Source organism: Streptomyces sp. RP5T, assembly GCF_003933965.1.
GTDB lineage: Bacteria > Actinomycetota > Actinomycetes > Streptomycetales > Streptomycetaceae > Streptomyces.
In genome coordinates this window covers 1-42601 of the sequence record NZ_RSAJ01000012.1, presented here as the reverse complement: position 1 = coordinate 42601, position 42601 = coordinate 1, and the positions used below count along the sequence as shown (strand labels likewise).

The window sequence follows — 42601 nt, the reverse complement described above, 5'->3', positions numbered from 1 at the left end:
TCGCAAAGGCCACGACCCCTCCACGACGACCGCCACCCTGAACAGCGCCTGGGTGCCCGGCGCCACAGTGGTGTACGTCGGCAAGGCCGCTGGCCGCCAAGGGTTGAGCAGGCGGCTGAACGCCTACCGCCGCCAGGGCCAGGGGCGCAACGCCGGGCACCGCGGCGGCACGTACATCTGGCAGCTGGCGGACTCCGACACGCTCCTGGTCGCCTGGCGCACCGTGACCAATCCGCCCGCCGGCCAAGCCGAGGCGGAGCTGATCGCGGAATTCACCGCGCTTTATGGAGCGCTCCCCTTCGCCAACCGCAACCGGGGCTCATCGATCTGAGACCGGAAGCACACCCCTCCGGATCACTGTCGGAGTACGAGGCGTTGTCGGTAGCGACCATCTCCGGCTTCATCCTGAGCCCGGTACGTGTAGGTGCGTACATTCGAGTGGTCACCCCATGGTCAGGTTCATGTGCGGATGGTTACGCTGTCGCGATGGATCACGAGGGGGCGAGCCGGGAGCCGGTTGATCCGGTGACCAGCCGTGAACAGGACGCGGTGCGTCTGCTGTTGCTGATCGACGGGGCATGCGAGCCGCTGACCGAGGTGGAGAAAGCCGTGCCCGCGCTCGAGCGAGCGGTGGGTGTCATGCGAACGCAGGTCAAACTGCAAAAGCTGGACTTCTGGCTGCGCAATCCGGACTATCTGGCCAACGAACTGCTGACCGAGTACGAGGCCGACCGCGAAGAGGCACTGCTGGACATCGCCGGCCGCATCTTGGATTCCGAGGAGCCCGAGGTGCGGCGCTATCCCATGCTGCGCCATCACTTCGGTGCCTACGAGTGGCTGGACGATGCGCTGGCAGTGCTGCGCAGTGCCGGGCTGCTGGTCCGCAGACGGCGAGGAACGGTCAACCGGGTTCGCCAGCACGACTACTTCCTGCTGGAACACGGCCGTCACGTCGCCCGGGAGATCATCCGCCAGGCGCCGGCATTCGACTACTACGTGCAGAGGGTCGAACTGGTCATGCGGCTCGCGGGGGAGAAGAGCGGCAGTGAACTCAAAAAGCAGCAGTACCTGACGCGCGAGTACGCCGAAACGCCGCGGGGGCGCCGGATCGGAGCGATCAGTGAGCAGGCGCGACAGAGGCTAGCGGCCTTCCGGCAGCAACTGCAGGAACAGGGAACGGGGGCGGCATGAGCACAGAACAAGCAGAGGCTCTGCTGGAAGCGCGCATCGCCGACAAGGCAGGCGTGAAGGTCGACGACGTCCGCAACGTGTTCACCGAGTACGGGCTGCCGCTGGTCATCTCTCCGGCGCGGCCGCGGTCGCTGCACGTACACCGGCTGCGAGTGGCCGGCGAGCGTACCGGTGACGTCGAGCCGGGCCCCTTCGACACCCCTCTGGCGTTCTCTGCCGGTCTGACGGCTCTGGTCGCCTCCAACTTTCGCGGCAAGACATCGGTGCTGGAACTGCTGACCTGGTGTCTTCGCGGTACGCCCCGCAGCGAGATGCAAAACCGTGTCCGCGGCTGGCTGCACCAGGTGGACCTCGACGCGACCGTTGCAGGCGAGCCCATGGCGTTCCGCCTTGACCTCGCCGACGGAGAGATCACCTCGGCCGTCGTGCTGACGGGCAGCGACCTCGCAACGCTGGCCGGCGTACGGTCACCCGACCCGGGCCGGGGCATCACGGCGCTGCTGCGGGCGTCCAGCACCGACAGCTACGCAGAGCAGATCGCCCAACTGATGCTGGGCCGCATGGATCTGCAGCCGCTGGTCAACAGCTTCAAAGAAACCAGCACCCAGACCCACGGGTGGCCCGCCTATTTCGGAGCGGTCTACCTTCCGGCCGGCGGCGACAAGGCGCTGCTGGGCGAGGTCACTTCCAACGGACTACCGGGCCGTCTGCTGCAGGTATTCCTTGACCTTCCGGCCGCGGCCGCCCTCACCCGCGTCAAAACCGTCCACGACGTGCGCGTCGCCGAGGACAAAGCACGCCGGGCCGCGGCGGCCGCCGAAGCGGAAGAACGCGCAGCCGAGCGCGAGCGCCTCCAGGCGGACCTCACCCAGGCACACGCACGCCTGTCCCGTCTGCTGCCAGGAGACGAGAACGACGCGTCGCTGGTCGACCTGGCCAACGACGCGGTCCAACTCGCCCGGGCCCTGGCCGACGCACAAGACGAATGGGACGAGGCCAACCGGGTATTCCGCCGGGCCCGCAGCGAACGCCAGCAGGCTGCCAAGCTCCTCAACGACGTCACCGAAAGCGCCACAGCCCGCCTCCTCTTCCATGGCCTCAACCCAGCCAGCTGCCCGCGCTGCGACCAGGAGATCGACGACGCACGCCGCCAGCAAGAGCAGCACGCCCGCACGTGCGCGGTGTGCGCGCGGGAGGTAACGGGAGACGACGAAGAGCCGCAGGAAGTCGCCGCCGAGGCGCAAGAGCGGCTGCAGACGAGCACCACCGTCGAAGCTGCCGCCAAAGAGGAACTGGAACGGGCGGAGGCGATCGTCGACCGCCTCACTCACCAGCTGGAGACCGCTCAGCAACACCTGCGACGTGCCCAGTCCGCCGCCGACCTGCCAGCGCGTCTTGCCGCTCAGGAGAACGTGCTGCGGCTGGAAGGCGCGCTCAGCGTGTTCCGTGAGCCGGAAGGACCAGCCACGGACGTAGCCGAGGCGAAGACAATCAAGATCCTCGCAGCCGCCGCCGATCTGCTGGAGAAGGACAGCAAGACGGCCGCCGAGACATTGTTCGAGGAGGTCAACAAGGAGATCGCCGAGCTGGCGACCCTGTTCGGAGTGCCCTCGCTGAAGTCGGTGTCGATCGACCGCGGCGCCCGCTTGAAGATCTACCCCCTGGGCAGCAAGCAGGAATGGTTCAAGGACCAAACCGCCGGCGCGCGACTGCGGCTGCGTATCGCGGTCGTCATCGCCCTGCTGCGCGTTGGCCGCCGTTACGGCGTGTCCACTCACCCCGGACTCCTGCTGATCGACAGCCCCAAGTCCGAGGAGATGCAGCCCGACGACGCCCGTAAGCTCTTCGCGGAACTGGCCACCGTTGCCGCCGAGAGCGACCTGCAGGTGGTCATCACTACCGCGGACTTCGATCTCGCCCGTGCCACGCTGCCGGCCGACACCATTCGACAGGCCGAGGCCGGCGCCGCCCTGTGGTGACTCCACACCCGATATCAGGCAGGAAAGGACGGTTGCCGTGCCCCAACTCGCCGACCGGCTCACCGAACTGGCCGCAGACGGACAGGCCATCACCTTTGCTGCCATCGGCCTGACGCCCGACACCGTGGCCAATCAGGCCGGTGACGTCGCCGCCGGCCCCTTCGCCCCCTACCTGGCCGAAGCCGTCGCCGACGCGTACAACCGCAGCGACGCGCAATGGCAGCCCGCGGCCTCCGCATTCCCGCAAGGACTGGCCGCACAGCCGAGCGTCCTGCACCTCACTGCGTCCATGGACGCCCTGCTGCACAGCCACGCGGCCGCCAAGTCACTGGGCAAGTCCCTGACCACCGCCCTCCTGGACGACCTGCTGGGACACATCGAACGCGCGCCGCTTCTGGCCGCTGCGCGCCTCGAGGGCGCGGTCCGCCTGGCCGTCGCCGACGCGGTCACCCCCTTCAAGGTGTGGCAGGCCCTCGAGGACGTGCCAAGCGACGGCCCCGAGGATTTCCTCGAGCGGCTGCCACGCCTGCTGGGGCTCACCCTCGACCGATGGGCAGATGAGGACACCATCGCCGACACGGTGCGCGCCCTGCTACAGCAGCTCGTCCACGACGAAGCCGCCGATGTGGACGCCATGTTCGAGCTCGGCTGTGACCTGCTGCGCCGTGCCCTGTCCTCCCAGGACATGGGCTCCATCACCACCCACCTGGTACAGGCCCGCAAGCAATTCGAGACCGCCGCCCAGGCCGAGGAGGCCCGCGACGACGCCCGTACATACGCCGCGGTCTGTGACGCCCTTCTCGCCTTCGGCCGGCACGACGCCGCTGCCATCGATGGTGCTGCGGACCAGATCGCCAACGCTCTGGATCAGCGCGAGGCCTGGCTGCACCGCACCCATCAACCCACTTGGCTCCAGCCGCGCCGCTCAGCAGAGATCGCCTGGCACCGCCTCATCCTCCAGCTGCGCGCCGCGGCCACTGCCCTCCAGGAAGATGCCTGGTTGGACGCCTGGGAGGCCCTGGACACCGTCCTCACCGCCTATAGCGCCGCCCGCACCGTCTGTCCACTGGCTAACGACACCAGTCAGGGCCTGGCTCTTCTGGTCCAGCCCGCGATCGAAGACAGCTTTTTGCGGCAACAGGCATTCCTGGCGCAGCTACGCCATGCCACCCAGGCGACGGGCCAGCACGTTGCCCGCAGCTTCGACACCGCAACCGCGAGTGCCTTGCTCAACGCCGTCGACGCCGCCGCCCAGCGCGAGAGCGACCCTGCCACCCCCTCAGCGACAGGCGACGGAAGCGATGACGACGACCCCGGCGGGGCAGTGATCGCCCGCCTGCAGCGACTGGCACCGACGCTGCTGCTACTGCTGCGGGATCGAGCGCTCAGCATCGGCCGCGCCCTGGACGACCAGCAGCTGCTTCTCCTTGATGGCCTCGCCTACGACAGCGACGTCGCCCGCCTCAAAGCCACCGATCCACTCATCGTGCCCAAGTTGGATGAGCTCATGACCGAGCTGTCTGCGCATCCCTCGTTTACCGGGGAAGTGCGCAGGACGTTCTTGGCGTTGGTGGAGCAGACGCTCCTCTTCCTCAAGAGCCGCTCCGACATCACACGCACGAACCTCTTCGGTACGACGAAGAAAGGGGCTCCGCCTCCCTTCGACTACCGGCGCAAGCCCGAGGGAGAGGGAGCGCGCAAACCCGTCGAGGCCGACCTGCAACGCGACTTCCACCAGTGGCTCCAGGCAGGCCCCCTGCACAACGTCGTTCTCGTCGAACCCGTCGACGTCGGCATGGGGCGCGCCGACGTCATGGCGCACTTCGGCGCCCTGCGCTATCTGACCGAGATCAAACAGGACGGTTCCGACAACGACCACACGTACCTCGAGAGCCGCTACCTCGCCCAGGCCGCCGAGTACAGCAACACGAACGCCCCCTTCGGGCAGCTTCTTGTCCTCGATCTCACCCCGAAGAAGGACACACAGGGCAACTTGCGCCCCGACGAGCTCGCGTGGGCCACCACGCACCGACCCAAGGGGGCAACTACAGACCGTGCGGTGGTAGTCGGCATCGTTGCAGGCAATCGGGAGACGCCCTCTGCCTTCTCCCGCAAGTGACCCAGCCCCTCCCCTCGCCCGCGGCAGCCGCAGTTGGCCAGGCTGCGAGCGCCTTGCGCTCACCCTCGCGATCCCGCCGGTCCGGCGGCTGGCGGAGGCGGGACTGGATCGGCAGTGGTGCATGCGGCTGTCGCGGACGCTCGTCGAACTGGAGGCCGTGTCGGTGGCCGACAGCGCCCGCGGCCAGGGACTGGGGCACCGGCTCGTCGACCACCTGGAGCGCTCCTACACCCGCCAGGGCTAGGGCTACGAGGCGGTGCTCGGCGGCATCCACACCCACAAGCCCCACGTGGCGCCGTACTACGAGGCCAACCACTTTTCCACGCCCTGGAGCCCGGAACCCCGTTCGACCTGCAACTGCCCATCGCCACCCGGCGGATCCGTCGATGCGGCACCTGGTGCGCCCGCTGCCGGCCGGTGACGCCGGTCCCGTGCCGACCGACCAGGGTACGGGGTACCGGCGGGCCGGGCAGGGGATTTTGCGCTGTGGCGCGGCGGAAGGGGCCGAAGCTGACGCGCAGGCGGCCCCGTTGCGTCGTCTCCGCATGTGCGGAGGGCGCGCTCCCGGGCCGGTGGGTAGTTCACCCTGAGACAGTCTTGCGAGCTGCTGTCGGGTCAATCTCCGCATGTGCGGAGCGGGTTTGGCCGGTATCCGTCCGGCGGCACGGTTTCACCGTAGCGGCCGGCGCGGCGACTGCGGGCGGGTCCGGCGGGCGATTCATCCGATCGTGTGAGTGTTCCCGGGTGCTGCTGCGAGATGCCGGGGTCGGGCGCGGGGCCAGCGGTGGTGGTGAGGACGGCGCGGCTGGCCGGGTCCGGGCCGACGCGCATCGGAGTCGATCTGACACCCCTCACTCGCCGGGGCAGACACATCCGTCGACCGGTCGGGAAAGGATCTGCGGCGTCCGGTCCAGTACCGCTTGGTCGGCGCTTAGGGACCCTCGCTGGGGTCTTGCTGGAGGTCTTGGGGAAGGGCCGGCTCGGCCGTCGCCCCGGGGACGTTGGTGGCCGCGTGGATGAATCCGTCCACTACGCGTCCGAGGGCAGCCGTGTGTTCCGGTGGGTCGAGTCTCTTGGCGAGATGTTCGGCGGCCAGCAGGTAGCCGCCTGCCAGGGGTTCGCGGAAGTAGAAGCGGGCCTGTTCAACGGAGACGCGATAGGTGGACAGGAGGGTCGAAGAGATATAGCCGCCCAGCGCGGAGATGAAGGCCGTCAGTGAGGCCAGGGTGACCGCGGTGGCTGTGTCGTGCGTCACGACCACGGCCGCGGCGCCAGCAAGGACGAGGAGAGCTGCTGCTCCCATCACCCACGTCGCGAGCCGGAAGGCCGCGCGCGCCTGACTGGTGGACAGACGGTGATATTCCTGGAGGAGTGCTCGGTTCGCTGACAGCGGTGCATCAGTTTCGGGCACAAAGTCCAGTTCTGCCATCCGCACATTGAGCTCCTCGCCGCGCACGAGTTCCTGAAACACCGCCGACCTGCTGACTGCACGAACGCGGTAAACGACAAAGAGCACGACAGAGAGGGCCAGGCACGCGGAGGCCCCCCATCCGCTGTCCGGGCCCGTCTTGTCTTCGGCAGGCATATTCTGGTTAATGCCCCAGGACATTAGGAGGAAAAGACCTCCCAGCCCGGCCAATACTGCGGGGAGCACGATCGTCCAGCCGTCCTTTTCGGCAGCCGCGTTGCGGCCGCTCTTGGCCTTCGCAATGTTTCTTTCAGCGTGCGCTCTGGCTGCGGCGACTGCGGGACGACTTTCCACTTCGTTGAGCACTTCGTCGGCGATCACCTGAGGCTCGTTCTCTTGAGTCTCGGGTCGATCGGACTGGGCTGATTCGCTCATGCTCTTCCTCGTCGAAGAGTCCGGCCTTCTCACCCCGATTGGCGAGCTCCGGGGCGATGCCGTCCGTCTCTGGGTGGCTGGCTGTCAGATGGGTGGGCATACTGGGGGTGGACGCTTTCGCGTACAGGTGCAGAAGGCCCCGGCAATCCCGCCGGGGCCTCGCTGCGTTGTGGGCGGCCGCTACGCGACGGACTGCAGTCCGCCCTTGCCGGGCTTGGGGGGCGTTTGGCGTAGCCGGGCACCCTGATCGGGGGAGGGCCGCCAACGGCGAGCTGCTGGGTCATCTCCTTCTCCAGCTCGTCTTGCGACTCGTAGCCGGCCACGGCGGGGTTGAGGGCGTAGCGGTGGCCGCGGCCGCCGCCGGAGCGCAGCACGATGCCGCGGTCGACCAGGAGTCCCATGGCGCGGCTCATGGATGCCTGGCCGACGCCGAGAACTGCGTCGATCTCGGACTGCTTCATGCCGACGGCGCCTCCGGGGTCCTGGTGCGCGACCATGACCGAGAGGACGTCGATCGCCGTGGGGGTGAGCTGCAGTTGGTGCAGCATGCCCAGCAAGTCCGTGGTGGTCATCATGGCGATGGGATCCCTTCGGTCAGCCGAGTTCTTGCCGCGAGAACAGCGTGAGCTCGGGTGCGAGTTCGTCGGGGAACTTTGAGTCGAGGGCGAGTGCGCGCAGCTCGGCGAGGAAGTCGTGCTGCTCCTGGCCGTTTCCGTTATACGCGACGCGGGGGTTCAGCTGGTAGGAGGACCTCTTGACCTTGCGGATGAGGTTCTTCTCGCACAGCGCGTCGAGGACGTGGCCGATACTGGTGCGCTTCACGGCGAGCTCGGCGGCGGCCCGGCGTGGGTGGCCTCGATCTTGCCCTTCTTCTGCCTGCCGATCATGTTCGACAGAACGGCGGCCTGCAGCTTGCTGATGATGTTGTGCATCAGGCAGTACGGCAGGACGCGACGCAGGAAGTAGTTCGACACGAGCGAGTAGCCGGCCTCGCCGAGCATGTCGTGAGGGGGACGCCGGTAGACGACCGTCTTGACCTCGTGAACCGGGCCCCGGCCGAACTGCTCCGCGATCCGACGGGCGAGATCGGTACCCCCGTCCCGCTCAACAGGCCTTGTCGGCTTGGCCGGTTGGGGTCGAGGACTGGCGCGCCACGCGCGCAGGCCCTCTGCCGCTGCGTCCATGTAGATGATCCTTTGCCGTACAGGTGCTGCGCACTGTACGGCAAAAGTTGCGGGCATCCGCATGTTACACACCAAAGAGTTGCTGCTCACCGCAAGTCTGTGTCGGCGGATGCCGTCTCGGTTCTCGTCGTGCTCTGGGCTGTGGGAGAAAGGTGCCTGTGGTCCCAGAGGGTGTCGCCCAGGTGCCGTATGGGCCATCTGCTGAGCGTCCCGCCAGGGCTCTCAGCGCAAACTACGGCACGGCCAACAGTGCCTGCTCGTCAGCCTGTTGCGGCGGACGTCGGCGTCGAACGGTGCTTATCTTTCCACTGTGCCTGTACGGAGGCGAAGTAGCTGGCTGCGTGGGAAGAGTTGTGGATCAGTTCGTGGCCGCGTCCGGTGGAAATCTGCAAGCTAGCAAGTGTCTCCGCGGTGGCCACGGCGTGAACCATCTGCTGGTTCAGCCGGTGAACCGCAGCCGGTAGGTCGTCGTAGGTTTCCCGGAAGCGCAGGTCCAGGCCGACCCATGCGTCGATCCATAGCGCTGCCCAGTCGCCGGGGTCCACGCCCGGCTGTAGTTCGCCCAGGTCCCGGGCCTGCGTCATCAGCTCGGTGATCAGGGGGGTGTAGGTCCGCCAGAGGTATCCGAAGAATGCCTTCCCTTGCTCGGTCGCCAGACGGTTCGCAGCTTTGATCACCGTCACATGGGGTGTAAGCACCGCCAGGAGGATGGATGCGTCGACGACGCTCTGCAGACGGGGCGTGGCAGGCGTGATCGAGTCCATGATCAGAGATTCTTTGACCACGCTGTACGCAAGCTCGTCCTTGTCCTTCCAGAGGTTGTAGAACGACCCTCTGGAAGCGCCCGCCCGCTCCAGGATCTGGTCGACCGAGGTGCCGGCGAACCCCTGCTCGGCGAACAACTCCGCGGCGGCCTTGAAGATCGCCTCGTACCTCGCCCGAGCTCGCGCCTGAACCGGCTGCCGTGCCACCGTGCCTCCTTGTGCCAAACCGGTCACTGCCCCGCACGCGTCCCCCGGGGTCCCGACCGACGAAAGCGCTACTCACCGTGAGTCGTGGCCCTCAGCGTGCGGACAGTAAGCGATGAGGTTAGTCGCATCACCACTGCGCGCACTACGCCGCCGTTGATTCTTTCGTACTGGACATGATTGAGTCCCTTACCAAACCACTTGACCCATTTGCTTTTAGGGTGGGGCGGGTGGCGAACGTCTCCGTGACCGCAAGACAGCCGGGACCGCCGTGCGCTCGCCAGCGATCTGACGCTGGTGAGGGCACGACAGTGCTTGCTTACGATCGCCGAGCCGCTTGATCAGTGAGGGAGGTAGGTGGACCGCTGGTGACCTGGTCAGCGTCGCTTGGAGGCTGGGTCATGGTGCAAGTGGGGTGGCAGACGCTCACTGGCTTGAGGTCGTCACGGAGCGGACGTGGCTGAGACGAACCGTGAGATACCCCGGCTGACCCGAGCACATCGTGTACTCGTCGGCGCGCTTGTGTTCGGTGCCGTCGTCATCGCGGGCATTGGCTTCGCGGGCTCGTACGCGGCGGTCCGTGAACTGGCGATCCAGAAGGGCTTCGGGACCTTCGCGAATGTCTTGCCGATCGGCATCGACGCCGGAATCTGCGTTCTCCTGGCCCTGGACCTCCTCCTGACCTGGATCCGCATCCCCTTCCCGCTGCTCCGACAGACGGCCTGGCTCCTAACGGCGGCCACCATCGCCTTCAACGGCGCGGCGGCCTGGCCCGACCCGCTGGGCGTCGGCATGCACGCCGTCATCCCGGTCCTCTTCGTCGTCGCCGTAGAGGCCGCCCGCCATGCAATCGGCCGGATCGCCGACATCACCGCCGACAAACACATGGAAGGCGTACGCCTTACCCGCTGGCTCCTCTCACCGATCCCCACGTTCCTCCTCTGGCGCCGCATGAAACTGTGGGAACTGCGTTCCTACGAGCAGGTCATCCGTCTCGAGCAGGAGCGCCTCGTCTACGAAGTCGGCCTCCGCTCCCGCTTCGGCCGCGGCTGGCGACGCAAGGCCCCGGTGGACTCGCTGATGCCACTCCGTCTGGCCCGCTACGGCGTTCCGCTCGCCGAAACGGCACCCGCCGGCCTGGCCGCCGCAGGCATCGACGAGCCGCCGATCGCGTTCACCTTCACCATCGACCGGACGCCGCCCGCCCCGATCCACGGACAACCCGAACTTGAGGCCACAGCAACTGCGGAGCAGGAGACGGAGCAGGGCAGTAGGGGAACAGTGCACCCCGAACCCATGACCTCACCCGCGGAGCCAGAGCGCTCGCTCGTGTCGGGGCAGGCGGGCGCCGAGCCGGCAGAGGGCTTCGCCGAGGCCTACCAGGCATGGATCGCGAACTTCCAGACCGAGCCCACAGCCGCCCAGTTCGCGTACTGGCTCCAAGACCACGGCATCACCACCGCGGCCGGCGCCCCCCTCACCGACGAACAACTCCAACCCCTGCTCCAGGTCCTCAAGCAGCGCTACGGTCCACTGCCTGACCCTGAGCCCGTCGAGGCACCGCAGACAGGCGACGAGCTGTCCTGGAACGACTACTTCTACAACGCCTGGACCACGTACGCCCAGGAACACGGGTCGTACCCCGACGCCGCCGCCCTTGCCGAATACGTCTACGAACGGGACCGCATCACCGGCGCAGGCGAACGCCGCATCGCGGGAGAAGACCTGGAGCACTTCGTCACGGCTTTCCAGCAGCGCGAGTTCTCCGAGGCCGGCTTGCCCACCGGAGAGCCAGCCGATGTACCTCGGCCCCGCGAAGAGGACACGGACGCAATGTCCGCCAGCGTGGGCGCGCACGCGGCCCGGGACACCCTGGGCCCTCGGGTGAGCGCTCAGATCGACGAAGCGTCGCCCCAAGATGTCGAGGAGCCAGCCACCGAGGTCACCGAGCTCACGACGGTCGATCGTTACTACCTCGCGTGGTCGGAAGTCCAGACGCAAGGTGGCGGGGAACTGCAGTCATCGACGCGGGAGGCCGAGCAACTGTCGCTCTTCCTCGCGACGAAGGGGATGCACGGCCGCGGCGGGAAACCGGTCACTCCTTCCAATCTGCGCCGCTATCTCTTGCCGTTCCGGATCTACAAGCTCTGGGCCGAGCAACGAGGGCGCACGGACATTCCCTCGCTCGACGCCATTGCGCAGGACTGCGCAGCCCAGGGGATCACTGCGCAGCACAACAAGCCCATCACTACCGTCTATCTCGCCGACCAGGTCGAGGACTTCGAACGGCGCTGGCAGGCCCTCACGCACCACCACGCGTAAGCACAACGGTGAGGCCTAGCTTCGGCCTGCGCAAGGGCCGACTCCGGGCGCCCTCACCGGCTGCGCAATCGCAAGACATGTCTGTTCAGAGGTGCATTGCGAAGCTTTTTTGATCATTGCGCAGCCCGGGCCGCGGGCCACCTGCGTATTCGGCGTCCTGCGCAGTGAGCGCCCCCACGCCTATCACGGGAGGATCTATGCGAGCCCTACTCATCACCCCCTCCGGCACCTTCACCGAACTCGACCTCCCAGAGTCCGCTGTGTCCTCCGCGATCCGCGGCCGTGTCGGGCCGGAAGGAGCGGTCCGTCAACGCCGCTACCACTCGCACGTCCTGCTGCACGTATACGGCAGCGGGCAGATGACCGGCCTCGAGGGCAACCTCATGCCTTGGGCACTGGCGAGTGCCTGGCGCTGCACGCCCCTTTTACCCGTTGCATGGGCCGGCCGTCGTCACCGGCCGGACGCAGGACGGGGACACGAGCGCGCTGAATGACGAACTCGCCGGGCAGATCTACGCGGTTGCGCAGACTGTACGGGCGACGTGGGAGGCAGGGCAGACCCGCCCGTCCGCTCGAACCAGGCCGCCGTCAGTGATTTGTTCGCTTACGCAGCCCGGGGGCGTCGCCGCCCACCGGTAGGCCGCCGCGCATCCTGTGATCCCGCCTCGGGGCCTTGCGCAGTGCCGAGCCTCCCCTGTGTAGGAGATCGTTGATCAGCTGCTCCGTCTCCGTCTCGAGATCGCAGTCCAGGGACCTGTTGACCTGTTGGACCTGGGTGATCGCGGTGTGCAGGCCGGAGCGGTTGGCGGCCGCATGCTCAACCCGCATCCAGTCCCTGTAGAGGAGCTCGGCGCTGTTGTCGACGTCGAGGCCGGTGGCGATGGCCTGTCGGGCCGCGGTGAGGTCGTGGTGCGGGCCTGCCGGGGTGCGGTGTGTGGCCACCGTGTGGGCGACGTCGATGATCCTCGTGATCATCTCCTGCTGGTAGGGCTCGGCCCAGGGCAGCGGCCTCGAACCGAACGGCCGCCCCCGCACCATTGCGAGGGCCTTCTCCAGATCTGGCAGCCCCGCCGGTCCCTGGGGCAGCGCGTGTTCGGCGAGCTGGAGGAATCTCGTCCAGTCGCACCGCACGGCGGGGGAGAGGCGGTAGGGGTCGTCGCCGGTGCGGCGGCGCGGAACGTACGTGTCGCCGGCCGGGTCGTTGCCCAGGGCGCTGCGTAGGCCCCGCAGCCTGGCGTTGAGAGTGCTCGAGCTCCACGGGGCGAGGGGGTCCATGTCGGTGCACAGCGCATCGGCGGAGCGACCGGGCCGGAAGTAGAGCAATGCCGCGAGTTGCGCGATCCTCGGTCCGTGCCCCGAGGCGGCCACGCCGTCCACTTCGACGGGGCCCAGGACACGGATCTCCGGGGCATGGAGGTCGTGTGCCTCTACCTCTGCAGCACCTCCGTCGTCGTCCGCCAACGGGAGCTGCACATCGGGTTCCTCTGCCGCTTCGGTCTCTGCCGGGTCTTTGCCGCGCATCTGGTCCTCGTGGCGGTCGTCCTGACCTTGAGCTGGCGCGGTGGGCAGGAGGCGGAGCCCGGCCGGATCCGCTGTCGCGGCCAACAGGGCGGGGAACACCTCGCTGTCGTCCACCGCCTTCGACGCGACCGGCGTGACCAAGGCCTGGGGCGCGGTGCTGGCGTAGGCGTTAGTGCCCTGGTCATCGCTCTGTGTCCTGGTGGCCGGGGGAGTCATCTCGGGCTCAGGCTCGTCCGGGACGTCCTCCCACGGCCCTTCGGCCGGCGCTGCCGGCTGACCGGAGACGGCGAGTGCCGTGGCGATCTGCTGGTAGGCGGCGCGCTCAAGTCGCTGCACCGTGATCTCGATGCCGGCGCAGTCCAGCTGCTGCGGCTCGTCAAGCTCGGCGTTGAGGATCTCAGCATCGGGAAAGTGTGCTGCCGCCGCGGCCGCGGGGGCGATCAGCGATACCGGAATCCGGGCCTTGTCGATGATGTCGGCGACCTGCCACGCCGTGTCCCCGTCGAGAGATGCCGCGCACAGCAGCAGATAGGGCTGGTGGCTGGTCTCCGGCATCTGGTGCACCTCCAGCAGACGCTCGGAAAGGTCCCGCAGGGCGTGCGCAGGCTCCCGCATGTGCATGATCCGAGAGGTCGGCAGCAGCCGGGGCAGGTCCTCACCGAATCCGACGGCAACCAGCTCGACCACGCTGCCCCACGGGCTCATCCCGATCTCCATCGCGAGCGACGTGCACACTTCTGTGACGCGTGTCGGATCGCCGTCGAGTAGCAGCGCGGGCAACTGGGCCAGGTTCACCAGCAGGAGGTCACCGTCCCTGGTGCTGCCGAGAGTCACCAGCCCCGGATACGGTGCCGGCACCTCACTGGCTTCCTCTTCGGCCAGGAGCTCGGCATCCTGCGCCAGGACCCACCAACCGTCACGTCCTGCTGAGAACGGCGCCAGCGGATCCGCCGCCGGGTCCTCGGGCAGCACTGCCAGGGTGCGGGTCCCGATGCGGGCGGCCCGCAACGGGGGCAGGCCGGCTTCGTCCTCCGCGAGGTGGGCCATCGTCCGCAGGGCCACATCCAGACGGGCCGATCCGTCTGGCTCGGCGGCGGCCGCCAACTGCGCCTCGGCCAAGGACGTCTCCGAGGCGATCGCGATCGCCTCACCCGGCTTGCGGCGGCGGCGCTGCAGCACGCGGCGCGTGGCGAGCGCGCCGGTCACGGCTGCGGCCAGAAGCGCACCTGCGCCCAGCACCATCCGCAGCTGCAGCCCTTGACCCACGGGCGACGACGCGGGTGCATCGGAGGACGGCGCCCGGGACGCCGGCGTTATGGGCGTGGCCGATGCGGACGGCACAACCGAGGAGGTTGCCGCCGGCCCGCGGCTGCCGGTCGACGGTCCGCCATGCCCTGCACCCTGGCTCGGCAACCAATCCGGCTGGCTTCGCTCTCCGGGAGCCGGAGCCTGGTTTCCCGGGGTAGCGGCACTACTGGGAGTAGCTGCCTCACCACCTCCGGCGCCGGGGCCCGAGTCGCGCTCGCTGTCGTGCGGAGCCGGGGGAGCGGACTGTTCGTTCCCGGCGCCGTTCTCCACGTCCTCGCGGCGGTGCTCGGGCTCGGGACGTTCGGATGCGGTCCCGGGCACGGTGACCTGCTGCCCCGGGTAGATCACATCCGGGTCTGTGATCTTCGGTAGGCCGTCGGGCTGCGCCGTGTGCTTGCTGGCCTCGAACAGGCGCGGCCACTGGCTGCCGTCGTGCAGTTCCTTCGCCGCGATCTGAGAGAGGGAATCGCCGGAGTCCACGGTGACCACCTCGTCCCCGCCATCCACGCCGTGGCCGACGGTGTCCTGTGTGGTGGAGACGAGCTGTGTGTGAATGCCCGTGCCGGACGCCTCCCCATGCGCGGTGGCGCTGCCGGGCACGCGCAGGGTCGTGCCTTGCGGCACCACCGTGGCCGTGGTGGGCACGTCGGGGTTGAGGCGCTGCAGTTCGGTGTAGCGCGTGCCGTCCCCCAGCAGCTGCTCGGCCAGTTCCCACCAGGTGCTGTCGTCGGCCCCCACAGTGAACTCGCGGGAGTTCCCGGCTGTTGCCGTCTCCTGCGCGACCGCAGTCGCCGCAACGGTGCTCGGCTGGGTTCCTGCTGCCGGGCTGGCCGACGGCACGTGGGTCGCGGTGGCGGCGACCGCCGGGGTGGCGGCACTGGCCGCGGCCGCGGGCGACGCCAGCACGAGGCTGCCCAGCAAGAACCCCGCCAGACGCTGACCGGTCACCATGCCCGGCAGCCGCGGCGTCGTCCGCCGCGCCACAACGGCGACGATCTCGATCAGGACGGGGACCGCGAGCCACAGCCACGCGAGCCACGCCGCCACGGTCATCGCCGTCAACAGCCCCGAGCCGTCATCGTCCGGGCTCAGCAGCACCTCGCGCGCCCCGTCCAGCGTCGGCACCCTCGCGGGCAAGGTGCCGACGGCGAGCAACAGCGCGGGCACCCCGACGACCAGCACGGCCAGCACGACGAACGCGAACAGGCCCCGCACGACGGCCCGGGACCACGAGCGATTCCGACGGCGCACAGGCATGGGGGAGTGGGGCATGGGGTCAGCCTCCGGGCTGGTGAAGCAGCGTGGCAGTGCCGTGTCCCGTCACCGGCATCTCACCGACACCGATCAGGGACGCGAAGTAGGGGCGGTAGGTATCGCGCACGGTCACCGTGAGGCTTTGCCCGTCCTCGGCGATGGCGACCTCCCCATCGACGCCCTCCCGGTCGAGGAAGGTACGGGCGGCGGCTTGCGCGGCGTCAGGGTCGACCACGATCGCGTCGCCGGTGATGGCCTGGCCCGGGTCGATCTGCTGGGCGCCGGCCCGCGCGGCTTCCTGCGCGACGTAGTCAGCGTCCGACATCCGGTCCAGGGCAAGCCCGCCATCGATGACCAGGCCGACGATGAGGAACGCGATCAGGACGGTCCCCGCGTAGAACAGCTCCATGCCGCCCCGGTCCCGGCCGCCGGCATAGAGCTGTAGCCATCGACGCCAACGGGTCATGAGCCACCCCGCACGCGGGACCTAGTGCCGTCACGGACAATGACGCCATGACGCGCTGGTTCCGCAGCTATTGGCCCGAGGAAGACACCTGGTTCTACCTCGAGGCCGACGCCGACGGCTGGGTCACCCGCCAGGTCGAACTCCAAGGACCGCTCCAAAGGCCCGTCGCCGCAGCCGCGTTGGCCGAATCGGAAGCCGCCCAGCAGGCCGGAACCCTCGCCGACTACGAGGCGACCTTCGGTGCCACGGCGCAGGTGCCGGTCCAGGAGTGGGACGCACATGAGGCGCAGGACCTCGCTGCCATGGATTTCGAGACCGTCTGGTCCACCGCGCGCGCGGTGTGCCGGGCACGAGCGCGTGCCCGCCCGACGCACGAAACGTGAACCCAAGTACCCTCGCGCGCTCATCGCCCGCCCTCCACGGGCCGGTTCGTCCTCCATGCCACCTCGTCCGCGAACCCAGCGGCTCTCGTTGCCCACGTGTCCACGACGGACGTCTTGGTGCTGGTGAGGGTCGTGGACCCGCCGACACCGGGCAGCGCGAGCTCGCTCAGCGGCGCCGTACACGACACGGTGGCCGTCACGCGGGCCGCCTGCCCCACCGGCGCGGACAGCCCGCTGGTGTCCACCTCGACGCTGATGCCCGCGCAGTGGATCCCGGAGCTGGCCAGACTGGACTGCGCCGCCTGGCGGGCCGCAGCCTCGCCAGTGGCCGGGTCGCTCGCCAGCGAGGCGGTACGCGCCGCGTCCCGCGCGGCCGCGTCGGCGGCCCCCTCGGCCAGCGCCACCCGCCCGCACGCGATCACGAAGCCGATCAGCACCAGCGCCACCGGCACGAAGATCGCGAGACTCAGGGCGGCACTGCCGCGGTCACGCTCCGGCCCGTCCGGGCACCCTCGCCACCTCATGGGCGGAACTTCTCGACGGGGGCCTTCACGCTCTGCCGGACGTGGCCGCTCCACCCCGGCACCAGGTTGATCACCGTGCCTTCCACCGAGACGGTCACGGTCTCGCCGTCGTCGCTGACCCGCACCGCTGTGCCGTTCAGCGAGCCACCCATCCGGGCCAGGAACTCTCCGGCCGCCGCCGCTCCGGCACCGGGCGCGGCGTCGTAGGCCCGCTGCGCGTCCACGGCTTGCTGGGCGGCATGGTGCGCCACGGAGCGGCCGTGGAACCAGATGCCGCCCTGAATCAGGGTGAACACCAGCAGGAAGACGAGCGGGACGACCATCGACATGTCCAGGGCTGTGGAGCCGCGGTCGTCCCGCCACCACTGCCTGCCCGCCAGCTGCCCCCATCGGCCTATGCGTGTCGCCGGCATGCTCAAAAGCCCAGAATCTGGGTGACCTTCTCGCCGACCGTGGTGTTGGCCGCCGCGTAGACGACGCCGACCATCGTGCCCCCGGCGACCAGGATCAGCCCCCACTCCATCGCCGAGGCGCCACGGTCCTTCGACTGCGCGCGGATCACCGCGCCGTGCCGGCGCAGCGCCCGCACCACGGCGGAGAAACGGATTCGTACGGTGTGCATTTCTATCCTCCGGAAGTTCACGGCGCTCGACGGCACCGTGCGGGCGGGTCAGAGCGCCAGGATGCGGACGAGGGCCGGTGCCAGCAGGAAGACGGCCATCAGGAAGACGATCGCCAGCGACGGCACATGCATCTTCTCGGTGGCCACGTTCGCCTGTTCCTTGCGATCCGAGAGCAGACCCCGCCGCACGACCTCGGCCTGGGCCTCCAACTGGTCGTAGACGGCGGCCTGTTCCTCACCCGCGAGCGACAGGCTGGCGGACAGGCGGGCGATGTCGGGCACGCCGAGTTCGCTGCCGAGCCCGCCGAGCGCATCCCAGGGGCTGACCCCGGCCAGCTGGGCGTGCTCGACGGTGTCCCGGATCCGCACGGCGGCACGTCCGTCCCCCGACTCCACGGCCCGGGCGAGGGCCTCGGCCGCGCCGGCATCGGAGTTGCGGGCCAGAGCGACCCGCTCCAGGACCGAGGCGATGTAGTAGCGGTACTCCAGGCGGGCGCCGGTGGCTTTGCCCCGGACGTCGTCCAGGCACTTGAACACCATGAACAGCGCGACACCGAGCCCGGCGGCCGCCGGGACGACGAACGGCAGCGTCAGGCCGCCCAACCGCAACAGGAGAGTGATCCACTGCGGGATGAGGAACCCGCCCAGCGCATACAGGACGCAGCGGCCCAGCAGCGAGGCGGGCGCCATCTCCAGCAGGTTCAGGTCCCGGGCGGGCAGCCGGGTTACGAACGCGTCGGTCTCCATCAGCCGGGCCCCGACCCGGTCCGCCCACCGCGCGGGGCCCTTCGCCGAGGGTATAGACGCGCTGCGTGGTGCGGGGGCGTGGGTGCGGCGCAGGACCTGATCGAGCGGGGTCCGCTGGGGCAGCAGGCTGCGCACCGCGAGCGTGCCGCCGAGCGTGGTCAGGGAGCCCAGCAGCATGCCGGGCACGGACAGGCTCACAGGGCCGCACTCTCCTTCTCCTGCTCGCGTGCGCGTTCCTCGGCGGTGAGCAGGGTGCGCGGCTCCTCCTCCATCACGGCCATCCGCCGCAGCCACAGCAACGACGCGACGAACAAGGCGCCCAGCACCAGCAGCCCGACCTGACCGATCGGGGTCGCGAACGGTTCGGCATAGCTGCCGTTGACGAGGATCACCGCGACCACGGCGATCGCGAACAGGGACACCCGCCGGGCCTCCGAGCGGGCCTTCGCACGCTCGGCGTCGATGTCCCGCAGATCAGCTGCCTGCCGCGCGACCAGAGCAGCCTGCGCGGACAACGCGCGCGCAAGTCCCGGGCCGCGGCTGGTGACATGGTCCATGAACAGCTGGGCGAGGTCGTCCCCGATGCGGCTGGCAAGGTCGTCGGCAAGCCCCCTGTAGGCCCACCGCGCGGGCAGCCCGGAGCTCAGCCGGTCAGCCAGCCGACTCACCGGGCCCTCCAACAGCGCCGGAACCGTGTCCAGTTCCACGATCGTCGACTCCAGCGGCTTGCCGCCGGCCCGCACACTGGCGAGCTGCTGCAGCCACTCCGCGATCGCCTCCAGCCGCGCCACCTCGGTGCGGCCGGAACCGCCCGGGTAGAGCACGAACGGCAGCCCGGCCACCGTCGCGAACGCGAGCAGCCCGTGCACCGGCCACCCGGTGACCGCCCACATCAAAACTCCCACACCCGCGGCTCCGGCCAGCAGCAGCCGGTAGTTGTCCCGCCAGCCGGGCGGCAGTTCCGCAACCGCCCGCACCAGCCGGCCCCGCACCCGTCCGGCCCGCACACCGCGCACGGCCGGCTGCCAGCCGCGCAGTGCGGCGACGACCCCGGTCAGGCCGAGGACCACCACCGCGCCAGCGAGCATGCCGAGCGCGGACAGATACGACTGCGTCACGCGGCACCTCCCGCCCGACGCAGCGGCCGCCACTGGCCGTTCGGGTAGTCGACCAGCCAGCGCCGGTAAAAGCCCTTGCGTTCCAGCTTGCGCATCCGGCGCTCGTTCATCGGTGTACGGGTGGGCATGGCCCGCACCTCGCCCTGGTCTTCGCGGGGCGCGAAGAGCTGCGCCAACGCCACCCCGCCCCCCTCGCTGCGGCCGGCCGTCTCCCATACGTGCGAGACGAACCGGTGCACCTGGCCGCCCCGGTCGGTCTCGTCGATCGCGTCCACGTACACGATGAGATCGACGGCGGCCGCGATGAGCCGGTAGGAAGCTTGATCGCTGAGCCCGGCCCTCGCCAGCGGCACCATCAGCCGGTCGATCACGGCCTCGGGGTCCTTCGCGTGCAGGGTGCACATCGAGCCCGCACCACCCGCGATCATCGCCTCCAGCATGGCGACGGCCTCATCGCCGCGGACCTCGCCAACCATGACCCTCGTTGCCTTGTAGCGCAGGGAGACGGGCACCAGGTCAGCGAGCGTGATACGACCGGTGGCATCCCGCTCGCCGTTGCCTTCCCGGGTCCGGAAGGCCAGCACGTGCGCGTGCCGGCCGGGGTCGTCATGGTTCAGCCGCAGCTCGGGTTCGCCCTCCAGCGTCGCGAGGCGTTCGTGCGCGGGCACTTCACGGCCCAGGGCCCGCATCAACGTGGTCTTACCCGTGGCCATGTCGCCCGCGATGATGATGGACAGGCCGGCTTTCACCGCCGCCGACAGGAACGAGGCGAGGATCGTGTCGACGGTGCCCCACGCCTCCAGATCAGCCAGGGTGGCCGCTTCCGCCACGTGCCGGCGGATCGCGATCGTCACGTCGTCGGTGAGGAGCGTGGCAGCCACACGGGAGCCGTCCGGCAGGTCGAACTCGACCTTGCCGGTGGCGTACGACAGCAGCCGCTCGCCGTGCCCGGACGTCGCGGCCATCTGATTGACCCACTCGACGGCCTGTGACCTGCTGGAGAATGGGGAGCGGACCCGCTCGCGCGGCGTGCCGTGGGAGTCGATGTACATCCAGTCGCCGTCGACCAGGACGTCCTCCACGCCCGGCCGGTCCAAGACCCGCTGCAGCGCACCCGCCAGGAAAATCAGGTTGAAGACCTCGGTACGGACCCGCTCCAGCTCCTCGCCCGACAACGGCGCATTCGTCAGAGACCACCCCTGAGCCCACTGAGCGACCCGGGAACGCACCCGGGCACGGACCACTTCCTCCAGATCCTTCTCGCCGAGCGGCGCGCCGGCCTGACGCCGCTCCTTCTTGACCTGGTCGACGTCGTCGGCGACCTGCTGCCGCACCGCCGTTATCTCCCCCCACGGCACAGCAAGCGCCCCGGGCAAGGTCGCTGCCGCGCCCAGGTCGGCAGGCCCCACGCCGGGCGGCACCAGAGCCGGGTGGCCGGGGGGCGGCGTGGCAGGAGGTGCTGAGGGGGCAGGCCCCGGTCCGGTGGCAGGTGGTGCAGGGTGTGCGGAGGGGCGGGACGCGGAGTGCTCGGACAGCAGGCCCCCCAGCCGGGTGGCAACGTTCTGCCCGTTGGCGCCGTTCGGGGTGCGCCAGTCAGCCATGGCGCACCCCCCGCTGGGCGAGCTGCTGGACAATCCGCTCCACGGCCGGGGTGGCCGCACGGACCTGCCGCATCTGCAGGTGCAGGCGCCTGCGGTCGGCGTGCTCCCGCAGCGGCGCCATCGTGTCGCGTGCGGCGCGCATCAGCCGGGAGCGCGTCACCCCACGCGGCATCCGCCCACCGGTACGCAGATAGGCGGCGGCCGACTCATCCCACGGGAGGGTGGCCAGGACCTCCGCGTCCAGGCCCCGGGCGATGTCGGCGGGCCGGTAGCCCTCACCGAGGACGAGCAGCCCCAGGGCCCGGGCGCCGGACCCATGCGTGGCGAGATCGTCCTGGAGCGCGCGCACCATCGGGTAGGCGAGGGCCTGGGACTCCTCACTCATGCGAACCACCAGCAGCACCACGTCGGCCTCTCGCAGCACCGGCGCGGGTGAGAGCACCGGGTGCAGGCGCCCGCCCTCGAGGACGATCCGCCCGCCGTCGACCAGGACGTCCCAGCGCAGTTGCTGGTCCGTCAGCTGCAGCACGTTCAGCAGCGTCGGCCAGGTCGACGTCAGAGAGGCGGCCTGCCGCGGATCGATCAGCCCGGGCAGCGCGACCCGGTAGTCGCTGTCGTCCAGCGGCCACAGGTGCTGGGCGACCTGCGGGGTGAAGTCCTGCGAGGTGCTGGCACGTTCCCAGTCGGCCTGCGGCAGCCGGTGCAGCCCGATGTTCCCGTCCAGCCGCTGGTGATGTTCACCGCGTGGAACGTCACGCAACAGGCCGTGGCGCAATGTACCGCCGGTCATGTCGAGTTCGGCGAGCAGCACCGGCCTGCGGCTGGCCAGGGCCAGCGCCGCCGCCGAGGTGGTCACGCCGTCCGACTTCGCGGACACCAAAGCGATCAGAGCCACGGGTCAGCTCCCACTCTGGCGGGGCTGCCGAACGAGCGCGATCTGCTTGGCCGCGGCCTTCGTCGCCAGCAACGGCCCGTCCGCGGGCGCCACCACCAGGTTCACGACCAGAGCGCCGGTGGAGTCCGGGGTACCGACCGACTTCACCGTCGCGTCGATCGTGGCCGGGGTGGCACTGCCCGAGGACCCGGTGCCGGTGGAAGCGGTGTCCGCTGCCTGGGCGGGAAGGACGACGGCGGCCACCTTGTCGCCCGGCCGCAGCTCGTCGCGGGGCACGTAGCCCCGCTTGAGCTCGACCCCGACCACCTGCTCGGTGTCTCCCAGTCCGCCGCGCGCGCTCAGTTGCGATCGGGTGAGCAGGTCCCCGGGGTGCAGGTCAACTGCCGCGCGCTGGCCCACGATCGAAGCCCGGTCGGCAGCAGGGATCGGGGACAGGCCGGGATCGTCGGCGAACGACACGACCTTCACGTCCTGCCCGGTGACCTGCTGGCCGACCGGGACATCCCGTGCGACGGCGAGGACATCGGTGCGATCCCCGGCCCGCGCCACGACGACCGCGCCGCCGAGCGCTCCGATCAGCGTGACCAGCAGCAGCAGAACAGGTACCGACCAGGTACGGCCTGATTTCTTCGTGCCGGTGCTGACGGGCAGGTCGGGCTGCCGCGGGTCGTCGCTTCGCGGCGCAAAGGAGGTCTGGGTGCTGTCCATCGGCCTGGCTGGCCCTTCGATCTCGTGCGGCATTCAGGAGTTGACGGCCTGCGACTCGACGATGGTCACCGCCACGGAAGAGTTGCGGACCTCGGTCAGCTGGCCATTGGTCCCGCCGCCGTTCCAGTCGATGACCCAGGTCGAAGTCGCGGTGACCTTGTACGTGCCGCCCGACACGGCGGTCGACGGCTCGGTGTACACGTGACCGCAGTCCGGCGACTTCCTCAGCCCGTACGACTTCTGGTAGACGGTGCCGGGCGTCGTGCAGGTGACCGTGGAGCCGTCCCCCATCGACCACACGATCTTCGACACTTTCGCTGTGGCGGTTACGGTGACTCCGCCGGCCGACGCGGTCGCCGTGTTGGGTCCCCATGTCGTTGGCGACTGGTCGACAGCCATCCAGACCGGCATGCCGACCAGGCCCTGGCCACCCGGCTTCGGGTTGATGTGGATGGCGGGGCCCAGCAGCGTCATGGAGTCGACGGCCTGCTGCGCCAACTCCTCAGGATTGGCCTGCTGCCGAGGCTGCTGGCCGGTGGGAACGGCGACGAACCCGTCGGGGTTGTTCTGGCCGCCGTCCGAACACGAATAGAAGTACAGATCGTTCTTCTTCGGATCGGCCCCCTTCCAGAGCTCCTTCGCACTGGCCGGCGGCTTCGGGTCGATCTTCGTGTACCCGCACTTCAAATCGCTGCCGCCGCCGTCCTGGGAGCCCGTCTGCGGCCTTTCCCCGCCGGACTTCCCATCGGTGCTCACCCCGACGCAGAACATGACGACCTTGCACTTGCCCGCACCGACCTTGGGGTCGTCGCCGGCCTGGGCGGTGCCCGCGGCTGCCAGGATGAGAGCGGAACCGAATACGGCGGATCGCCGGATCAGCAGGTCTGGTCTTGAGGCGTCAACTCGGTGACCATCCACTTCGTCCCCCACTTCTGAAGCTTTGCGGTGCTGACGTATTTCACGAGCCGTGTCGACGGCAGCGGGACCTTCTTCTTCGTGGCCTTGTCGATCAGCGTCCAATTTGTGGTGTCGACGCAGTCCGTAAGGGTGGCCTTGGGGATCTCCCCGGCGGTCACCTCGGGATCCCTGGGGTGAATGACCGGCAACCCGGTCGTCACTTGCCCGGCCTCCCGCATGGCCTTCAGGTCCTGCTCGATGCCCCCAAGGGCCCGCAACGTGGTGGTCTTCCGCAGGTCCGTTCCAGCGGACGATGCCTTGGCGTAGGCCTTGGCCCGGGACTGCCAGGACTGGGTGTAGGCGGCGAGAATCGCGGCCCGCTCTGGATCAGCCGTGGAACCGGGAGAGGCGGGCTGCCCGGTGCTGGGAGTCGTGCTGGGGTCGGAGGGCGAGGCCTTGGGGCCGTTGGCGCTGCAGCTGGCCAGTGACACCAGACTTCCCGCGATGAGCAAAGCAGTTGCGTGGTTTCGGATGCGAACAGCGGTGACCCCAGGTGGGCGACGTTGTGCTCGTGTCACGTGATCTCCCCGTACGAAGCGGTGCGGCAGACCGCTGCCCCAGATGCCCCGATCGGCAGTCCACAGCCGCGGCCTGATCCAAGCTGCGGTAATGCGCTCGCGCAGCCGCAAGATTACGCATATGCCAGTCAATTTCACAGCACGAAAAATGAGTTCACCCGTACAACTCGGGACGTAAACGGTCACAGCAGAAAAGGGATTTCGAGTTATTCGAGCTAGCGCTTCTACCACTACTTCTGCGAACCAACCTGGTTCTGCAGGTACTTTGATAGGGCCGCCATACCCGGCAACCGACAATGGCCCACAAGGAGGACTCCGCAGTGAGCACGGGAACCCCTGAACGGTTGGGGCCCTTCCTCGTCCTGGAGCGCCTCGGCGCCGGCGGCATGGGCACTGTCTACCTCGCCCAGTCGCCCGGCGGCCGCCGGGTCGCGGTCAAGACACTCCCTGCCGACCAGGCCACCGAATCCGGAGCACGGGAACGCTTCCGCCGCGAGTTTGAGGCCGCCCGCCGCATCAGCGGCTTCTGGATCGCCCGTCGTGAGCGCCGCCCCTGATGCCACGATTTCGTGGATATCGACCGTCGACGGCTACGACGAGTCCGGTGATCAGACCGAGTGCCTGACCGAAGGGCCCCTCGGAGTTCTGGTCCGTCAGATACGAGGCTGCGGAGCCCAGGTTGGCTTTCCCCTCTTGATGATCCGGGTGAAGAACAGTTCGGTGATGCGGCCGTCCGCATAGGTGCCGCCGCGGTCGGTGCCCGCCCACACCAGGTGCACGACCGACTTCGTGAGGCCGCCGTCGCGGCGGGCGATCGCGGCCTGGATCCGGAAATGGGTGGAGGCGAAGGCCGGAGCCACCGCTTGCCCGGAGTCGCCGAACACAGCTGGCCACTTGGCGCGGCCGAGACCGGTGGCGTCCGCGCGCAGCAGGGCCCGGCCGTTGGTAAGCAACTGGCGCTCGTCATCGAGGGGTAGGTCGGCGGGCCAGGAACTTTCCAGTACCTGCTGGATGGCAGGGTCACCAGCCGCGCCTTCGCCGTGCGGCGGCAGCGCGGAGGCACGCGCGGACGGTGCCGTCGCGGTTGCGTGCGGTCCGTCCGTCGGCTCACCCGGAGCGGCCGAAGGGCGGGCCGGCGCAGCGGCCGACGCAGTCGCCTTGGACGGCTTCTTCGTGACCTTCGTGTCCTGGCCGTGCGGCACGGCCAGGAGCACGCCCCCGACAACGGCCAGGACGACGGTGGTGATCACGAGCAGGCCGGGAGATCGTGGGGCGGCGGTCATAGCAGACGGGCCCCTCCCGCGTATCCCGACATGGCGTCAACCGCGTCGAGGCGCACCACGGTGCCCGGGCGGGGGGCGTTGATCATCTGTCCACTGCCGGCGTAGATGCCGACGTGATAGATGCTGGAGTCGCGGCCGGGGACGTACGCGAAGAAGATCAAGTCGCCCGGCCTGAGCGCGAACGTGCCAAGCGCCGCGGGGATCCGCTTTCCCACACTGGCCTGGTCGGCCGCCAGGCGTGGCAGACGGATCCCGGCTCTCGCGTACGCGTACTGCGTCAGCCCGGAACAGTCGAAGCCCTTGATGGTTGTGCCGCTCTTGCCGCTCGGCGAGCAGCAGATCCCGTAGGAGGCGCCTGTCGCTTTGCCGCCGCCCCACGAGTAGGGGACACCTCGCTGGGAGAGCGCGGCCTCGATGACGGTGCGCACCGTGCCCGTGACGTTCTTCAGGCCCGGGTCTTTGGCGGCCGCCGTGTACTGGTCGATCCAGCCCAGCACGTTCGAGACGTACGTGCCCGACTGGTTGTACTGCAGGATCGCCGCCGTGAGCTGGCCACGCTGGGTCAGGTCACGGCCCTTGCCACACAGGTAGATCGCGGCGCCGAGCGCGGCGTCGTCCGCGTTGTGTGGGTCCGCCCTTCCGTCACCATTGGCGTCTTCGCCGACATCGTCCCAGGTGGAGGGCAGGAATTGGAAGGGGCCCACCGCCCGCTCGCCTTGAGACGTGCTGTCCCACCTTCCGCCGTCGGTGTCCCGGAAGGAGGTCATGTTGCCGCCGGCGCCGGACCCGTTGAGGAGCACTCCGTAGATCCGTGGGCGGATGTCCCCGTTGGTGGCGATGTTGCGCCCGACGGCATGGTTGGACTCGACCCTGGCGATCCCCGCGAGGACCGGCCAGCGCATGCCCCGGCACGTGGGGACGTGCTTGCCGACCTGCTGGACCGCCTTCTTGTAGGCGGTGAGCATGCGCGGTGGGATGTCCGCCGCCGTGCCGCCTTCAGCGATCCCGCCGTCCTCCTGCGCACCCGCCTTGAGGGCGACGTACGCGCTGATCGCGTTTCCCACCGGTGCGGCGCAGCACACCGCAGCCAGCAGCAACAGCACCACCATGCACCCCCACCGGCCGAACCGGCGCCGGGACGCGCTCACTCGTCCTCACCGCCCTCGTTGCCCCACCGCTCTCGCATCTCCCGCAAGGCCTCGGCCTGGCGCGCGCGTTCTGCATTAGCTGCGCTTCGGCGCATGACCTCACGCATCAGCTCAGGCCCTTCACTACGGCCGCTGCTGCTCGTCGTTCCGCCCGGGGCATCCGGTTCCGGACTCGGACGCGTGCGCGGACTGCCCCCGAACCGTGTCGCCGGTCCCAGAGTCGAGCTGGGCTCCGTAGGCGCACCTGCGCGCGGCGAGGCCGGTCCGGTGCGGTCGAGGCGGGACGACCTGGTCGACGACGAAGTCGATGTCGGTCGGGTCCGCAGGCGTCGGCTAGTGAAGGGGCCCATCCCGCCGTTGTCGCCGCTCTCCCGATTTGCGCGCGCTACCTGCCGGCCTGTCTCCGTCCACCCCCGGCCGTCCTCACGCACCGTGTTGGCCCATACCCGTACCTGTTGGCGGGCGTCGTGCGCGTAGCGCGAGCCGCCAGCACGAGCCCGGCGCACACTGGTTGGCAACCCGACAGTCGCTCCGTACCCAGCCCGGCCGCCACGGCTCGCGATGCGGTATCCACGGAAGCGGACGAGACGGTTGTGGGCACGGGTGGACAGCAGCGTGCGGTCGGCGTGCTGGTCGTGCAGCACCTGCCCTGAGTCACGGTCGACGACCTGGCCCTCCTCGTTGCGGTACCGGTCGGGCGGCCCTCCTGGCCGGCGTGGCCCGATGCCGCCTGAGCCCTCGCCGTCCGGGGGCCCGCCGGTGCCCGGGTCACCATCGGCGACGGGCTTTTGCCATTTGGCCAGCTGCTCCCGATCCGGACGGCGGCCGATGAGCACCCCGTACGTGCCCTTCGCGCCGAGCCGCGCGCCGAGACCGGCGCCGGCCGCCGCCGCGGCCAGCGGAGCGAGGCCTCGCCCAGCTTCGGCTGTGGCATCGGCGAACATCCGCCCGGTGTCGACCGGCAGGCCCGCGCCGTCGACCAGCGACGTGAGGGCACCCATCAGCCGCTGGCGGGTGCCGAGCATCCCGAACCTGCCGCCCCCGCCGCTGGTGAAGGCGCGCAGTCCGCCGCCGTATCCGCCCATCGCGCCGGGGGAGTGCATGGCGAGAGCGGCGCCGAGCTCGGAGGTGTCGCCGGGCAGATGGGTCCCGCCGACCTTGGCGTACCGCATCCGCATCGCCATCCGATGGCCGAAGGACGTGATCCCGGTCAGCAGGCGGCGGTGCCCTGCCGCGCCGGCGATGGCCAGCACGTCGATCAGCAGGATGCGTTCCACCATCAGGTCGGGCCCGTTGGTGATGGTGGCGTCGATGGCGATGCCGAAGAATGGGACGAACGCGCAGACACCGACCATGGTCATGATGGCGATGCCCCAGATCGACAGCCACTTCCACACCGACTGGCGGGCAGGCCCGGGCAGCATGCCCGCGATGAAGGTGACGCCACCGACCGCGGCCGCCCCGGCACACACGCCCTGTGTCCCGAGCAGCACGATTGCGCTGGACAGGAGCATGCCGCAGATGAACAGGGCGGCGATCAGCAGCAGGAAGGCGCCGCCGACCCGCCACCAGGTGGGCTGTTCCGCGTAGGCGGCGCACGCCTTGCCGACGTCCCCGGCCTTCTTCATGTCCGCCAGGAACGCGGCGAACTCCTGGTCCTCTTCGGACACCACCGGGCTGGCGGCGTCCAGCAGTTCACCGCCAGGCGTCAGCTCGGGCAGCTTGCCGGTGAGTTCCTTGGAAATGCCGTCCTGCTCGCAGATCTCCTTGGCCGGGCCTTTGATCAGCGAGCAGTTGTGCTTCACCCTCTTCAGCTTCTCGTTCTGCTCCTCGCAGTACTTCCGCGCCGCCGAGGCGACCAGAGAACAGTCCGCGCCACCGTCATCGCCGTCGCCGGTATAGGCCTTGTATCCGCCCGAGACCCATTTCAGATGAACGGCGTAGGCCTCGCGGTCGGACTTCTTGGCGGGGTCGAGGATGCGCCCGTACTCCAGCAGCATGAACGGCTTGACCACCAAGGCGTTGGTGATCGAGTCCTGCAGAGGGCGGGCCACGTCCGCGGCGGACACGGGTGCTTCCTCTTCACGCTCCAGGCACTGGAGTTCAGCGTTGCCGGCCATGCCCGCGCAGGGGTCGGTGCTGGCGATCTTGCCGCCCCAGTCGTAGGAGTTGACGCTCTCCTGGGCGACCTCGGCGGCCACCTGCTGCGTCTGGCCCAGCGGCCCGTTCTCGGTGAGCAGGTAGTCCGGGCGGACGAAGGTCGAGGCCGCGAACGCCGCGATCAGCAGAGTCAGGAAGATCTCGCCGAGACCGCGGCCGAGACGCCCGCGCACGATCATGAACCCGGCGAAGACGAAAGCCCAGGCGAGCAAGAGACCCTTGATGCCGAGGTTGTCGACGACCACGTTGTTGTAGGCGTCGGCAACCTTCTGCGCGGGGACGATCAAGATCTTCAGCAGCGGAAACCGAAGAGCGACCTCGATGGCCCAGCCCGCCAGCCCGACCAACAGCCGGATGATCGTGAACAGGCCGGACAGGGTGAAGGCGAGGGCCTGCGTCTTGAAGCTGACGATCGAGCCCCCGTCCGCGCCCAACTCGTAGCCGTTGATCGGCACACCCTCGGAGGAGCTGATGTTCAGCGGGGCCAGGAGGTCCCCGGTCTCACTGCTGCTGCTCGCCGCGTACACGACCTGGCTGTTGACCAGAAGGAACACTCCGGAGAGCAGGACGACGAGACCGGCCGAGCGGAGCGTGCCGCGGTCTGGGCGCCACATTCAGCGCCGCCTATGTACGGCCGAGCGCCGGCGCCGCCACACGACGATGGCGGCCAGGCCCGCCATGGGTGGAACAACTATCGATGCCGCCCTGGCGCCCCGGTGGGGTGCTTCAGGGGCGGGGACTGACGGTGTCGTGGTGGGGGTGCGGCCGGGCTCGCAGTGCTCCTTGGCCGGGCCCACGACCAGATCGCAGGGATCCTGGCGAGCTGGTTCTGCATGAGGCTGGTCGGCGGCGAAGGCCTTGCCGGTCTGCGGCCACCACAGCTCGGGCACCCCCGTCCCCACGACCAGGGCGAGCAGAGCGGTCGGGAGGGCGATCACGATCAGGGTGCTTGCCGCACGAGCGAGGCGCCGGGCGTGGGTTGAGCTGAACGACGACGTGGTCATGAGAGGTGTCCTACCTTTCAAGGGGGTCTGATCTGGTCGTTCGTAAGATCGGAGGGCCCAGGGGCCCCGGGTATGGCTGTCATGAGGGAGACCGCTCGATGGCTTAAGGAACTTGGCCACCCGGAGCCCCGCGACGACTCGACCGCCAATTGGGAAATGCGACTGCGATCGCTGCTGTAGGACAACGTCGGCGAGGTCGTCTGCGGGATCGATGTGAGACGAGCTGGCGGAGGTGACCGTGCCCGAGATCTGGGCCGGAGTGGACATCGGCAAGACGCACCACCACTGCGTCGTGATCAACGCGGAAGGCAAGCGGCTGCTGTCCCGCCGGGTTCAGAACGACGAGACTGAACTCCTCGCGCTGATCGGCGACGTGCTGGAGATGTCCGGCGATGTGCTGTGGGCCGTCGACCTCAACCATGGCGGCGCTGCCCTGCTGATCGGCCTGCTGGTCAGCCACGGTCAGCCCGTCGCCTACCTCACAGGTCTGGCGGTCCACCGGGCCTCGGCCACCTACCGGGGTGAGGGCAAGACGGATGCGAAGGATGCCTTCGTCATCGCCGACCAGGCCCGGGTCCGCCGGGACATCGGCCTGTTGCGGCCCGGCGACGAGATCGCCGTCGACCTGCGCACTCTGACCACCCGCCGCCTGGACCTGGTGTTCGACCGCACCCGGCAGATCAACCGGCTTCGTGCTCAACTGCTGGAGATCTTCCCCGCGTTGGAGCGGTCGCTCGACCTGACCCGCAAGGGCCATGTCCTGCTGCTGACCGCTCACCAGACTCCGGCCGCGATCCGCCGCGCGGGCGCCAGACGGATCGAGACCTGGCTGAAGAACCGAAGCGTCAGGGGTGCTGCCTCGATCGCGAAGACGGTTGTGGAGGCGGCGCAGGCCCAGCACACCGCGCTGCCCGGCGAGAAACTGGCCGCCGCCATGGTGGCCCGTCTCGCGAAGGGGGTGATGGCCCTCGATGAGGAGATCGCGGAACTCGACGCCCTGATCGAGGCCAGGTTTCGCGAGCATCCGCACGCCGAGGTGATCTTGAGCCTGCCCGGCATGGGCGCCAAACTCGGCGCCGAGTTCATCGCCGCAACTGGCGGCGACATGGACGCCTTCGGCAGCTCCGACCGCTTGGCCGGCTTCGCCGGCCTGGCCCCCAGACCCCGTGACTCCGGCCGCGTCAGCGGCAACCTCCGCAGGCCCAGGCGCTACCACCGCGGTCTGCTCAGGACCATGTACCTGTCGGCCATGGTCAGCTTGCAGTGCTGCCCGGCCTCGAAGGCGTACTACGACCGGAAGCGAAGCGAGGGCAAGGGACACAAGCAAGCCCTGCTGGCCCTCGCGCGACGCCTCAACGTTCTGTGGGCGATGATCCGTGACGGAGAGTGTTTCCACACTTCACCTCCCGTCACACTCGCGGCTTGACATCACGGTTGGGAAGTTCCTTGGGCCGGGCCGTATCGGCCGTGCTGGAGGCGTAGGCGTGCGCGGCGTTCGCGCTCGTCCGGTGGCCCGGTGTGGTGGTGATGGAGGTGGTGATCCGGTCGATGCGGGGGATGACGGCCTTGATCCGGCCCGTGTTCTGCCGCGGGCAGGCCAGCAGGAACTCCCCTTCGCGGCCGCGCTGCCCGACGGGGGACAGGCCAGTGGTCACCAGCCGCAGCAGCTCCGGATCGTTCGGGTCGAGCCCGACGAACTCCATGCCGCGGCGGGCGCGTTCACGATCGGCGGTGCGGGCGAGCGCCCGGTAGGCCATCAGCCCGCGGTCGGGACCGAGCTCCTCAGCGTCGTGGGAGGCGGCGAGCAGGCCGGCGCCGTGCTTGCGGCCGTCGTGGAGGATCTCGTGGATCAGCGCGGTGCCCTCCGCAGAGGAGGTGAGCCAGTACAACTCGTCCGCGACCACCGCGGTGAAGCGCTCCGGGTCCTCGAACGCGGTCTGCCGGGCCAGCGCCGCGATCAGGTAGAGCACGGCCCGCCCGATCAGGGCCTCCAGCGGCTGCTGGTGCAGGACCTCCGGATTGGCGAACGCCGCCTTGGGCGGCAGCTTCAGACCCGCGGTCGTGATCACGATCATGTCGGACGTGCTGGAGGCGTCAAGGCGCACCGGGGGAAGGGCGGGGTCGAACACCATCGCTGCCAGCGAGTTGGTGGCGACCACGCGGACGAGACCGGCGAGCGTGGACGCCGCGTCCTGCCGCTTGCCCACCTCGCTCGTGGCCATCTCCTCCAGGACCTCCAGCACGCGGCGCATAGAGGGGGCGTCGCTGGCCGCGGCCTTCTCCACGGCGTGATGCAGCACCTCGCCGTTCGTGCTCATCGGGCCGATCCCGAGCTGCAGCGTCAGGTAGGACAGCGCGTAGTGCCGGCCCTCGGGCCCGTCGAACATGCGCAACGGATCGATGGACACCTCGGCGCGCGCGGCGTCGATGATCTGAACACGGCCCTTCGCTGCGGTACGGGCGAAAGCGGCCCACTCGCGCACAGGGGTGCGGTCGATACAGATCGCGCAGCCGCCACGCGCCCACACCGCCTCCGCGATCAGCTTCTGCAGGACCGACTTCCCGGCCCCCAGATCACCCACGATGCCCAGGGAGGCGCTGGCGTCGTGCTTCGGCGCATCCGCCACGTTGATCATGACGGGACGGGTGGTCCCGCAGTCCAGGTCCAGACCGAGAAACATGCCGTTGGGGTCGCCGACCTCCGCCGTGGTGAAGGCACCGCCCAACGCCCAGTCCTCCGAGACCTGGTGCTGCGTGAACTCCCGCACCACCCCCGGCCGCGTGGTGCCTGGCAGCCCGAGCAGGAACAGCGCCTCCTGCAGGCCGGCCGGGCGCACGGCCCGGTAGTCCGCACTGCCAAGCAGCGAGGCCAACGCCCGGGCACGGGCGTCACAGATCGCCGCGGTCGGCCCCCACACGCTCAGCACGGTCACGGACTGCACCTCGACCTCGACCGAGGTGCGCGACAGGCGGGCGTCCAGCTCACCCAGGTCGCGGGCGGCGTCCGTGAGCGAGGCGGGCATGCCGGTGGGCCGAGCGTCGTACTGGTCGGCCTGGTCGATCAACTCGTTCTTCTTGCGCCGCACCTGATTGCGGGCCTTCTCCGCGGGCACGAGGGTGAGGTCGACGGTGTAGTCGACGGGAAAATCGAGCGTCTCCAGCTGAGCGAACAGATCGGCGGCATCCGCGCTCACCGCGGGCGGGCACTCAGCGAGCGCCAACTGCGCCTGGTAGCCGGTGCCGGCGTCGGACTCGATCTGCATCCACCGCCGGCGCAGCGGCGAGCCGGTGTTCACCCGCCACCACGCCCTGCGGCCCGACCGGGTGAGCTGGTCGGCGCTCTTGAGCTCGTTGACGTCGTCGAGGTCCGGGTCGATGCCGCCCTCCTGGAGGCGGACCTGCCCGAGATCGGCGTAGCTGGGGGAGTGCAGCACCCCTTCACGGACCTGCCCGCCGAACAGCTCGCTGCTCTCGGCCTCGGCCAGCAGCGGCTCGTCCATACCGCGGTGCAGCGCGTGCTGGACCATCCACACGATCTCGGCCGGGCGAGCGGGCCGGAACGCGGCGCCGCCGGCGAGAGATGCCTCCACCCGGGCAGCCTGCTCCTGGTACGCGGTCACTTCCCGCCGCGCAACCGGCGTCGGCCGCATGCCCAGCGTCGGGGCGATCTCGGCCCACATCGCGCCCACCTGCGCAGTCATCTGCAGACCGGCACCCTCGGTCTGGAGCGGGACCGCCAGCCACAGGGTGCGCCGATGCATCTCCTGTCCGTCCAGCAGATCCAGCGTGGCCTCGACGTTCTCCACCCACGGGTGCGTCTGGCCCGGCAGCGTGTCGGAGGGCTCGATGCCCTCGATCATGCGCAGCGCGACCTCCCCCGGATCGACCCGGGCGCACAGGCCGAACAGCCGCGGCGCCCCGGTCAGGGACCGCACCAGATGAGTGATCTTGGCGAGCTGTTCCTCCCGAACGGCGGCCGGCACATACGTGCCCTGCACGGTCTCCTCCTGGCGGCCCTGCTCGTCCGGACCCGGGTGCAGCCGGTAGACGGCCCACACACTGCCGTGCGTCGACCACACCAGGTGCCCGGCGATATGACGGATCGGCACCCTCATCGCGCACCCCCCTGCTTGGCGAGCGCGAGCAACTGCTGCACACCCGACACCGGCCGGACCGGCTGAGTGGCGACGGCCGCCGGGCGAGGGCCCGACCGCGGCCGCGACCGTGACGGCTCCCGGCGCTGCGTACGCTCGGCCGCTCGCGGCCGCGAAGCCGAAGCAATCGGCGGGGCCGGGGCGTTGCCCTCGATGACGAAGCCACCGGTCAGGGGTCGGGCGCCGTGGTCGCGGGCCGCGCGACCGCCGATCCGGCCCCCGCGCGGCTGCCACATCAGCAGCAGCCACCCCAGGGCGGCGGGGAGCGGTGCGCGCCCACCGATCTTCGGACGGCGCACCGCCCATATGCCCAGCAGCCAGGCGGCGATCGGGAGGGGCCCCAGCCACGACCACAGCGCAATCGTCTTGACCAGAACAAAGCCGCCGCCGACGGCCAGGAGGATCTGCGCGGGCGTGAACGGGCCGAGCGGGATACGCCAGTCGGCCACCTTGCCCAGCACCCACGGGTGGCGGCGGGCCGAGGTGTAGAAGCGGCCCACGCGCACGGAGGCGGTGGCGGCGGCGCTCACAGCCAACCCCCGACGCCTGCGGAGTGCGCACCGACGGACGAAGGCTCACCGTGCACGATGCCGGGGACAGCGGGTGCCGACTTCGACGGGTTCTTGACCTCGTCCTCGAACATGTCGGCAAGGCTGTTGCGCGAGTTGTACAGGCCGAGCGCGATCACCATCAGGATCAGCGCACCGATCCCGGCCTTCAACGAGAACTTTTGGATCATGATGACGACCACGAGCATGAGCAGACCGGCCTGCAGGCCCTTGGTCGCCCAGTCCTCGAACATGTTGATCCACGAGTTGCCAAGGTCGTCGAGCTTCCCGGCGAGCAGCACACCGGTCATGACCGGGCACCCCCCGCCTGCGCGGTGCCGGACTGAAGCCCGGTGACCTCCCAGCGGCCCGAGCGGGCCTTGAGCGTCAGCTCGTACGCCAGCGGCCACCGCCCCGCACTGTCGAGGGCCTCGACCTCAGCCACCACCCGCACCCGGGTTCCGTCCGCCGGGACAGACTCGGCGACCGCCCCCTGGTCGGCGGCCAGCATCTGCTGGACCGTGACCGTCTGGTACGGAGCGGGCAAGACGGGCGACAGACTCACGCCAGGCGCGAGGTAGCGGTCGACCTCACCAACCCCCGCCAGATACGCGGCCAGGAACTCCCCAGCCGTGGACGACACATCGCTGTCCGCCGGGACGGCCACCGTGTACGGCGACTGAACCCCCTTGGTACGGGCCGGGCCGGCCACCACCCCAGGAGCACCGGACACGGTGAACGAGGCGCCGCTCGAGTCAGCGGCAACCGGCACCGCGAAGTAGCGCACCGAGCCGTCGGCGTACTGCGCAGCCACCGTCACCGACCACGCCGTGCCAGTCTGCTGCGCACTGCGCACCGCCACGACCGAGTCCGGCTCAGGCTGCGCATCCGCCGTCCCGGGAAGATCGACATCCGGGGCCATCGACTGCGCAAGCCGGGCCTGCGCAGTGCTCTCGGCGCCTGCACGGCTGCGCAGCCACGCGCTGAGGAACACCGCCGCGTACCCCGACGGGTTTGCCGACACCGTCGCCTTCACGGTGGTCGGCTTCGTCGCGGGGGCGGCACGGACCACGGTCGCGGGCGTGGCCACGGCGACGGCCAGCGCGATGGGGCCGGCCGACATCGCTGCCCACACGCCCAGGCGGCCCAGTCGGACCCGGCGCCGCATCTGCTGCAGCCGAGCCCCCGCAGCGGTCGCAGGAGCAGCGTGCTCCTCCGCTGCCTGCATGGCAGGAGACATTCCAAACTCCCAGGTCAGAACGAGTTGTTGCTTCTGACCCGATGCAACCCGCCGACCCCGACCCGACCACCGACCACGAAGGCCCGACCACGATCACGAAGGGGACACAAACCCGTGGTCTGCGCCATGGTCGCCCCGACCACACACCCGACCACGACATTTCGCACCCCGTGGAGTCCCGCTCGATACGCAGCGGATCACACGTGATCGGGGCAGGCGGTGCCCAGTGCGCAACGCGGGGAGAAGCCGCGGGCACCCAGCCCCCGGGCCTCCCGGGGACCGCGCAGCGGCAACCGGATGCGCCGGCTCCCGACCACCCGGGCGGAGGCTGCGCACTTACACGTGCACGCCGATTGCGCACGACCCACGACTCGGTGCGCAGCCTCTGCGCAACGGCCCACGCGCGAGTGCGCAGTCGGCCCGACGCACCGATTGCGCAGCCGGAACGAGACGTTGTTCAACGCGATCCGCAGGACCAAGTCGGCAGCCGGGCCGCGGAAGGTGGGGGGCCTCAATCCGCGCCCGGATCTCCGAAGACGGCGTCGCCGACCGCGCCAGCCACCACACGGAACGTCCCGGAGAACGCTCCGCCGATCGCAGCCAAGCCGAGTCGATCTGGGTCGCTGCGAGCTAAACAAGGCCCCAGCCTTGGAGAGTTCCTGGGTGTGGTTCGCCTTGGGGCCGAGCCGTTTTAGAATCCATCGCCCTGTGTTGCAGGGGCGGTTACCGTCCATCCATGGACGATTCGCTCTCCTTCGAGAGTCTGCTTGCCGGGGCCAAGAAGTTCGCCGGGCTCGCGCTGCAAGCCCACCGCGACCAGGACGACGAGGTGTTCGTCCTGCACGCTGGCCTCAGCATCGAGCGCCTCTTGAAGGCGGCCCTGGCCAACACCAACCCGGTACTGTTGATGGAGACCGGCGCCGTCAAGGACGACCGGGTACTCCTGCACTTCGCGGGTCTGCGGCCAATCGGCGAGCGGATCCGAACCGTCAGCGCCTCGGCGGCCCTGGCGCGCATACGGTCGGCAGGGTGGCTGCCCAAGGATCCAGCACTGGACGAACTGATCGAGCTGCGCAACGGCGTGGTCCACCTCGGGCCCACCGACTCGGACAGTGCAGACGTCCTGGCCACATTCGGCCGCACGACGAACACACTGCTTGCCCATCTCGGCCTGGATCCCGTCGACTACTGGGAAGCCTGGAAGTCCCTGATCGACATCTCGCTCAATGATCAGCTCGAACGGGTGGAACGCGACGTCAAGCGGCTCATCGAACAAGCTCGCCACCGCTTCGCAGAGCGGATTGCGCTGCTCCCTGATTCAGCAGTGCAACTCCTCCAGGAACACGCGGGGCTTGGAAGCATTCCCGGGTTCCCGACCGAGGAGGATGGCCTCATCATCTTCGGGCACGTCACCTGCCCAGGGTGCGAGAACCCGAACGCGGTCGTGCTGCTGACCTCGAACCAATTGGGTCGTGCCAGCCGGACTGAACGCCGTGCGGCTTACGCCGGTTACGCATGCAGCCTGTGCTCGCTGGTGCTGCCGACCATAGAACAGATGGACGCGGCCGGGATGGACGTCATGGACGTTGACCTGCCCCTTCTCGCTATGGAAAAAGCGAGACTCGATTCCCAGGTCACCGAGCTTATGACGATGTTGCGGGATATCCAGGCCCAGAACGACGCTCAGGCTCAGGAGTTGAGGAAGTCAGCACCGGACACTCCCTGAAGGAGCGATCCGTCGGCCCCGGCTCCCCCGCCGGGGCTTTCACATGTCCCGACCCGCGCCAGGCCTCCCTGCGCACCCACCGCGAGGAGGTCCCCATGCTGCTCCCTGAGCTGCTCAGATTTGCCACCGAGGACTCGGGCGGCCCCGACATCGGCAAGATGATGGGCCAGTTCGCCCAGTACGGCATCGTCGGCGTGGCCTAAGAAATCAGACCCGAGACCTGCATTCAAGAGCGGGCCACATCTCTTCATCTGGTAGACGATGCGGCGGTGCACCGGCTCGAGGCCGTGCCCCACGCCTCGGCTGGAGACCGTCCTGGTCTGGTCGGGCCCGACCACGCCCCGACCACGGCAGCCCAGAGTGCGTGTTGCCGGATCGTGATCGTTGGTCGGGGGTTGTGGCCGCCGCCTTGGTCGGCGTCGGCGGGTGAGCTGCCTACATGGATCTCACGCACGTCCCCTCGACCGCTGGCACAGGCCCTCTCGCTTCCGCGAGCGGTGCGGGATGCCCCAGCTGCTGCGCACACAGCGCACGTGCGGACGCGCGATGACCGGAGCACGGATCCGTCGCGGGCTGATGGCGGGCGACCAGTTCACCCAGATCGCCAACGGGCTGTTCCGCGACCGCCGCCTCAGCTTCAAGGCTAAAGGCATCTTCGGCTACATCAGCACCCACCAGAACGGATGGCAGGTGACCGTCGCCGGCCTCGTCCGCTGCGGACCCGACGGACGGGACGCGGTGCGCACCGGGCTGAAAGAGCTGGAGACGCACGGCTACCTGATCCGCGAACGCCTGCGCCGCACGACCGGCACGCTCGGCGAGGCCGTCTACTCCATCACCGACCATCCCACCTTCGTCGACGCCCTCATGGCGGACGCCGCCACAGCGCTCCACGCGCCGTCGGCCCCCGCGGACGGCCGGGGCGATTACGGCATGGGCATCCGCCGCGGCGTGATGGCGGGCGACCAGTTCACCCAGATCGCCAACGGCCTGTTCCGCGACCATCGCATGTCTTTCAAGTCCAAGGGCCTGTTCGGACTGATCAGCACCCACCGCGAGGGCTGGCACATGACGGTCGCAGACCTGGCCCGCCGGGGTCGCGAGGGCGTGGACGCGGTGACGACCGGGCTGGCGGAGCTCGAGCGGCACGGATTCCTGCAGCGGGACCGCGACCGTCATCCCGATGGCACCCTCGGCACGGCCACGTACGTCATCACCGACCTGCCTGCCCTGCAAAACACCAGGTCGCAACCAGAGTCGGGTTATCCAGGACTGGATAACCCTACGTTGGCTGACCGCCCCACAAAGAACACCATCAGTAAGAAGACCAACAAGCAGAAGACCAGTTCCGTCCCTCCGTGCGCCCGCGGCTCCAGCACGAGCGGCCGCCCTGCTGTGCCTCCGCAGCGAGCGGACACGCCGGCGCCGCAGGATCTCGATCCGGGCACCCGGCTGCTGCTGTCCATCGGGTCGGCCCACCCCGAACTGCTGCTGCAGGAGAAGGCCTTGTGCGACCAGGGCCGGGTCATGACCGCGATGCTGGACGCCGGCTGGAGCTCCGAGCAGCTGCGCCACGTCATCACCAGCCGCCCGCTGCCGAGCCTGATCCGCACCTCCGTCGACGCGATCGTCGCCGCCCGACTGCGCTCCGCACAGCTCTACCCGCCTCCCGCTGCCCGCTTCGACGACTCTGACCCGGGCGAGGCCTCGTGGACGACGCAGCCCTCCACCACGTCGTCGTCCGCCGCCGCCCGCACGGTCGACCAGGCGCTCACCTACCGGGCGCTCGTCGAATGCGCGGGCTGCGGCAGGCCCGGCACCGCCCCCGGTGAAGACCTCTGCCCGGCCTGCCTCGACTGGCCGCTGTGCCGCACCTGCCCCGGACCGACTCCCCGTCGCGCTCACCCCGACGGCGGCGGCCGCTGCGCCACCTGCACCTCCGCCCTGACCGTGACCGACTTTCTGGAAGCGAGCACTTCATGATGGACAGGCTCCGTAGCCCCCGGACGGCCCCCCAGCAGCCTCTCCGGCCCTTTGCCCGCGATCCGCGACGGTGGGAGGAAGAATGGTCCCGCGCGCTGCTGGCCGGCCGCGTCTGCACCCCGTGCACCGGCACGTGTGAGCCCGCGCTCGTGCATGAGCGCACCGGGTGGGGATGGCTGACGTGGACCGTGCCCTGCGACGGCACCCTGCCTGACCTCCCTCGACAGATCGGGGTGCTCACCCCGGGCGCGACGCTGCCACAGCGGCTGGCCCTGCGCTGGCTGACCCGGCACCCCGCGCACCGCATCGCGCTGACCGCCACAAGCACCGCATCCCTGCGGTTTTCCACAGTCCTCGTGGGGATCATCAGCCTCTTCGCCGCGCTGTCCGCCCTCAGCCACGGCCTTCCGGCCGACGTCGTCCTTCCGGCGATGCTGCTCGCCCCGCTGCTCGCCGAAGCCCTGCCTGACCGGCTCGACGACCGGGCCCGTGAGCACGCTCGCATCGTCGAAGAAGAGGCCGCCTGCCAGTATCTCCAGCGGCTCGCCGCCCTGCACACCAACATCGTCCAGACTGCCGCCGACAGCGACCGCTACGAACTGCGCCGCTCGGCCGAGATCGGCCAGAACCTGCTGTGGGACGCCGCCGACCTGCTCCAGAACGAGGACACCCGCTCGGTCTGGACCCGCCTCATCGACCGGGAACGGCTGATGGTCCAGCTCGCCGACCAAGTCGCCCAGACCGTGGAGCGCACCCATGCCGAGCCGCCGACCGCCGAGGCCTGCCAGCCCTGCGCCGGCGAAGGACCGCTGGGCCCGCTCCCGCCCGGCTTCGAACCCGCGGCACGGCCCACACCCTCGCCCAACACCAACACGTCACCGCCGGAGGGATACCGACCCATGCCTCAGTCCCAGCCCGAGGACGCAGCCCGCACCACCGACGTCTACCTGCTCTTCGCGCACGAGCCGTACTACACCTGCGACGGCACCCAGGAGATCAACACCACCCTGGTCGCCGCGGCCTCCCTGCTGCACCCCCAGGTGCAACAACCCGACGGCGCCCGGATTCACGACCGCCTCACGCAGCGACGCAACCCGGGCGAGATCATCCCGCTCTCCACCCTCACCCACGAACTGGACGGCGGTGCTGACTGGCCGGCGGTCGGCGACTGGGAGAAGGTCACCACCGATCTCGTGCAACTCGTCCACGCCAGAGAGTGCGACGCCCTCAGCCTCGGCCTCCCCGAGATCGCGCGCGCCCTCATCTGCGCTGGCCCGCACAGTCACGTGCGCGCCTTCGACGCGGCAGCCGGCGAGTTCATCGCCCACGGTCCGAACGACCGCGCCGCGGTTCTGGCCGAGGTCGACAGGTTCCTCGCCGTCCTCGTAGCCGAGCAGGACTTCTGGCCGGGTGATGGCCTGCTGCCCCCGCACTTCCACCAGGCGTAAGTGGCGGATCCTCAACTTCTGGGATGTCGGCGCGAGGTCCGTCGATTTGAAGGCGGTGCTTGCCCGGCCCGCTCGCTCGCCCCTGCATAACCGCCCGGTGCAGCAGCACCCTGAGTGCTTGGAGCGACCCGCGGCTTCCGCCCATCCGTCGCTTCGGGCGGAAGCCGCGGCAAGCCGTTGAGCTGAGCTGTACCGCATCCCAGCTCACGCGGTCATACGTGCCTCAGGCGCAGAACGGGGTGTCCGGAAGGACGTTGTCCGGGTAGTCGACGTAGTAACTGGCCATCCAGCCTGACCAGCCAGGCCGGACGATGTAGACCCAGTACGGGTTGCCGCCGACAGTCTGGCTGCCGATCTTCTGACACCATGCCTCGAAGGAGTCGCCCGGATTCACCTGTCCCCGGACGTTCGGACAGTTGGCCACGGACGGCGAGTTGTTGCAGGTGGCGAAGTTGCTTTCGTTGTGGCGCACATTCACGTTCGTGGCCCATGTGGTGAAGGCGCGTTTGATGGAGACATCGCTGTCGCTCTTTCCCGTGACCACGGGCAGGGAGCCAGACGGTTCGGCGGTCGTGGCTCCGGCAGGGGCTGTGGCGGCCAGACCGAGTCCGACAGCCAGCGCGGCCGCGACCAGGGCGGAGCTGATTCTCATGTGATCCCGCCGCCCGCGTTGTCGCGAGCTGTGCTTGTAACAGGGCATGGGCGGCGCCGTCACAGCGCGGTCCACGGACGAGGTTCGCCGCCTCCCAGCGGCATCCATACGTCGCCAGTGGCTCCTTCAGCCTCGAGATCCTCCAATATCGCGGCACCGAGCGGGACCTGCCGTGCCATCGCCGCCACAAGGGGATGCTGTGCGGCCATGGCTTTCAGATCACTGCTTCGGCCATTGAGGACCTGCCGGGAGGCTGCGGTCAGGACGAACAGGATGCGTGGAAAAACGGGGTACCAGCGCAGCCAGGTCGGACCCGGGGCCGGTACACGGGCGCGGGAGCGCTGCCGGCCAATGGGCTGCGGCTGGTAGGACCAAAATCGCGCGTAGTCGATCAACTTCACGGCGAGGCGCTCGCTGCTCATGGTGGCTCGATCAACCTCGATGAACGCCCGCAATTTGCGGCGTTCTGTGCTCTCGATGGCGGTGTAGTGCAACACCGCGTCAGCCACGACGCGTTCGCCGTCACCGATGTTGTGGGAAACCTCCGGCGTCCAGTCCCATGGACCGTGTTCATCACCGCGGCGGCGGGCATCAGCGGCGAAAGCCAGGTGCGAGCGGAGCACCGTCAGGGTGTGGGGGGTGCGAAGGGAAGCGGCGGTGGCTGAGGTGATGGGATACGGAGGCCTGCCGCGCAGTGCGGGCCAGTCACGGGTGAGATGTGCTCCGTCGGGGGTGAGGAACCAGGCCCTGGTGCGGTTGGACTGCGGCAGGACGACGTAGTCGATCAGGTTTTGCTCGCGCAGCGTTTTCATAGGGCTGGAGAGCGCGAAGCGAGTCGCTTCTGGCCGCAGCAGTAGGAGGAGTTGTCTGGTGGTGGCGATACGGTGCTGGGCGAGCGCCGCAAGGATCTGATGGCGCAACGGCTCGGAGGGGCTCGGGGCCGGCTCTGAGGATGGTCGGAGCGTCTTGGCGGGCATCAGTGGAATTCCCTCTTCTGCGGGACGGTCTTCGGCGGGGGGTCCTGAGC

Annotated in this window: 38 protein-coding genes and 1 pseudogene; 12 read left to right on the top strand and 27 right to left on the bottom strand. The window is 69.3% G+C overall.

The features are described 5' to 3' along the window. From EHS43_RS02655 to EHS43_RS47360, 5 genes are all read left to right on the top strand, one after another. A partial coding sequence (locus tag EHS43_RS02655; RefSeq protein WP_125188921.1) for a hypothetical protein occupies positions 1-331 on the top strand: 331 nt, incomplete at its 5' end. Between the two features lie 155 nt (positions 332-486). Then, positions 487-1191, top strand: a complete 705-nt coding sequence (locus tag EHS43_RS02650) for a hypothetical protein (RefSeq protein WP_125188920.1) — start codon at positions 487-489, stop codon at positions 1189-1191. Continuing rightward, on the top strand, positions 1188-3170 hold the full coding sequence (locus EHS43_RS02645; protein ID WP_125188919.1) for a hypothetical protein: 1983 nt from the start codon (positions 1188-1190) through the stop codon (positions 3168-3170). The genes EHS43_RS02650 and EHS43_RS02645 overlap by 4 nt, the downstream gene beginning before the upstream one ends. A 37-nt stretch (positions 3171-3207) precedes the next feature. Beyond that, a complete protein-coding gene (locus EHS43_RS02640) occupies positions 3208-5289 on the top strand; it encodes a hypothetical protein (protein WP_125188918.1) in 2082 nt (693 codons plus the stop codon). A gap of 121 nt (positions 5290-5410) precedes the next feature. Further along, positions 5411-5533: a GNAT family N-acetyltransferase gene (locus tag EHS43_RS47360; RefSeq protein ID WP_260470358.1), complete on the top strand. Its 123-nt coding sequence runs from the start codon at positions 5411-5413 to the stop codon at positions 5531-5533. A 687-nt stretch (positions 5534-6220) separates the two neighbouring features. Here EHS43_RS47360 and EHS43_RS02630 read toward each other — a convergent pair. From EHS43_RS02630 to EHS43_RS02610, 5 genes are all read right to left on the bottom strand, one after another. After that, a complete protein-coding gene (locus EHS43_RS02630) occupies positions 6221-7132 on the bottom strand; it encodes a hypothetical protein (protein WP_125188917.1) in 912 nt (303 codons plus the stop codon). Positions 7133-7161: 29 nt separating this feature from the next. After that, entirely contained in the window at positions 7162-7707 is a 546-nt protein-coding gene (locus EHS43_RS02625) for a helix-turn-helix domain-containing protein (RefSeq protein ID WP_125188916.1), read from the bottom strand. Between the two features lie 19 nt (positions 7708-7726). Then, the gene (locus EHS43_RS02620; protein WP_125188915.1) at positions 7727-7954 is read right to left on the bottom strand and encodes a hypothetical protein; all 228 of its coding nucleotides are present in this window, start codon (positions 7952-7954) and stop codon (positions 7727-7729) included. Continuing rightward, complete coding sequence (locus EHS43_RS02615; RefSeq protein ID WP_125188914.1) at positions 7951-8316, bottom strand: hypothetical protein; 366 nt, start codon at positions 8314-8316, stop codon at positions 7951-7953. The genes EHS43_RS02620 and EHS43_RS02615 overlap by 4 nt, the downstream gene beginning before the upstream one ends. A 260-nt stretch (positions 8317-8576) precedes the next feature. Then, on the bottom strand, positions 8577-9287 hold the full coding sequence (locus EHS43_RS02610; protein ID WP_185806091.1) for a TetR/AcrR family transcriptional regulator: 711 nt from the start codon (positions 9285-9287) through the stop codon (positions 8577-8579). A 474-nt stretch (positions 9288-9761) separates the two neighbouring features. On the opposite strand from EHS43_RS02610, the pseudogene EHS43_RS02605 reads away from it, so the two are divergent. Next, positions 9762-10442 (top strand): annotated as a pseudogene (locus EHS43_RS02605) (DUF2637 domain-containing protein); the annotation flags it as partial. 1752 nt (positions 10443-12194) lie between these two features. On the opposite strand, the gene EHS43_RS02600 reads toward EHS43_RS02605, so the two are convergent. Next, the gene (locus tag EHS43_RS02600; protein ID WP_312023405.1) at positions 12195-15650 is read right to left on the bottom strand and encodes a LysM peptidoglycan-binding domain-containing protein; all 3456 of its coding nucleotides are present in this window, start codon (positions 15648-15650) and stop codon (positions 12195-12197) included. Positions 15651-15711: 61 nt separating this feature from the next. Then, complete coding sequence (locus EHS43_RS02595; RefSeq protein WP_260470356.1) at positions 15712-16098, bottom strand: hypothetical protein; 387 nt, start codon at positions 16096-16098, stop codon at positions 15712-15714. A gap of 104 nt (positions 16099-16202) precedes the next feature. Here EHS43_RS02595 and EHS43_RS02590 point away from each other — a divergent pair, with 104 nt between their 5' ends. Next, complete coding sequence (locus tag EHS43_RS02590) at positions 16203-16538, top strand: hypothetical protein (protein ID WP_125188911.1); 336 nt, start codon at positions 16203-16205, stop codon at positions 16536-16538. A 20-nt stretch (positions 16539-16558) separates the two neighbouring features. On the opposite strand, the gene EHS43_RS02585 is transcribed toward EHS43_RS02590, so the two are convergent. The 10 genes from EHS43_RS02585 to EHS43_RS46200 all read right to left on the bottom strand — a co-directional run bounded on the left by EHS43_RS02585 (position 16559) and on the right by EHS43_RS46200 (position 24141). Then, positions 16559-17062, bottom strand: a complete 504-nt coding sequence (locus tag EHS43_RS02585; protein ID WP_125188910.1) for a TadE/TadG family type IV pilus assembly protein — start codon at positions 17060-17062, stop codon at positions 16559-16561. Beyond that, positions 17059-17475, bottom strand: coding sequence for a TadE family protein (locus EHS43_RS02580; protein ID WP_125188909.1), 417 nt, complete (start codon positions 17473-17475; stop codon positions 17059-17061). Before EHS43_RS02580 ends, EHS43_RS02585 begins: the two co-directional genes overlap by 4 nt. Positions 17476-17477: 2 nt before the next feature. Further along, a complete protein-coding gene (locus EHS43_RS02575; protein WP_125188908.1) occupies positions 17478-17684 on the bottom strand; it encodes a hypothetical protein in 207 nt (68 codons plus the stop codon). 48 nt (positions 17685-17732) lie between these two features. Next, positions 17733-18629, bottom strand: a complete 897-nt coding sequence (locus EHS43_RS02570; RefSeq protein ID WP_125188907.1) for a type II secretion system F family protein — start codon at positions 18627-18629, stop codon at positions 17733-17735. Further along, a complete protein-coding gene (locus tag EHS43_RS02565) occupies positions 18626-19549 on the bottom strand; it encodes a type II secretion system F family protein (RefSeq protein ID WP_125188906.1) in 924 nt (307 codons plus the stop codon). The genes EHS43_RS02570 and EHS43_RS02565 overlap by 4 nt, the downstream gene beginning before the upstream one ends. Continuing rightward, a complete protein-coding gene (locus EHS43_RS02560) occupies positions 19546-20883 on the bottom strand; it encodes a CpaF family protein (RefSeq protein ID WP_185806090.1) in 1338 nt (445 codons plus the stop codon). The genes EHS43_RS02565 and EHS43_RS02560 overlap by 4 nt, the downstream gene beginning before the upstream one ends. Before the next feature lie 259 nt (positions 20884-21142). Continuing rightward, entirely contained in the window at positions 21143-22045 is a 903-nt protein-coding gene (locus tag EHS43_RS02555) for a hypothetical protein (RefSeq protein WP_125188904.1), read from the bottom strand. A gap of 3 nt (positions 22046-22048) precedes the next feature. Beyond that, the gene (locus EHS43_RS02550) at positions 22049-22753 is read right to left on the bottom strand and encodes an SAF domain-containing protein (protein WP_125188903.1); all 705 of its coding nucleotides are present in this window, start codon (positions 22751-22753) and stop codon (positions 22049-22051) included. 33 nt (positions 22754-22786) lie between these two features. Further along, entirely contained in the window at positions 22787-23671 is an 885-nt protein-coding gene (locus tag EHS43_RS02545; protein ID WP_125188923.1) for an ATP/GTP-binding protein, read from the bottom strand. Further along, positions 23629-24141, bottom strand: a complete 513-nt coding sequence (locus EHS43_RS46200) for a hypothetical protein (protein WP_185806089.1) — start codon at positions 24139-24141, stop codon at positions 23629-23631. The genes EHS43_RS02545 and EHS43_RS46200 overlap by 43 nt, the downstream gene beginning before the upstream one ends. A 407-nt stretch (positions 24142-24548) precedes the next feature. On the opposite strand from EHS43_RS46200, the gene EHS43_RS02535 reads away from it, so the two are divergent. After that, a complete protein-coding gene (locus EHS43_RS02535) occupies positions 24549-24785 on the top strand; it encodes a hypothetical protein (protein ID WP_125188901.1) in 237 nt (78 codons plus the stop codon). 96 nt (positions 24786-24881) lie between these two features. On the opposite strand, the gene EHS43_RS02530 is transcribed toward EHS43_RS02535, so the two are convergent. The 4 genes from EHS43_RS02530 to EHS43_RS02515 are packed head-to-tail and all read right to left on the bottom strand — an operon-like array spanning position 24882 to position 29823. Continuing rightward, positions 24882-25478, bottom strand: a complete 597-nt coding sequence (locus tag EHS43_RS02530; RefSeq protein ID WP_312023404.1) for a hypothetical protein — start codon at positions 25476-25478, stop codon at positions 24882-24884. Positions 25479-25507: 29 nt separating this feature from the next. Beyond that, entirely contained in the window at positions 25508-26620 is a 1113-nt protein-coding gene (locus EHS43_RS02525) for an NlpC/P60 family protein (RefSeq protein WP_125188899.1), read from the bottom strand. Positions 26621-26655: 35 nt separating this feature from the next. Further along, the gene (locus EHS43_RS02520; RefSeq protein WP_125188898.1) at positions 26656-29433 is read right to left on the bottom strand and encodes a YrzE family protein; all 2778 of its coding nucleotides are present in this window, start codon (positions 29431-29433) and stop codon (positions 26656-26658) included. Then, entirely contained in the window at positions 29434-29823 is a 390-nt protein-coding gene (locus EHS43_RS02515) for a hypothetical protein (protein ID WP_125188897.1), read from the bottom strand. It abuts the gene before it with no gap. A gap of 232 nt (positions 29824-30055) precedes the next feature. Between EHS43_RS02515 and EHS43_RS02510 the strand changes: the two genes are divergently transcribed. Further along, positions 30056-31249: an IS110 family transposase gene (locus tag EHS43_RS02510; RefSeq protein ID WP_185806088.1), complete on the top strand. Its 1194-nt coding sequence runs from the start codon at positions 30056-30058 to the stop codon at positions 31247-31249. On the opposite strand, the gene EHS43_RS02505 is transcribed toward EHS43_RS02510, so the two are convergent. The 4 genes from EHS43_RS02505 to EHS43_RS02490 are packed head-to-tail and all read right to left on the bottom strand — an operon-like array spanning position 31233 to position 35753. Then, a complete protein-coding gene (locus EHS43_RS02505) occupies positions 31233-33938 on the bottom strand; it encodes an ATP-binding protein (RefSeq protein ID WP_125188895.1) in 2706 nt (901 codons plus the stop codon). The genes EHS43_RS02510 and EHS43_RS02505 overlap by 17 nt on opposite strands. After that, positions 33935-34507, bottom strand: a complete 573-nt coding sequence (locus tag EHS43_RS02500; RefSeq protein WP_125188894.1) for a hypothetical protein — start codon at positions 34505-34507, stop codon at positions 33935-33937. The genes EHS43_RS02505 and EHS43_RS02500 overlap by 4 nt, the downstream gene beginning before the upstream one ends. Then, positions 34504-34836, bottom strand: coding sequence for a hypothetical protein (locus EHS43_RS02495; protein WP_125188893.1), 333 nt, complete (start codon positions 34834-34836; stop codon positions 34504-34506). The genes EHS43_RS02500 and EHS43_RS02495 overlap by 4 nt, the downstream gene beginning before the upstream one ends. Beyond that, on the bottom strand, positions 34833-35753 hold the full coding sequence (locus tag EHS43_RS02490) for a conjugal transfer protein (protein WP_260470355.1): 921 nt from the start codon (positions 35751-35753) through the stop codon (positions 34833-34835). Before EHS43_RS02490 ends, EHS43_RS02495 begins: the two co-directional genes overlap by 4 nt. Before the next feature lie 748 nt (positions 35754-36501). Here EHS43_RS02490 and EHS43_RS02485 point away from each other — a divergent pair. The 3 genes from EHS43_RS02485 to EHS43_RS47355 all read left to right on the top strand — a co-directional run bounded on the left by EHS43_RS02485 (position 36502) and on the right by EHS43_RS47355 (position 40922). Further along, entirely contained in the window at positions 36502-37491 is a 990-nt protein-coding gene (locus tag EHS43_RS02485) for a hypothetical protein (RefSeq protein ID WP_125188891.1), read from the top strand. Positions 37492-38037: 546 nt separating this feature from the next. After that, a complete protein-coding gene (locus tag EHS43_RS02480) occupies positions 38038-39474 on the top strand; it encodes a hypothetical protein (protein WP_125188890.1) in 1437 nt (478 codons plus the stop codon). A gap of 149 nt (positions 39475-39623) precedes the next feature. Further along, the gene (locus tag EHS43_RS47355; RefSeq protein ID WP_260470354.1) at positions 39624-40922 is read left to right on the top strand and encodes a hypothetical protein; all 1299 of its coding nucleotides are present in this window, start codon (positions 39624-39626) and stop codon (positions 40920-40922) included. Between the two features lie 223 nt (positions 40923-41145). On the opposite strand, the gene EHS43_RS02470 is transcribed toward EHS43_RS47355, so the two are convergent. Continuing rightward, positions 41146-41574, bottom strand: a complete 429-nt coding sequence (locus EHS43_RS02470) for a hypothetical protein (RefSeq protein WP_125188889.1) — start codon at positions 41572-41574, stop codon at positions 41146-41148. Between the two features lie 59 nt (positions 41575-41633). Beyond that, the gene (locus tag EHS43_RS02465) at positions 41634-42551 is read right to left on the bottom strand and encodes a replication-relaxation family protein (RefSeq protein WP_125188888.1); all 918 of its coding nucleotides are present in this window, start codon (positions 42549-42551) and stop codon (positions 41634-41636) included. Positions 42552-42601 lie beyond the last annotated feature (50 nt).

What these genes read in the sequence shown, in the direction of transcription:
- EHS43_RS02650 (WP_125188920.1), top strand. Translation starts at nt 487, where the DNA reads ATGGATCACGAGGGGGCGAGCCGGGAGCCGGTTGATCCGGTGACCAGC.
- EHS43_RS02645 (WP_125188919.1), top strand. Translation starts at nt 1,188, where the DNA reads ATGAGCACAGAACAAGCAGAGGCTCTGCTGGAAGCGCGCATCGCCGAC.
- EHS43_RS47360 (WP_260470358.1), top strand. Translation starts at nt 5,411, where the DNA reads ATGCGGCTGTCGCGGACGCTCGTCGAACTGGAGGCCGTGTCGGTGGCC.
- EHS43_RS02630 (WP_125188917.1), bottom strand. Translation starts at nt 7,132, where the DNA reads ATGAGCGAATCAGCCCAGTCCGATCGACCCGAGACTCAAGAGAACGAG.
- EHS43_RS02625 (WP_125188916.1), bottom strand. Translation starts at nt 7,707, where the DNA reads ATGATGACCACCACGGACTTGCTGGGCATGCTGCACCAACTGCAGCTC.
- EHS43_RS02615 (WP_125188914.1), bottom strand. Translation starts at nt 8,316, where the DNA reads ATGGACGCAGCGGCAGAGGGCCTGCGCGCGTGGCGCGCCAGTCCTCGA.
- EHS43_RS02595 (WP_260470356.1), bottom strand. Translation starts at nt 16,098, where the DNA reads ATGGAGCTGTTCTACGCGGGGACCGTCCTGATCGCGTTCCTCATCGTC.
- EHS43_RS02590 (WP_125188911.1), top strand. Translation starts at nt 16,203, where the DNA reads ATGACGCGCTGGTTCCGCAGCTATTGGCCCGAGGAAGACACCTGGTTC.
- EHS43_RS02585 (WP_125188910.1), bottom strand. Translation starts at nt 17,062, where the DNA reads ATGAGGTGGCGAGGGTGCCCGGACGGGCCGGAGCGTGACCGCGGCAGT.
- EHS43_RS02580 (WP_125188909.1), bottom strand. Translation starts at nt 17,475, where the DNA reads ATGCCGGCGACACGCATAGGCCGATGGGGGCAGCTGGCGGGCAGGCAG.
- EHS43_RS02575 (WP_125188908.1), bottom strand. Translation starts at nt 17,684, where the DNA reads ATGCACACCGTACGAATCCGTTTCTCCGCCGTGGTGCGGGCGCTGCGC.
- EHS43_RS02550 (WP_125188903.1), bottom strand. Translation starts at nt 22,753, where the DNA reads ATGGACAGCACCCAGACCTCCTTTGCGCCGCGAAGCGACGACCCGCGG.
- EHS43_RS02525 (WP_125188899.1), bottom strand. Translation starts at nt 26,620, where the DNA reads ATGGTGGTGCTGTTGCTGCTGGCTGCGGTGTGCTGCGCCGCACCGGTG.
- EHS43_RS02520 (WP_125188898.1), bottom strand. Translation starts at nt 29,433, where the DNA reads ATGTGGCGCCCAGACCGCGGCACGCTCCGCTCGGCCGGTCTCGTCGTC.
- EHS43_RS02515 (WP_125188897.1), bottom strand. Translation starts at nt 29,823, where the DNA reads ATGACCACGTCGTCGTTCAGCTCAACCCACGCCCGGCGCCTCGCTCGT.
- EHS43_RS02505 (WP_125188895.1), bottom strand. Translation starts at nt 33,938, where the DNA reads ATGAGGGTGCCGATCCGTCATATCGCCGGGCACCTGGTGTGGTCGACG.
- EHS43_RS02495 (WP_125188893.1), bottom strand. Translation starts at nt 34,836, where the DNA reads ATGACCGGTGTGCTGCTCGCCGGGAAGCTCGACGACCTTGGCAACTCG.
- EHS43_RS02490 (WP_260470355.1), bottom strand. Translation starts at nt 35,753, where the DNA reads ATGCAGGCAGCGGAGGAGCACGCTGCTCCTGCGACCGCTGCGGGGGCT.
- EHS43_RS02485 (WP_125188891.1), top strand. Translation starts at nt 36,502, where the DNA reads ATGGACGATTCGCTCTCCTTCGAGAGTCTGCTTGCCGGGGCCAAGAAG.
- EHS43_RS02480 (WP_125188890.1), top strand. Translation starts at nt 38,038, where the DNA reads ATGACCGGAGCACGGATCCGTCGCGGGCTGATGGCGGGCGACCAGTTC.
- EHS43_RS02470 (WP_125188889.1), bottom strand. Translation starts at nt 41,574, where the DNA reads ATGAGAATCAGCTCCGCCCTGGTCGCGGCCGCGCTGGCTGTCGGACTC.
- EHS43_RS02465 (WP_125188888.1), bottom strand. Translation starts at nt 42,551, where the DNA reads ATGCCCGCCAAGACGCTCCGACCATCCTCAGAGCCGGCCCCGAGCCCC.